This window comes from Psychromonas sp. B3M02 (assembly GCF_003318165.1).
Lineage (GTDB): Bacteria > Pseudomonadota > Gammaproteobacteria > Enterobacterales > Psychromonadaceae > Psychromonas.
This window is the reverse complement of record NZ_QOCB01000112.1, coordinates 1-54,226: the sequence shown is the minus strand read 5'-3', so window position 1 is coordinate 54,226 and position 54,226 is coordinate 1. Positions and strand designations below refer to the sequence as shown.

Genomic DNA, 54,226 nt, shown 5'->3' with positions numbered 1-54,226 from the left:
TAATACAATTGGTATTAACTTTAATTTAAATAGTACAACAGCATTAAAAAAGCCCATTATGCATTCACATAATGAGCTTTTTGATATCTGTTTACTTAAATGCCTTAAATTAATGGCTTATTTAAGCTTAGTGATATCTCTTACCGCACCTTTATCGGCAGACGTTGCCATTGATGCATATACTTTTAATGCCACTGAAATAGGGCGCACACGATCAACAGGCTTCCAACCAATTGCATCTTGTTTTGCACGACGCTCAGCTAATACTTCATCAGATACTTTCAAGTCCATCGCACGTGTTGGAATGTTAATATCAATGATATCGCCATTTTCGATTAGACCAATTAAACCACCAGCTGCCGCTTCAGGTGAAACGTGACCGATTGATAATCCAGATGTACCACCAGAGAAACGACCATCGGTAATTAATGCACACTCTTTACCAAGACCAATTGATTTCAAGTAACTGGTTGGGTAAAGCATCTCTTGCATACCTGGGCCACCTTGTGGACCTTCGTAACGGATAACAACTACATCACCTGAAACTACTTTGCCGCCTAAGATTGCAGCTACTGCATCATCTTGGCTTTCGTATACTTTTGCAGGACCTGTGAATGTTAGGTTATCGTCATCAACACCCGCGGTTTTAACCACTGCGCCATCAATGGCCATATTACCGAATAATACTGCTAAACCACCTTCAGTACTGAAGGCATTATCAATTGAACGAACACAACCTTCAACACGGTCATTGTCTACAGTATCCCAACGACATGACTGACTGAATGCTTTAACAGTACGGATACCAGCAGGGCCTGCTCGGTAGAAATCGATGATTGCTTGGTCTTTAGTTTGCATAATATCGTATTGTGCTAACTGCTCACGCATCGTCATGTTTAAGATGGTTGGTGTATCACCATTCAATAAACCAGCTCGATCTAGTTCACCCAAAATAGCCATTACACCACCTGCGCGATGTACATCCTCCATATGGTATTTAGGAGTAGAAGGTGCAACTTTACATAGTTGAGGAATACGGCGAGACATCTCATCCATATCGGCAACGGTGAAGTCTAATTCAGCTTCTTGAGCACACGCTAATAGATGTAGAATAGTATTAGTAGAACCACCCATGGCGATATCTAATGCCATTGCATTTTCAAAAGCGGCACGGTTAGCAATTGAACGTGGTAATACCGAGTAATCATCTTCTTGGTAGTGACGTCTAGCGATATCAACAATACGAGTACCTGCATCTAAGAACAGTTGCTCACGGTCAGCGTGTGTTGCTAGCATTGAACCGTTACCAGGTAATGATAAACCTAATGCTTCTGTTAGACAGTTCATTGAGTTTGCAGTAAACATACCTGAACATGAACCACATGTAGGACAAGCACTACGCTCAACCTTTTCAACATCTTCATCAGAGACTGTTTTATCAGCGCCCATTACCATTGCATCAACTAAATCTAGTTTGATGATTTGCTCAGAAAGCTTAGTTTTACCGGCTTCCATTGGACCACCTGATACCATGATCACTGGGATGTTTAAGCGTAATGCTGCCATTAACATTCCCGGTGTGATTTTGTCACAGTTAGAGATACAAACAATCGCATCTGCACAGTGAGCATTTACCATGTATTCAATTGAATCTGCAATTAAATCACGTGATGGTAAGCTGTAAAGCATACCTGAGTGACCCATTGCGATACCATCATCAACAGCGATAGTATTAAACTCTTTAGCGATACCGCCTGCGGCTTCAACAGCACCAGCAACAAGTTGACCCATATCTTTAAGATGAACGTGACCAGGTACAAACTGTGTGAATGAGTTTGAAATGGCGATGATTGGCTTACCAAAGTCATCATCTTTTACGCCAGTTGCGCGCCATAGTGCACGTGCACCAGCCATATTACGGCCATGGGTTGAGGTTTTAGAACGATAATCTGGCATGTTAATTTCCTTAAACTGCTTGCTGGCTAACTCTATTAGCCTTTATTTTAAATAATATAAGTACAAGTAAAACAGATAACCCTTAAGGGTACAATCTGCATTTTACGCGCTTGCTTTAATATCTTCGTTTGATGCGGATAGCGTTACTTTTAATATACCGATCACTTTATCAAGTTGTTTAGTAAGTAGTGCTATTTCACGGTCACTACTCACTGTTAATTCAATATGTGTAACTTGTTGTTTTGTCGTCGCATTGATGGTCACAATGGCGAAACCACGGTGTCGACAAACACGCAATAGGCGCTCTAAAAACTCAGGGCTATGCATCGCTTCGATTGTTAATGTGTTATTCATCCTACACTCTCCATCATTTGATCATTTGCTGCACCAGGCGGTACCAATGGCCATACATTTTCTTCTTCTGAAATCGATACATGTAATAAGTAGGGGCCATCGCTATTTAATAAGCGTTGTAATGCGTCATCTATTTGAGATTTTACAACAATGGTTTCACCAGGAATATCAAAGGCGCTAGCAAGTGTCACAAAATCTGGATTATCAGTTAAAATCGTTTCACTGAAACGACCATTAAAGAACAACTCTTGCCATTGTCTTACCATGCCTAAACGCTGGTTATCAATGAGGAGAATTTTTATCGGCAACTGTTTACGTTTAATCGTTCCTAACTCTTGTATGTTCATCATAAACGAACCATCACCCGATACTGCGATCACCGTATCATTTGGGCGAGCAACTTGTGCGCCCACTGCTGCAGGAACACCAAAGCCCATAGTACCAAGACCAGAGCTAGAAATATGGTTTTCAGGACGATCTACAAACATGTGTTGAGCAACCCACATCTGGTGTTGGCCAACATCACTACAAATGACCGTATCTGCAGGCATGGTTTCTGCTAGCTGGCGTAACAAAGCCGGTGCAAAAATCGGTTCACCTGGATGATCATAACGATTAGCGTGCGTGACTTTCATCTCGCTAATATGTTGCTGCCATTGTTCAATACTCGGTTTTACTGAGATAGCCGGTAGCACTTGTTTAAGGTCATCGGTCATGGAAATGGTGACTTGGCGTAACTTATCTATTTCTGCAGCATCTATATCGAGATGAATTACTTTTGCGTGTGGAGCAAATTCATCTAATTTGCCTGTTACACGGTCATCAAATCTTGCACCTACCGCGATTAATAAGTCACATTCTTGAATCGCTAAGTTAGAGGCTTTACTGCCATGCATGCCAACCATTCCCATGAAGTAAGGGGAGTCATGTTCAATACAACCAATTGCTTTTAGTGTACATACGCTTGGGATTTGTGTTTGTTCAATGAAAGTTCGTAAGGCTGGTACCGCTTTTGCCATACCAACACCGCCACCGACATACAGTAATGGTTTTTGCGCGCCATTAATTAGACTTTTAGCTTCAGTGACTATTGCTTGATTTAGTGGTTGTTGTGTTTCTGCTAATTGTGCTAAAGCATACGCAATACTTGGACCAACTTGGATATCTTTGGGAATATCAATGAGTACTGGTCCTGGACGTCCGCTGGTGGCGATTTCAAAAGCTTGCTCAATAATTGGTCCTAATTGCTCAGCGGTTTCCACCATAAAACTATGTTTTGTACATGCTAATGATAACCCTAATACATCTACTTCTTGGAAAGCATCGGTACCAATTAAGTGGGTTGGTACTTGGCCTGTAATCGCAACAACAGGCACCGAGTCTAATAAAGCATCAGCTAAGCCTGTGATTAAGTTGGTGGCGCCTGGGCCTGAAGTGGCAATACACACTCCCACCTTACCTGTTGAGCGGGCATAACCAATGGCTGCCATTGCTGCACCTTGTTCGTGGCGACATAAAAGGTGATCAACACCACCATCAAACAGTGCATCGTAAAGTGGCATGATCGCGCCACCTGGGTAACCAAATACCTGTGTTACATTTTGCTCTTTGAGAGCGTGAACAACAAAGTTTGCACCATTCATGGGGGGTTCCTGAATTTATTGATGGTCAACCAATCTGTTTCGAATGTGTTGAAGATTGATTTTAAAGGGTGGTCTTTATAGCAAAAAAGTGCAGTTCAAACAACTTTTGTTACATTTTTAAACAGATTATTGAATAGAGTCGTGAATAGATATTCACTTGAAAGTGGTTGTGTTTGAATCGTTAAATTAGGGGGAATGTGCTTTATTTTAGAATGAGAAAATAATTACATTTTGAACCGGTGATTGCACGCTTTAAAGCCTCGCTACAGTAGGGGAACAGAGGTGGCTTATTACCAACCTCTATTTTTATATTGTTCTTTAGACTGCTGGCGTTATCTAAATGCTTTTGTGGGTGTATCAGTTTTGCTTTTTGTATACTCTGCGACAGTTAATTGTTCAAAGGCTAATGCAATCCAGCTACTCATTAACATATCATAATGTTGTTCAACGCCACTACAAGCTACCACTATGTTTCCATACACAAATGACCCATAAAATAAAATATCATCATCTTGTAAAGAAGAAGGGTGCTTAGATTGAATATCCAGATTAGCACAACCGTTACGCCAAGCTTGATGTGCTTTTTTTCTAGCTAAATGATCAAATTGAATCGTCCACTCTTTTGGGGTACCTAATGATTTTTCAACCAAAATAGCGTTATCGAAGGCAGATTCCCAAGCTTTTAAACTCGGATCCATAACGACGATATGTAACTCTTTTCTATTAGTACGCTCAAATAATTTGAGTATTGCAGGTGTTACTAAATCGATAGCATCTAAAGCTATTTCTTTATTACTTCTCATTGATCATTTCCTTACTCTTTTGAGCATTAATGGTTATATAAATGATTAATATACGTTGATCATTTAATTTATTAAGTTGTCATACGATACTATTTAATGATTGGTAATACCGTGAAGAGTGGCTCACTTTAATGACTGTAAAAATAATTCAGATTTGTTTATGTAATGAGATTTTGTATTACAGATCTAATTATTGCATCGTAGTTTATGCTTCTAGGCCCTCTATTTTGCTGAATAAATTTTGACTTCTATACTTCAACTAACACGTAACAGTTAATTGTTAATGGATGGTCAGGGAGTTCAAATGGCGTTAGCAAGGTTAGTATGTCGTTCTATTTCTGGTGTGGATGCACCCGAAGTTGAGGTTGAAGTACATCTTGGTACAGGATTACCTGCATTTTCTCTCGTCGGCTTGCCGGAAACTTCAGTCAAAGAAGCAAAAGACCGCGTTCGTAGTGCCATTTTAAACAGCAATTATAAGTTTCCAAGCAAGCGGATCACGGTGAATCTCGCACCCGCTAATTTACCAAAAGAGGGAGGACGTTTTGATTTAGCTATTGCTTTGGGCATTTTACTCGCCTCAGAGCAATTAAAATGCCATGAGATTCTACAATTTGAATGTTATGGCGAACTCTCGCTGTCCGGAGAGTTACGCCATGTTGATGGTATTATTCCTTGCGCATTAGCCGCAAAAGAGCAACAGAGACAAGTTATTGTATGTCGAGAAAATGCACACGAGTGTGCTTTAACGGGAGCCAATGGCGTTGTCGCGAACTGTTTAGCTGATGTCTGTGCCTATCTACAACAAGAGTTTACTTTGCCGCCTGCAGAGCAAGATGTAACTGCCGCCATCGAAGCTTCTTCTTTAGACTTTAGTGACGTTTTAGGTCAGGAACAGGCGAAAAGAGTGTTGGAGGTGGCAGCTGTCGGGTCGCATAATTTACTCTTGATTGGTCCGCCAGGTACTGGAAAAAGTATGTTAGCTGAACGCTTTATGACCTTGTTACCTAACTTGGAGGAGCATCAAGCCTTACAAACTGCTGCTGTGTACTCGGTATGTGGAAAGCAACGTAGTGATTGGTTTTTACCTCCTTATCGTGCACCTCATCATAGTGCTTCGGCTGTGGCGCTGGTGGGCGGGGGAGGTAAACCTAAACCTGGTGAGATCTCATTATCGCATCACGGAGTATTGTTTTTAGATGAACTAGCCGAATTTCCTAGACAAGTGTTGGATAGCCTTCGTCAGCCGATGGAAAACCACCATGTGACTATTTCTAGGGCGGCAAACCAAGTGACTTTCCCTGCGCATTTTCAATTGATTGCAGCGATGAATCCGAGTCCTTGCGGACATATTTCCGGTAGTTTAAGACGCAGTACTCCAGATCAAATATTACGCTATCTAGGGCGCTTGTCTGGCCCCTTCTTAGATCGCTTTGCTTTAGCGATTATGGTGCCTTTATTACCAAAAGGTTTATTAGCTGAATCCCAACAAGGTGCAAAAAACAAAATAGAAACCAGTGCAGAAATCAAAGTGAGAGTGTTAGCGGCTCGCAGTGTGCAGTTAACACGACAGGGCAAGTTAAATCATTATTTATCAAGCCAAGAGGTCAATCAATTCTGTGTACTTAGCAAAGAAGATGCTGTCTTTTTAGAGCAAGCAATTGATAAAATGGGGTTGTCTATTCGTGCTTGGCATAGCTTGTTAAAGGTAGCGAGAAGTATTGCTGACTTGCAACAGCAAAAAGATATTAACAAAGCACACCTCTGTGAAGCTTTAAATTATCGAGCGATGGACAGGTTATTAAGCAGTTTTAATTGTTGAAGTTATTTTTAAATTTTAGAAACAAAAAAGGGACTGTTGAACAGCCCCTTCTAAAATCAATACTTGTTAATTAAGTATAGTAAATTGAATGGATTAAAGTGCTTTAATCGTTTCAATTTGCTCATTAAGTTTGTCACAAGTTGTTTGGTATTCAGCTTGTTTTGCTTTTTCTTTAGTAATAACCGCTTCAGGAGCATTACTTACAAAACGTTCATTGCTTAGTTTACCAGATACTTTATCTAACTCTTTTTTAGCTTTTTCAAGTTGTTTAGCTAAACGTGCTAATTCAGCTTCTACGTCAATTAACCCTGCCATTGGAATCAATAGCTCTAAGTCACCAATTAATGCAGTCACTGAAGCAGGTGTTTCCTCACCTTGAGCAACAAAAGTCACACTTTCTAGTTTTGCTAATGCCGCTAAGAAAGCGTCGTTATCTGAAAAACGACGTCTCGCTTCATCATCTGCATTTTTAACTAGTACGTTCAGCGGTACTTTTGGACTAATATCCATTTCACCACGGATATTACGAACAGCGTCGATCACTTGCTTAACCCACTCAAGGTCAGCAACGGCTTGCTCATCCACTTGTGAAGCATCATATTCAGGGTAAGCTTCTAGCATGATGGTATCACCACCTTGACCCGTGATTGATTTCACTCGTTGCCAAATTTCTTCAGTCATAAACGGCAGCATTGGATGTGCAACACGTAATAAGGTTTCTAATACGCTGATTAATGTATGACGCGTACCACGTTGCTCTTCTTCGCTACCTTTGAATAAAACAGGTTTTGTTAATTCTAAGTACCAACCACAGAACTCATTCCAAATGAAATCGTAAAGAATGTTCGCTGCGATATCAAAACGGTAAGTATCTAACGCTTGACGGAACTCTTTGATCATATTTTGTAATTGACCTTGGATCCAACGATCGGCAAGGCTAAATTGCATTGCTTGGTTATCACCAAAACCAAAATCTTGATCTTCCGCATCCATTAATACATAACGGCTGGCATTCCATAACTTGTTACAGAAATTACGGTAACCTTCAAGACGATTCATATCCCAGTTGATATCACGACCCGTCGAAGCCATTGCTGCTAATGTGAAACGCAGTGCATCAGTACCATGTGCTTCAATACCGTTGGCGAAAGTTTTACGTGTGTCTTTTTCGATTTTCTTCGCAAGCTGTGGTTGCATCATGTTACCAGTACGCTTAGTTACTAGGCTTTCAAGATCTAAACCATCAATCATATCTAAAGGATCTAATACGTTACCTTTAGATTTAGACATCTTATCGCCATTTTCATCACGGATAAGCCCGGTCACATAAACGGTTTTAAATGGTACTTGTGGAGTGCCATCGTCATTCTTCATAAAGTGCATAGTAAGCATGATCATACGTGCTACCCAGAAGAAGATAATGTCAAAACCCGTTACCAATACATCCGTTGAATGGAAGGTTTTAAGATCCATAGTTTGGTTTGGCCAACCTAATGTAGAGAAAGTCCATAAACCTGATGAGAACCATGTATCTAATACATCGTCATCTTGGTTTAATACAACACTGTCATCTAAGTTATGCTTAGCGCGAACTTCTGCTTCATCGTGACCTACATATACTTTACCTGCTTCGTCATACCAAGCTGGGATACGATGTCCCCACCATAATTGACGAGAAACACACCAATCGTTAAGGTCATTCATCCACGAGTTGTACATGTTTTCGTATTGTTGTGGTACGAATTTAATGTCGCCATTTGCAACAGCTTCTGTTGCTGTTTTAGCAAGAGGTGCAACACGTACATACCATTGATCTGTTAGCATTGGTTCAATAACAACACCACCACGGTCGCCATAAGGTACGGTTAAGTCGTGGTCTTTTACTTCGTCTAATAAACCAATTGCATCTAATTCACTTACCACTAATTTACGCGCGGCTTCACGTGTTAAGCCTTGGAATTGTGTTGGTAAATCTGTTGGGTAATCTTCGCTTTTTTCACCGTTAGTATTAAACACTTCCGCGCTGTCACGAATACAAGCATCAAAGGTTAATACATTGATCATAGGCAGTTTATTACGCTTACCTACTTCATAGTCATTGAAGTCGTGAGCAGGTGTAATTTTTACACAGCCTGTACCTTTTTCCATATCTGCGTGTTCATCAGCAATGATTGGAATTTCACGATTAACAAATGGCAGTAAAATCGTTTTACCGATTAAGTGTTGGTAACGTGGATCTTCAGGGTTAACGGCAACACCGGTATCACCTAATACGGTTTCAGGACGTGTTGTTGCTACTACGATGTAATCTTTACCGTCGAGAGTTTTTACACCATTCGCTAATGGGTAACGGAAGTGCCACATGAAGCCTTTCACATCTTTGTTTTCTACTTCTAAATCAGAAATCGCAGTGTGTAATTTTGGATCCCAGTTTACAAGACGTTTACCGCGGTAAATTAAGTCATCGTTGTATAAATCAACAAAGGTCTTTTTAACGGCTTCTGATAAACCATCATCCATAGTAAAACGTTCACGATCCCAATCCACTGAAGTACCTAGACGGCGCATTTGACGTGAAATGTTACCGCCTGATTCTGCTTTCCAGTCCCAGATTTTTTCGATAAAGGTTTCACGGCCTAACTCTTTACGTGTTTGGCCTGTTTCAGCAAACAGTTTACGCTCAACCACCATTTGTGTTGCGATACCCGCATGGTCGGTACCCATTTGCCAAAGTGTATTTTTACCTTGCATACGTTGATAACGAATCAAGGTATCCATGATGGTATCTTGGAATGCGTGACCCATGTGTAAACTACCAGTGACATTTGGTGGTGGGATCATGATGCAGAAGCTTTCTTTATCAGTATCACCGTGTGGTTTGAAGTAACCTTTTTCTTCCCAGGTTTGGTAATTTTTTTGCTCAATCGCACTTGGGTTGTATGTTTTTTCCATCATTTGTCTTCTGTCTGGTTAGTTGACTCTTGAGATGTTGCTTCAACATCTTGAGTAGAGAGGGTGTGGCCTAGTTTTTTATAGGCACTGTAACGCATTCGCGCATTAATTTTTAGTTGTTCTTGTGCAGGCACAAAATCAATAATTTGTTGGAAGTTTAAATTAAACTTCGGAATGGATTGGTTCAGGTTAATTAATACTGCGCGAGGGTGTTGTGGAGCAAGCCAGCTAATCTCAACCGGAGAACCGTATCGTGGGCCTTCACCCACTAAATTATGTGGTACAAAACTATCACCATCAAATTGCCATAAATACTCATCTACAACAAATGCGTCCTGTTGATTTTCAGTATAAATAAACACTTTTTTATTTTGTTGGTAATAATAAGCCGCCAACTGACAAGCCTGCACATAATGGGCAGGCAAGTTAGTATCCGTATCTTCTTGCGAATGTATGTAAAAAAGAACTTGGCTCATTGTTAACATGTACCTTGTTGAACTCGATACATTAAGCGTCGATGTCCGTTAGTTCTTGCTCGCTACGGTTCATTACAAATTGTGTTAGCAATGGAACAGGGCGGCCCGTTGCACCTTTGTTGGTGCCTGAACGCCATGCTGTGCCTGCGATATCTAAATGCGCCCAAGTGTAAGCTTTAGTAAAGCGAGATAAGAAACAAGCTGCCGTAATTGAGCCTGCTGGACGACCACCAATATTTGCCATATCAGCAAATGGGCTATCCAGTTGTTTTTGGAAATCATCATCCATAGGTAATTGCCATGCTTTATCACCGGTTTGGTTAGATGCGCCTAGTAGCTCATGTGTTAAACCTTTATGTGGGCTCATTAATGCGCTGATATTATGACCTAGGGCAATAATACAAGCGCCGGTTAAGGTCGCCATATCTACAACACATTCAGGTTCGAAGCGCTCTACGTAAGTTAATGCATCACACAATACTAAACGGCCTTCTGCATCGGTATTTAATACTTCAACAGTTTGCCCTGACATAGTGGTTAAGATATCACCTGGACGATATGCTTTGCTTGATGGCATGTTTTCTGCCGCAGCCACTAAACCTATTACATTGATGTTTAAGTCTAATTCTGCTATTGCTTGCATTGTACCAAATACCGACGCGGCACCACCCATGTCATATTTCATCTCATCCATGCCTGCGCCTGGTTTTAGTGAAATACCACCTGAGTCAAAGGTCAAACCTTTACCCACTAATACAATAGGTTTTTGATCGCTTGGACCACCCTGGTAGTTCATGATCGACATGTAGGCAGGGTTAGCAGAACCTTGTGCAACGGCTAAGTAACTGTTCATGCCCAGCGCTTGCATTTGTGGCGTATCAATAATTTCAGTGGTGATTTTATCAAAACGCTGATCTAATTCTTGTGCTTGTTGGCTTAAGTAAAGCGGTGTACAGATATTAGGAGGCATGTTTGCTAAGTCTTTACAAAGCTTCATACCCGCAGATACTGCAATACCATGTTGTAATGCTAGCTCAGCACGCGCTAATTCTTTGCGGCTTGGCACGTTAAACGTTAGCTTACGTAAAGGACGACGAGTATTGTCTTTATTGGTTTTAAACTGATCAAAATTGTATAGGCTATCTTGCGTCGCTTCGACGGCTTGTCGAACTGCCCAGTAACTATCACGACCTTTAATGTGTAACTCAGATAAGAAGCAGATAGCTTCCAATGCACCTGTGTCATTTAAAGTGGTAATGGTTTTTTCAATGATTTGCTTGTATTGTTTTTCGGTTAATTCGCGCTCTTTGCCACAACCAACTAATAAAACACGTTCACTTAGAACGTTTGGTACATGGTGTAAAAATAAGACTTGGCCGACTTTACCTTCAATATCGCCGCGACGTAATAAAGCACTTAAATAACCTTCACTGATTTCATCTAATACTTCGGCTGCATGAGATAGACGGCGAGGTTCAAATACACCTACAACAATACAGGCGCTGCGTTGCTTTTCCGGGCTACCACTTTTAACTAGAAATTCCATATGTATCCTTAAAACGATTATATTAAGATTAACTGTGCTATTTTTATAAAAATGCAGTTATCATTAGCTCTTGTGGATCTTGAAACGTAATATAAACTTACTAAAATAGCAATTTTACCGCAATTGCTCTCTTAATCCACTATTTTACCGCTTTTGTAGCATTCTTATTTTACATTGGAGATCAGCTTGATAATTCTTCGTTATTTAATGTTAGAAACATTTAAAAGCCAAGTTGGCATTCTCTTTGTTTTGATCCTCATCTTTGTTAGCCAAAAATTCATCACTATTCTTGCTCAAGCTATTAATGGCGTGATACCTGCTGACTTAGTATTAACTATTCTGTTTCTAAATTTGCCGACCTTAGGCATCTTAATGTTGCCTATTAGTTTTTATTTAGCAATTCTTTTTGCACATGGTCGATTACACAGCGAGAGTGAAATGGTTGCCTTAACCTCATGTGGTTATAGCCCCAATAAAGTGTTGAAGGCCACTTTAACCTTATCTTTGTTAACCTTTACCTTCGCTTGCTTTAATACTTTATATCTTGCGCCAAAAGCAGAAGATAAAATGATGTCTATTATTGAACAGGCTGAAGCAAATGCCGGCACGGCAACCCTAATTGAAGGACGCTTTCATAAAGCCTCTGGTAACGGTGGTGTAGTTTACGTAGAGAAATATGTGGAAGGGCAAAATTTACAAAACGTATTTGCAGCACATTGGCCAAAAGAGGGCGGAATTTCTCCTTCTGTGATCACCGCAAAAAGCGGTAATGTCGCTGAGAAAAAAGACGGGACTTGGTTAACTTTAGAAAATGGGCAACGTTATGCTGGTATTGTGGGACAAAATGAATTTGAGAATTCAAAGTTTTCAACTTACCAAGTACATATTGCTAACTCAACAGTAGAAAATAAAACGCGTGACGTAGAAGCTTTGCCAACCTCTAAATTGATTGGTGTTGATAACCCTAAATATCAAGCTGAGTTGCAATGGCGTATTGCTATTCCTGTTTCTATTTTATTGATCACTTTCATGGCTGTACCCTTAGCGCGGGTTAACCCTCGTCAAGGCCGTTATGCAAAGCTACTTCCTGCATTAGCCTTATATTTAAGCTTTTTCTTATTGTTAAGTGCATCTAAGAGTTTGATTGAAGACGGTGCTATCCCTTACTTTGGTATATGGGCAGGACAAATATTGTTTCTTGTTGTCGGTATTGTTTTACATTTACAAACAATCGGTAAGTTGAATTTTAGCCGAAGAAAAAAACTGACGCCTAAGGTGGAAAAGTAGATGGGTATTTTAGATAGATACATTGGTCGAACAATTTTTGCAGCGACCTTTTTAAGCTTATTTGTTCTGATTGGTTTAAGTAGCATTATTAAATTTGTTGAGCAGATGAAAAGTGTAGGGACTGGTGCTTATACAGTATTCTCTGCAGCCTATTTTGTACTGTTGAAAATGCCCGTTGAGATTGCTTTATTCTTTCCAATGGCAGCCTTGATCGGCGCTTTAATTGGTCTGGGATCACTAGCGAGTAGTAGTGAGTTAGTGGTTATGCAAGCTGCGGGAATGTCTAAATTTAGAATCGCTACGTCAGTATTAAAAACGGCGATACCTATGGTTATTGCTGTGATGCTGTTAGGTGAGTTTGTTGCACCTCAAACGGATAAAGAAGCTTATTTCATGCGAGACCAGCTTCGTAAAGGGACAGAGAGAGTTGATAATAAGTATGGTGTTTGGGCAAAAGATGCTAACTCATTTGTCAGTATTGGGCGCATGAATAGTAAAGCGGAATTGTATAATGTTCAGTTGTACTTTTTTGCTGAGGATTTGACTTTGAGTCGTGCAATGGTTGCCAATCAAGCCACTTATCAAGATGGCTCTTGGTTATTACAAGAGGTAAGTCAAACCAGTTTCTATGATGGGGAAACACAAGTTGAAAACTTCCCTGATTATGTGTGGGAAACTGAATTAACCCCGAAAAAACTAGAAGTGATTATCAGCGAGCCAGATAAGATGTCGATGCGTGATATCTACGATTACATCACTTATTTAGAAAGTAATGAGCAAGACGCAAGTAGCTATTGGTTAATATTGTGGCGTAAAGCGGTATTGCCTTTCACTGTGGTGGTAATGATGCTGTTATCGGTATCATTTATATTTGGTGGGTTAAGATCTGTACCTATGGGGACACGTCTTATTTTTGGTATTGCCAGTGGCTTTACATTCCACGTGTCCGGAGAATTATTTGGACCAGCTAGTTTAGTCTTTGGTTTACCGCCGATTTTAGGCGCTTTATTACCTAGTATTTTAGTGTTAATGATTGCCATGTACCAGCTAAGAAAACAAACCTAATACAAGCTAAATTTAGGTCATATTACTCAGTTAATGCGCTGCTTTAACTGAGTAATTTCTTGGTGATAACAACTACTTTTCTTCTTTGTTATTTTCTTTAAATATCCATTTATTTAATGCTTTTGGAAGTACCACCACTTCACACTCTGCCCACAAATCTTGAAAAGCATTACGATCCTTTAATAGTGCCATAAAACTGCCCAAACCAAAGGCTGAAGTCGCTAAACGAATCGCTGCTTGGGTAAAGCTAATGTTACTCCCATCGCTATTTTGAACTCTTAATTGTGCCACTTTCATACCTAAGGTTTGTCCTGAGTGGCTCCAAAAGTAAGTGAAAAAGCCAATAATAATGACCGATAAATAAATTAAAAAGGCTAGGCTATGGCCTAAATAGTCAGTGCTATCCACATATAAACTTAAGTCAATGGTGCCCAGTTTAGCTGCAACAGTGACCACTAATAAAGCAAGCATAGTCGCCACCGTAATAACCAATCCTATTGTAAATAGATCAACTACGTAGGCACTTAACCGTCTCCAAAAAGAGGCACGAGGACATTGTTGATACTGCTCCATTAACGCAAGTGCAGCATTATTTTTGTTATTCTGTTTTACCATGATAATCCCTCAAATAGGTGAAAAAACAGTGTAGCAAATGGCTAATAATTTGGCATTTTATTTATTGGCAGTAAGCTCAGTAGTGAGATATTGCATGGTTTTTAAGCGCTTACACGCTTTACAGTTAAAAACACTTGTTTGTACCGCTTCCATAGGTATAATTCTCAGCACTTAATGCCCGAGTGGTGAAATTGGTAGACGCGACGGATTCAAAATCCGTTTCCGAGAGGAGTGACGGTTCAAGTCCGTCCTCGGGCACCATATATATAATAAAGCCTCAACATTTGTTGGGGCTTTATTATTTCTAGGTGATAGTCATTTCTATTTTATCTCAATGAGTACACTTTCAATGAATGAGTTTTCCGCTGTATTCGTTATCTAAATCTAAGGTATTTCACTAGGTAGAGTTTATGCCAATCATACTAAGTAACTGATCTATTTTACTTGTTAAAATAACTGACTCCTTAGTTGTAATCTTCGCCAATAGAATTAACATTTTTTAGTTAATTCTCCGTCAGACTATTAACTAAGTTAATCGTCGAGAGGTTTAAATGATGCCTTGAACTAAGTCATTTTTCCTGCGTAAAATTTAGATCACTTATTTAATGCAATTGGTATTAGATGAACGGTTAAGAACTAATGTTGTTATTTTATCAATATATTGTTATTTAATTGTCGGTTTTTTTAACAGTTATATCTTTTTTAAAGTTGAAATGTAAAATAAAACCATTAAAAACAGTGTTTTGTGTTTTTGGCATAGTTAGTGCTTTATTGATACATATGGTTATTCATAACTTTAAGGAAATATTATGAACTTATTAAAATCAGCGCTAACAGCAGCACTTTTACTCTCTAGTACCTACGTTTCTGCAATTGCTTTTTACTCAGGTGTCGATGACGTATCTAGTAGTACTAGTCCTACAACAACTCTTACTGATGATGATGGTAATTGGATTGATCCAACAGGCACTGCGTTAGATGGTGCAACATGGGTACAACCTACCGATGCATGGGAAGTAGATGACAGTAGTTTTTATTATTACGAAGTGGATTTAGTTGATAGTGTTGATTACAACTTAACATCATTATTTGTTTCTTATGATGATGATCTAATTGTTTCTATCGGTGATACGGTTATCTTTGATTCTGAAACTAGTGGTATTGAAAAAGCATGGAAAGGTGTTTATGACATTTTTGATAGCTCATTCTCATCACTGTTAATTACATCTGATGATAAACTTACTTTTGCTGTGGTTAATAGCAATAATGATGCTACAGGTGTAATTTGGAGTGGTACAGCTTCTGTTCCAGAACCAAGCATGTTATTTGTATTAGGTTTTGGGCTTATCGCTTTTGCTTACCGACGCAAAACGAACGCATAACTTAATAGCGTATTAAATGTTAATAAACGGCTCTATTTAATAGGGCCGTTTTTGTATCTACTACTTTCAATTTTAAACCGATTATTTAACTTTCAGTCAATAAAGTAAATTACTCCTTTGGTTCTTCTCAGATATCTCTTCAAACCGCTTAAAAGCGAATCCTATATTCATGCTTTAACTTATAAAGAAATCATTATAAAAATGGCTATTTCGTTAATTGATACAAATAGGCATGTTTTAGATATTATTTCGCCTATTTAGCCGCCTTTATGAAGGTTATAGTTTATTTAATAAAAAACTAATTCTTAATGAAAGATACAGGGTTTAGATAATGACTATGACAAAGAAACAAGGCTGGACTCCACAACAGATCAAAGATATTTCCGGTAAAACCTATCTTATCACAGGCGCTAATTCAGGCGCTGGGTTTCAGGCTACCCGAATACTTATTGCTAAGGGAGCCAAGGTGGTGATGTTGAATCGGAATAGCACGAAGTCGGAAGCGGCTATCTTCGAGATAAAGAGAGAGTTTGGTCATGATGTTAATGTAAGTTATATCAACTTGGATTTGGCTGATCTTAATTCGGTTCGCCAAGCTGCAGCTGAAATTTTAGAAAAAGTGCCTCAAATAGACGCACTTATATGTAATGGTGCTATTGCGCAGGTAGCTAAACAAGAGTTGACTGTGGATGGTTTTGAAAGTCAGCTCGGAGTAAACCATTATGGTCACTTCCTATTATCTGGTCTGTTATTTGACCGTATTAATGCAAGTTATGGTCGAATCGTTATTGTTGCTAGTGAAGGTCATAAAATGGGGCTAAGAACCATCCAATTTGATGATATGAACTGGGATAAGAGTTATCATCCAAACAAAGTTTATAGTCAAAGTAAATTAGCTCAAATGATGTTTGCTTATGAATTACAAGATAAGGTTAAGGCGACCAATAACAATGTCAAAGTCTATGTTTGTCATCCAGGTGCTTCTAATACTTCATTGATTAATGAAAAGGCTAACTTTGCAACCAGGTTATCCTGGGGAATTATGGTCAAACTTGGTGTTGCGCAAACCGCTGAAAAAGGTGCTTTACCTGAGGTGATGTGTGCGACACAGGAAGACTTAAAACAGCGAGCTTATTATGGTCCAACAGGCTTTATGAACTTTGGCGGGCCAGTTGGCGAGTGTGAGCTAAAGGCATTTGTTTTAGATAAACCTGTATTAACTAAATTATGGGCTTTATCAGAGAAAAAAACTGCTTTTAGTTGGTCACTTTAGTTTGTTAACAGAGTGTTAATAGCGCATTGCTTAAATACACCTCATCGAGATAAATCAGCAGGGGAGTGTAACTACCTCTCTCCTGATAAATGTGCATTTATTCTGCTGGTTTATTGATCACTAAACCTTGTTCATCAAACTCAATGACTCGTGCTCTGTAATTAGAATTGAGGTTAAATCTAGCCTGGAGACTTTCTTCTATCTCACCACCGCAGGAATGTATTATTCCCATTGGTTCAGGTGGCAGCTCATGTAGGGAAAAGCGGCTTCTACAATAGTGTCGCATTGATCGCACCATGCACTTTTAGTTACAGGTTGTTTGTCTGGGTGACCAATATATTGATAGGAAGCCCAACTTCCATAGCCTGTAAAATCACAGTGACTACATGAATAAGAAACGGAAGAGTAAGAGATAACGTACTACCTTATAATTTAATTAAAGTATGTAAACCATATTCTTAAGTGTTATTGGTGACAAGTATAATAAAGCGTTTTAGCTTTTTTAAATGGCAATAAAAATAGTCGGAATTATTGACTAATAGCTCATGCAGTTACCACTGCAGAAAGTATCTTTTTAACACCTCTTGTTTCAATGCCATTAATGGCAATTTTTCAACTGTATGTCCACTTTTAATGTGAGTATTTGGATGAGGTTAATCTTCCATTATGTCTACTTTAGTACTTTACTGAGCGCTCCCTCACTTATCTGTATAAAAAACAAACATAAAATGAGATGGGACCTTGAGTTTTTGATGCTTTTTTATTGTTATATTATTGTAATACAAGGTGTCATTAGAGATTGTTCAAGTAACTTTTAAAGGTTAATTCAGTATATACATTTTTGTTCATTTTATTCGTATTTAGTCGTTTTATTGAGTGGGTTTACATCACTTTTTTGTTATTACCTAAGTGATCATTTATTAATTTTAGTTTTATCGGTTTCATAAGTTATTTGTACATGGAAGTCTGTCTATTATTTTTATGTGAATTCTAATTACTTGTTTTTAAAGGTATTGGCGTTCATAGATGCTTATCGCTTGTAGTCAGTTTTTACTGCTTGAGCGTTATTCGATAAATACGAAGTGCTACTTTTGGTTAACAAAGTAGGGCGGTATAGAGGGTGTTTTAACGATATAAACATTCAGATAAAGGAAGATAACTGATTATATTAGGAGTTAATTATGCGTTTTAATTTTAAAAAGAGTTTGGCTTCAGCATTATGCTTAGCGTGGGCATCTTCAGCGTATGCGGCCGTTGAGTTTAAACTCGGCCATTTTGGGGCTGAAAACCATCCTTCTCATATTGCTGCTATGCAATTTGCTAAGCAGGTTGAAGCAAGAACCAATGGTGAAGTTGAAGTTGAAATTTACCCTAATAATGCATTAGGAAGCCCACCTGAAGTACTCGAACAAGTCATCATGGGTGTGGTTGATATGAGCCTTTCGGGGCAAGATCAATTAGCTAAACATGTGTCATTATTTGATACCGTGAGTATTCCTTTTTCCTTGACCGATGCGGAACATGCTGATCGTGTTTTAGATGGTCCTTTTAAAGAATGGGCCGCACCAGAATTAGATAAAATTGGTTTGGTTTATTTATCTAGTTGGGATTGGGGCTTCCGTCAATTGACTAACTCTAAGCGTCCTATTTTATCTCCTGCAGATGTTAAAGGGTTAAAGATTCGAACTCCTCCTGCAATGACCTATCAAGCAGCGATGCAAGCGATAGGGGCAAACGTACAAACTATCTCATTCAGTGAATTAGTGATGGCAATGCGTCAAGGCGTGGTTGATGGCCAGGAGAACCCAATTGGTGTGATTTACAGTCTTAAACTCTATGAGTCGCAAAAATATATTTCGATTCTTAACTACTTGTACAGCTCAATGGTGCATATTGTTTCTAAAGATGCTTGGGATAGATTAAATGATCAGCAACGTAAGATTGTTCGCGAAGAGTCAGATTCAGCTCGCTTATTAATGCGTAAGTTAATGAGAGAGGAGGAGTTAAAACAGATCCAAGATATGCGTGCTAAAGGCATTGTCATTGATGAACCTGATCTTGCCCCTTTCCAAGCGATGATGGGGCCTGCCTATGAACAAATTAAAAAGAAAGTAGGTACAGCTAATTTCGATAAATGGATTGAGATGACTGAGTCTCTTAAATAGTTAACATAAAAAATGTTAATAACTATCTATTTCGCCTTATCTTGTTAACTGAGTAAAGGCGAAATATTTCAATTTAACTAATGCATTAATAACCGGTTTATAGATTGAAATCAATCTCTCATGATAGATCGATAACAAAAGTGACTCGCTTCATGATTGCCAATCTTATTCACTCAATATTGGCTGCATTAAAGTTGTTTTAAATGCGTTATAAATCCAAGCAGGTAACCCCCTATGTTGACCTTAGCTATATTCGGACTGTTAATTTTTCTGTTGTTGATTAATGTACCAGTGGTCGTTGCCATCGGTTTAACATCGGTCATATTTTTTGTTGGTTTAGGTGATGCGCGACTATTAGCGATGTTACCTCACCGCATGTATTACGGTACAACTGGGTTTACTTTATTAGCTATCCCATTTTTTATTTTAGCTGGTAATTTAATGAATACGGGAGGCATTACCGATCGTATTTTCCGCTTTGCGCAAACTATGGTTGGCCATATCTCTGGTGGTATTGGTCAAGTTAATATTGTTGCCAGTGTTATTTTCTCCGGTATGTCTGGGTCTGCGGTAGCCGATGCAGCTGGTTTAGGTCAAATAGAACATAAAGCCATGGTGGATCAAGGTTATGAACCAGCGGATTCTGCAACATTGGTTGCCGCTTCCTCGGTAATTGGGCCAGTTATTCCGCCTAGCATTCCCTTTGTTTTATACGGCTCAATTACTAGTGTCTCCGTGGCACGTTTATTCTTGGCGGGGTTTATACCAGGCGTATTGATGGCATTAGGGATGATGATTGCTTTAAGTATTTTAGCAAAACGTAAAAATTACCCCTGTGCTGATAATAAAGCCACATTTAGAGATCGCTTATCCTCTTTTAATGGTGCTTTTTGGCCATTAATGGCACCGGTGATTATTGTCGGTGGCATTATGAGTGGTTTCTTTACTCCAACGGAAGCATCTGTTGTTGTGTGCGTTTATGCCGCGTTGTTAGGTTTTTATTACCGAGATTTAAAGTTAAAGGCTTTACCAGGCATTATTTACAAATCCATTACTCAATCAGTCAGCCTGTTATTTATTATTGCTTCAGCTAACTTCTTTGGGTGGTTAATCATCCATCAAAAAATTCCAGATAGTGTGATTGAAACCTTAGTAGGGTTTGGGGCAACACAGTCGATAGTGATGTGGATTGTGATAGGCATAGTACTGACTATGGGCTTGTTTTTAGAGGGTAATGCTATCTTTTTAATTACTCTACCGCTGTTTATGCCGATTGCCACTATGTTCGATATTGACTTGATTAACTTTGGGGTGGTGATGGTGTTATTAATTATGATTGGTAACTTAACACCGCCTGTTGGTATGTGCTTGTTTGCCGTTGATAGTTTTGCAAAAGTAGGTATGCCTGCCTTAGCGAAGAGGGTATGGCCATATTTATTAATGATATTTCTAATTACAGTGTTGATCGCCTTTGTGCCGAGTATTTCATTGTTCTTACCTAATCTTATTATGGGAGAAATGTGATGGTCTGTTTATTGAAAAATATTGATATCTGGGTGCAAAGAATACTTCGTTATATCGCCATTACCATGTTCTCAATTCTTGCTCTTTTATTAATTGCGAATATTTCACTACGTTTAATTAACGATCTCATTCAGTTTTTACTGGCCCATGGTTGGGAGGGTACTGCAAACTTTATTCAGAGTATTATCACCATTAACTCTTTTTATTGGTTTGATGAGATTATTGAGCTGAGTTTTGCTGCACTGGTATTTTATGGCGCTGCTGGATTATGGTGTGCAAAGCTGCACTTTTCAGTAGGGGATTGGATAACGCCACGTATTAGTAATGTACGCTTACAGCATTTATATAAATTAGTAATTTTGCTTATTTCTGCAACTTTTATGGCTATCTTATTTTGGTACTCGCTTAAGTTAACCTTAAGAACCAATCAAGTGACCACTGTTTTTCAAATTAAGCAGTGGATCCTTTATTCCTGTGTGCCGGTTTCGTCAATGATCATGCTGATCTATTCAGTAGTAGATGTCATTATTGCGGCTAAAAACTTACTAAAGGGAGAGCAAGTCGTGGCATGATAAAAGGCTTGGAGTATGCTTTTTGCATACTCCTAATAAGCTTAATTATACGGTATATCTATCTTTACGATGATTAAGGGCAATGATTAAGTTGAGTACAATGCCACAGAAAATAGATAAAACTAATTGATATACGGACACAATGGATAAAGAGATTAACATGATCGTGAGGTCAGCCCCCATTAATAACCATCCCGCTTTAATTGAAAACCTTTCTTGTAAATATAATGCAAGAATATTGAAACCACCCAAACTCGCTTTATGGCGAAATAAGACAATGAAACCCACACCAAAAATAAAGCCGCCGAATATAGCGGCATAAACAGGATTAAGCGTTTCAATACTAATAAATAGATCATGCAAAGAGCTAAATATAGAAACCAGTAACACTGCAATAAAGGTTTTTAGAGTAAACATCCTACCCATACGTTGTAGTGCTAAATAATAAAAAGGTAGGTTAATAAAAAAGAAGATCACACCAAAGTTAATATCAAGTTTGTAATGAAGTAATAAAGATAAACCTGCCGTTCCACCCGTCAATAATCCAGCATGTTTTAAGAATAAAACTCCGAAGGAGACCAAACTAGTTCCGATTAAAATTGCCATTGCATCTTCAAACCAGCGATGCTTTGTTGTTACTTCCTGTATGTTATCTACTAGCCTAGTATCTGACATGCTTTACAGTCCTAATTTGTTTGCGTTAGTTGTGCGTGATTTATACCATGGTGATTAAATTGTGCAATAAGTTGTTTTGTTTTGTTTTTGTTGTGCGTTTTTTGGTGCGTTTGTGTCTGTTTTGGTGCACGGTTTTTGTATCGGCTTTAATGACTATGACAAGTGTGTTTTGGTGATAGGAGAAGAAAGTTTTTAAAGGCTAAAGGTGAGAATAGTGCACTCTTTTGAGCACACCAAGTTGAAGGCTATTCTACAGGTCATATTCCTCTGGTTACTCTTTTATAATTAAGATTTTGAGGTTGGACTGATTAATCAGTTGGCACTAACCTACCGTTTTAATACCACTCTCTTTGATTCGCTCAAGTACGATGGACGTTTTGATATGTGAAATAAGTTTAGTTTGAAAAATGCGAGAAAGTAACGCATTCAAACTGTCTAAATCGGAAACCACCACTTTAAGCGAATAATCTGCATCACCTGTGGTTTTATAGGCATCTATTATGCTCGGCTCATTAACAACAAATTGATGAAAGTCTTGTGCATTTTCATTCTCATGATTAATTAGCTTTACTTCTACCATGGCCTGCATCTCTTGCTTTAATGCTTTCGGTGAGAGGCGAGCGTGATAGCCTAAAATCAATTGTTGTTGCTCTAAACTAATGCGGCGACGTGAACACTGTGATGGAGATAAACCAACTAAATCACTGAGCTCTTGGTTAGTGAGACGTCCATTTTCCTGTAACAAAGTTAATATTTTTACATCGTATTCATCAATATTGAACATTCCAGCACCTCTTATTAGTTGAGAGCAGAGAGTCTAACAAAGAAAGTATCAACTGGCTTTCTAATTCATAACTAATACCAATCACACTAAGTAACTGATCTATTTTACTTGTTCAAATAACTTACTGCTTCGTTTTGATTTTCGCAAATAGAACCACTATTTAAGCATTAACCTTTTTTAGTTAATTTTTCGTCAGACTGTTAACGAAGTTAATCGTCGAGAGGTTCGAATGACGCCTTGAACTCAGCCATTTTTCCTGCGCAAAATTTAGCTCACTTATTTAATGTAATTGGTATAATATTTCTACCAACTGATGAAGACTAAATTTCCCTAGCTTTTTGTATTAAATAACCAGGAATATCGGCCGCTTGAATAGCTGGAGAAAAATAAAATCCTTGAATATAGTCACAGCCTTTTTCTGCTAAATAATTTAATTGCTCTTGCGTTTCTACGCCTTCTGCAACAATACTAAATTGCATTGCCTGTGCGAGTTGAATAATAGTTGATGTTAGTTGGCATTGGACTTTATCATTGGGCTTTTATTTGTAATAAAGCTTCGGTCTATGTTTAAAGTGTCCCATGGCATATTTGCTAAATAGGAAAGTGATGAATACCCTGTACCAAAATCGTCAATAGCTAATTTAATCCCTCGCTGTTTAATCCTTTTTAACTTAGGCGTCACTTCTTGAGCTCGTTCAATATAGGTTGATTCAGTTAATTCTAGTTCTAAATGTTGTGCGGGATATTGAGTCTGTTTAAGCACTTTATCTAAAGTTGAAATAAATTGGCCAAACCTGAGTTGATATACAGAAATATTGACTGAAATAGTAATTGCTTGGTATCCCATGTCTATCCATTTACGCCCATCTATACAAGATTGTTCTAATACTAAAGCACCTAAACTTGCTATTAATCCAGTTTCTTCAGCTACCGGGATAAATTCCGCTGGAGATACCCACCCTAATTCATTCCAACGAACTAATGCTTCAACACCATGTATTTTCTTACTTTTAGCTTTAAATTGAGGCTGATAAAATACTTGCAATGAATGCTCGTTAATCGCTTTTTTAAGCTTGGTACTGATGATTAATTTTCTTTGACTTTCTTGAGTTAAATGTTCTTCATAGAACCCAAAGGATCCTCGGCCATTGCGTTTTGCTTGATAAAGGGCTGCATCGGCTTCTTGTAATAAATCTTGACGTACTTCTGCTACTTGGCTACTTACACCAATAGTGGCAGATATGAATACTTGCACATTATTTTCAAGATTAATGACAGAGAACAAACTTACTTGAATTTGTTTAATAACCTCTTCGATTTTTTGTTTATCAGTTGTATCGATTAATAAGGCAAATTCATCACCTCCGGTACGGCAAATAAGGTAGTTAGGGTTTAAAATCGTTGTTTTTATTTTTAATAGCCTGTTTGCAACTTCTTTAAGAAGAGTATCGCCTGCCATATGCCCGTAACTATCGTTTACATCTTTAAAGTGATCTAAATCAATCACTAATAAAGAGGCTGTTTGTATGTCATTTATAGCTAAGCGTTGATCGAGTACACGGCGGTTGGGGAGTTCTGTTAATTGATCATGAATCGCAAGATGATTAAGTTGTTGTTGGGTAGCTTTTTGCTCATCAATGTTGATAAGAGAAAGTATGTAAGTGCTGCTTTTATCCTTTTCTGATTTTACTTCTGTCAAAGAAGCAATACCTTGATGTATATAGTTTACTCCAAAGCTTACCTCACTCCGCCATTTCGAGGTGAGCATTTGAGTGTGGTTTAATGGTTGATTATTATGTTGAAAATAGTTGGTGATATTAAGCTGGTTACTATTAATATCCAGCTCGCTAACTTTTAGCATACTAGCAAAGGCCGCATTCGCTTTAACAATGTGCAGATAATATGCCTGTACTACTTTCTTTTTTCAAAAAGCAGCGGTGTGAAAGCGTTTTAATGTCTATTTATAGTTGCTTGGTTATCTAAATTACCTTTAACTCCTATTTAACGATTATTTTTTGTTGAAAAGGATTTTTATTTTAATGAGCAGTAACTTTAACGCGTTGTTTTTAAATTAATAGAAGGGTTTTAGCTACCTGATTATTCCAATATTATATTAGCGATAATGTTTGTTATTTGTTTTTGTAGCTATAAATGAGTATTTATAGGGCGTTATTTTTATTATCTTCATATTATCAATGTTTTGCATGTTTATTTTTAATCTTAAATCGTAATGTTAGTTGTTATATAAGTTTGTTATGTTATTGAACTAGTCTATAATATGAGTAATAAACAAACAATTTAAAGGGAAATCTTGATTTGTTATCAGGATTGACGAATAAAGGGAATTATTTATGAAAACTATCCTATCAACATTGAGTGCTGCTGCTGTTTTATTGTCTGCAAGTAGCTTATTTAATGCTGCTAATGCTAGCCTTATCTTTTCTGAAGATTTTAGTGGAGGCAGCTCTTCTTTAGTTAACTCAACAGACGCATCTTGGGCAGATACAAGTGGTAAGGGCTTCGAGGTTTATTACGCTAATGGCGCAAATCGTCGTAGTATGAGTAAAACGTACGATCACGATAATGATAGCAGTACCGCGGAAATTAAGATCCCGGGGGCGATTGAAGTAAATGATGATTTAGGTAGCGAAACATTAAGTGTGACATTTACATTGGATTCACTGATTGATGCAGGGCAGGAGTTATTATTAACTTTCTTTGCTGGTGAACGTGGTGATGCTTCAGGTGCAACAGTAGAAGTGTATAACGTGACACAAGATATCTCATTAAGTGGAATTTTAGAGCCTGTGTTAGGGGCGGGTGAGTGGATTTACAACAGCTTCTCATTTGATGCTGCGACAACCATTAGCGGTGACGAAATTCAAATTAGCTGGACGGGCGGTGGTACAAACTCAGGCGTCAGTCAAGAAATAGCGGATGTTAACTTATCAATTGTTGATGTACCAGCACCAGCGACAGCTGCTATTTTTGCATTAGGTCTATTAGGATTTGGTGTTAGTCGTTTAAAAAAATAACGCTTTTTTAACCTTATTTTTTAAAGCATCACCTTAGGGTGATGTTTTTTTTTGCCTAATAAAAATCATCCAACTTAATCTTTAATATCCAAACAATTAATGTAAATCAAATTTGTTTATTTTAATTAATTGATTTAGACGTCTAGATGTCTTAGTATGCACCCATTATTACAACTTAGCTCACCGATTTTCTTTGATGGCTAATAGGTAACCAGTATTTAAATTTCAGGAAATCTGATGATAGAAATAAAAGATGTAAACAAGGTGTTTTATCAGGGAAATAAGGCGATTAACGCGCTTTCCGATATTAACCTGACTATAGAGCAAGGTAGTATTTTTGGTGTGATCGGTTCATCTGGCGCAGGTAAAAGTACATTAATACGTTGTGTTAACTTATTAGAACGCCCAACTACCGGTGAAGTCTTGCTGGATGGTGTTGATTTAACTAAGTTATCGGACCAAGAGTTAACGAATACTCGTCGTAAAATAGGGATGATCTTCCAACACTTTAATCTTTTATCATCACGTACAGTATTTAATAATGTCGCCTTACCTTTAGAGCTTGCTGGTGTTAGTAAAAGCGAAATTAAGACGAAAGTAGAAGATCTATTAGCGTTAGTTGGTTTAGCTGAAAAACGTGATGTTTACCCTGCAAACTTAAGTGGTGGTCAAAAACAACGTGTGGCTATTGCGCGTGCATTAGCGTCAGATCCTAAAGTATTGTTATGTGATGAAGCAACCAGTGCATTAGATCCTGCAACGACTATCTCAATTCTAGAATTACTACGTAAAATCAATAAAGAGTTAAACCTGACTATATTGTTAATTACCCACGAAATGGCGGTAGTAAAAGGTATTTGTCAGGAAGTGGCTATTATTGGTGGCGGTAAATTAGTTGAAAATGGTTTAGTGGGCGATATCTTTGCTCACCCTAAAACAGAACTAGCACGTGATTTTATCCGATCTACGTTAGATCTATCAATCCCAGCAGATTACCAAGAGCGCCTACACAGTACACGTGTTGAAAACAGCTATCCGTTAATTCGTTTAGAGTTCACTGGCGCGTCTGTTGATGCACCAGTTATTAGCCATGTAGCTCGTGAATTTAATATTGATATCAGTATTTTAAGTTCAAATATGGATTATGTAGGCGGCGTTAAATTTGGTTTAATGTTAGCTGAATTTATCGGCCCTGATGCATGTGCAGAAAAAGCCATCGAATATTTAAAACAACAAAAAATTGAACTAGAGGTGCTTGGCTATGTCATTTAATGCAGTGGTAACTTGGTGGGCTGAAAACACACGTTTAATTGAACTATTAGTGAGTTCATTGTGGGAAACACTGATCATGGTGTTTACCTCTGGTTTTATCGGTTTTGTCGTGGGGATTCCATTAGGTGTGTTATTACACCTAAGTAAGAAGAATGGTTTATTAGAAAGTACTAGTTTGAACAAAATATTGGGAGTAGTGGTTAATATTGGCCGTTCAATCCCATTTATTATTTTGCTGGTGGCCTTGATTCCAGTGACTCGTTTTATTGTCGGGTCCTCAATCGGTACTGCGGCTGCCATTGTGCCTTTAACCATTGGTGCGATTCCATTTATCGCTCGTCTGGTTGAAGGTGCGTTATTAGAAGTACCTGCAGGACTCGTTGAAGCGGCACAAGCAATGGGTGCTAAGCCATTACAAATTATTAAGAAAGTATTATTACCAGAGGCATTACCGGGCATTATCAATGCGGCAACGATTACGCTTGTGACCTTAGTTGGCTACTCAGCAATGGCTGGTACCGTTGGTGGTGGTGGTCTTGGTGATGTGGGTATTCGTTATGGTTATCAACGTTTTGATGCCACAGTGATGATGATTACCATCGTTATTCTGGTGATTTTAGTACAACTGATTCAGTCACTAGGTGATTACCTAGTTAAACGTGTAGATCACCGTTAATTGTTTCGTTTTTAATTTTTATTAAAGCAACATCTCAAAGGAAATTGTATGAATGTTAATATCAAAAAAGTAATCGCAGTATTAGGTTTAGCGTCTGTATTTGCACTAACTGGTTGTGGTGAAAAAGAAGCGCCTGCAGTAGATAACAGTAAAGTGAAAATTGGCGTAATTGCTGGTTCTGAAGCACAAGTTGCAGAGATTGCAGCGAAAGTAGCAAAAGAGAAATACAATCTAGACGTATCATTAGTGACTTTCTCTGATTACATTACACCGAATGCTGCACTAGATGAAGGTTCAATTGATGCTAACGCATTCCAGCACAAACCTTACTTAGATCAGCAAATTGCTGACCGTGGTTACAAATTTGCAGTCGCAGGGAATACATTAGTGTACCCAATTGCTGGTTACTCAAGCAAAATAAAATCACTAGATGAATTAAAAGATGGTGACCAAATTGCAGTACCAAGCGATCCAACTAACTTAGGTCGTTCTTTAATTTTATTAGAGAAGCAAGGCTTACTAACGCTTAAAGAAGGTGTTGGCCTTAAAGCAACTGTATTAGATATTGTTAGCAGTGAAAAGAATCTAAAAATTGTTGAATTAGAAGCAGCACAATTACCACGTTCTTTAGATGATGTTGCACTCGCTATCATTAACACAACGTACGCAAGCTCAATTGATTTATCACCTGAGCATGATGGTTTATTCGTTGAGGATAAAGAGTCTCCATACGTTAACTTAATTGTTGCACGTGAAGATAATGTGAATGCTGAAAATGTACAAAACTTTGTCAAAGCGTACCAATCTGAAGAAGTGTACCAAGCCGCTTTAGAAATCTTCAAAGGTGGTGCTGTTAAAGGTTGGTAATCCCAACTTTTAATACACAGATAAAATGACCAGAAAGGTATGAAGCTTTGCTTCATACCTTTTTTTATATCTAATTTAAATAGGTTAGGTCGCTATTAATAGGCTAAGAATTTAGAAAAAGTGGTAACTTGGTGCTACTCTGATTGTGAAATAATACAAAAAAAGCGGTAAGTAGTTATATCAAATTTGATAGTTATTTGTAATTTATTGGAGATAAACGATGAAAACAGCGCGTCCACCTTTACCCCCTTTTAATACCTCAAGTGCTTTATTAAAAGTAAGAGCTGCTGAAAATGCTTGGAACAGTAAAAAACCTGAAGCTATTTCACATGCTTATAGTGAAAATAGTGTGTGGCGCACCCGATCTCAAGTTATTCATGGTAGAGAAGAGATCATTACGTATTTAACCAAGAAATGGCAAAAAGAGTTAGATTATAGATTGATCAAAGAGTTATGGTCATTTAGTGGTAATCGTATTGCAGTTCGCTTTGCCTGTGAATATCGCACACAAGATAACCAGTGGTTTAGAGCACATGGCAATGAGAACTGGGAGTTTGATGGTTTTGGTTTAATGCAAAAACGCTTCGCCTGCATTAATGATTTACCCATTAAAGAGGATGCACGTTTATTAGTGTGGGATGGTGATAAACGCCCTAAAGATTTTCCTAGCCTCTCTGAACTAGGGTTATAGAAAGCCACTATTTTATTATTGAGAACATGTGACCTTTTATTTTTAATTCAAAGAATACCGATCCGAAACTGACAATGTTACGTAATATAATCGACGGTGCATTATTTTATGAAATTAATTTTGCCATCGTCAGGTCTCTATTAGGGATACTGTTGTTGGTAAAAATAATCACCTTGTCTTTGTAAATGATTGAGTCCATATATTGAGCGCAGACGTTATTTTTATTCTCAGGAGTTAGTTCTTCACTAAATTTAAGTGTTAGAGCTTATTTAATATAAAAGGGGGATGATTGGATGCTAACTACTTTCAACCATTCCCCATTTTTCTTAGTTGCATCGCTTAATCGTTTAACGCTTCAATTTGTTTTTCAGTTAACCCTTTAATAGCTGTCCAGTTTACCTGTGCCGTTTCAATATTCCCTGGCACATCTTTTAACCATTCTTTTTGTACATTTTTATTTAGGTTTAAATACAGCTTATTGTCTTCGATATACCAAGCTGTTGGTTCTACATCAAACTTTTGATTCACTGCAACGCCATAAGCACAAAAACCACCATATTGTGGTGCATATTTCGCTGGATCTGATTTAAAGAGATCACGGTTTTTAGCACTAGCAAAATGGTAAATTGCGCCATTATATGCTGCTGTATATTTATCTGAACCCTTTGTTGGCTCCCCTTTTGTGAAGTATGTAACTGTGTCATAACCTTTAATCGCGAGGTCATTTTGGTTGGCATTGACTTCAATGTTTGCCGCGAAGCTAAAGCTACTGGCTAATAATGCAGTACTTACGAGTGTTGATTTAATGATTGATGAAAGTGACATAGTTTGTTTCCCTTTTAACGAGTTGTTTATTGGTAGTTTGTTAATAGAAGTCAGGACTCACCCTTGGCTTGATGAGTAATATATGACTTTTTATTTTACAAAAGGGATGAGATAGTCTTTAAATTGAACCCAATCGTCCAAATCATTCAAGGGAGTAAGCATGGATCAGCTTTCTAGTATTTTGCAGCGTTTTTCAATGAATACAGAAGTGTTTTTTACTGGCAATCTATGCGGTATCAGCCACTTAGGTAAGCAAGACAGTCAAGGGCACTTACATTTACTGCGTAGTGGCGAATTGACTATCATAGATGAACAGGGAAAATCTTTGCTGTTTAATCAACCAACTGTGTTATTTGTTCCACTACCCCATGCTCATCGTATTGTCGGCAGTGTTGAGAACCCACCACAATTGGTTTGTGCTAAAGTCGTTTATGACCAAACGCAATCTAACCCCATTGCTAACTCTTTACCTCATTTATTGCATTTTAACTTTAATGATTGTCCCAATATCAATAAAACAGCCCAGTGGTTATTCGAAGAAGCCTTTCAAGATAAGTGTGGTCGGTTGCCGATGCTCAGTGCTTTAACTGATATTTTTATTATTCATATTTTACGCTTTGTATTAAGTAATAAGTTAATGGAACATGGTTTATTGGCTGGTCTTGCACATCCGCAATTAGCTAAGGTATTAGTGGCTATTCAAGCAAAACCTGAATACTCATGGGGGTTACAAGAGATGGCCGATATTGCATTAATGTCGAGATCTAAATTTGCTGATTTATTTAAAAGAGTCGTAGGTCAAAGCCCAGGAGACTACCTAGTCGATTGGCGTATTAGTGTTGCTAAAACATTATTAAAGGAGAATAAGTCGGTGGCGTTAGTAGCCAATAGCGTAGGTTATGAAAATGGCTCTGCCTTGGCGCGCATCTTTAGGAAAAAATTAGGGCTTTCACCTAAAGAATGGCTGTTGTCCATTCAATAAAAAAGTCTCTTTAAATATTTAATAAGCGCCTGTTTTCTAGCCTTTGTTGATGATTCGATTGACTACTTCATTAGAGCTAGTAAAGTCTGCAATAGGTGGTTTTATAGTGCTTTTTTAAACATTCTGCTTTGCATATTGACCTACTTTCAGTATAGTTTTAGCCTAATATCATGTATTATCTCGAGATAACAATCCTGTAATACTGACAGCTTTTTATAAAGCATAGTAAAGTTGATATGGACAATAAACTTAACATAACTCCCCTTAGCTCATTTTCTGGTTAGGCGGCTCATTTATAATGGAGAAAAAGTGAGATACTGTAAGCTTACAATTGCTTTGATGTTGTCATTTGCAACGAATCTATCTGCTTTAGAGCTGATCACAGCCTCTGAAGATTCTGCTATTGAAAATATAAATCAACAATACGATATTAATAGCTTATTAATATCTTCTAATAATAAACTTGGCCGCTATAACAAAAATGAATTTGAATATAGAGCGTTAAGTTTAGAGATTGAAAACAACAAAAATATCTACCAAAACAACATTGATGCCTTAGCTGATAAAGTTGTCGCTAAAGACAATGTTGCGCAGTACTTTAAAGATCTAGAAGCGCTAGTGTTAAAAATTGATGCTTTAGAGAAAGAGTATGAAGAAAAAGGTAAAGCCTTAAAAGCTGAGCATCAAACGATTATTGATGATGGTAAAAAGTTAAAAGATGCACGTATTAAAAGAAACAGTGAGTTAGCTGCCTTAAAACAAAGAGTCGTTGCACGTTTAACGGAAGAGTTAGCTAACCCTAAAAGTGTTAAAGATGTTTCTTTAAGTGGGACGCTAAGCTGTACTACTTATCAGTCTATTAACCAGTGTTTAACTGAAAACGAAAACTTCATTGTTAAAGATGCTAAAAAATCTGATAACTTCCTAAATGAGCGCAGTGTGTTGCTATCTTACAAAATTGTAGATGCGAGCATGAATTTAGACGGTGATTTATCTTACCGTGCAGCAATGACATTTAAACCAGCTTACAATAATAAAATCGAATCTATCTTAAACGAAAAATTTGGTCTTAAATCTGCCGTACTAACTTTAAAAAGTAATGTAGATGTGGATTGGTATATCGATGGAAATAAAGTCGGTAGTGGTAAAGAGATTACTCAGGAAGTTGCCCTAGGTCGCCATGGTATTTTGGCTTCATATAACTCAGTCGGTCAATCTAGTATCGAAGTGGTTGAAGGTAATGATGAGCTTTTCTACACTTTTTCGGATAAATCGATAAAAACTAAAGCCCAACACTCCTCTGCAACGCAAAAGCAAACGGTCAAAACAGATTACCCTAATGTCTCTACGACACCGCCAAGTAACTCATCTGAAAAGCCGGTGATCAAGTTACAACCCAAAAGTTCGATGAACGAAAAAGTGGATAAAGGTTACTTGTACTTTATGGGGCTTGAGCCTGAAGATAAAGCACAAGAAACGTTCTTATAAAAGAAACTCATTCAAATCTAGTTAATAAAAAGTAACGCCGATTTATCGCTGTTACTTTTTTTATATCTGAATATTGCTATAACGCCTAAAACAACGGCTTTATATTGACTGTTTACCCCGTAACACGTTATTGTTCAGCCTCCTTAGGATATAGTCTTAAAGCTATGCATTTCATCTTAGAATAAACTAAGAGTGAGCTGTTTGGGAACTTGGTCAAACACCAAGGCTGCCCCCGCAACGGTAGAACAGATTAAATTTGTTAAGCCCGGATACCAAACCTTTGGATGATACTTGTTTACAACAAGTACCGTGGTGTTGCGGAGGGCTTCACCGGCTGGTTTATCTTAATTAACGTCACTCAGACATCAAGATAACCATCTCCTCCACAACTTCGCCTGTTATTTACTCAGACGGAGATTTTCCTTTGTTAAACGTTACAAAATTAACACCGAGCATTAACTTAAAACGTTTTATTGCTCCTGCTTTGCTAGTCATTGGTTGCATATTACCTTTTTATGCTAGTGCCCACTTTCAAATGATTTATACCCCAGAATTACTACGTGCTAAGGGCGGAAATATCAGCCTTAAAATGCCTTTCACTCATCCTGCTGCTAGTGGCCATGTGATGAAGGTCGATAAGCCTCAAGCTTTTTATATGATTAAAAAAGGTAAAAAAACAGATTTAATTGATAAGGTGTCAGAGATTGAGTGGGAAAGTGCTGTTGATACTGGCCATGCTTATCAGGCTGATGTGAAGTTACGTGGATTAGGGGATTATGTTTTCATCTCTCAACCATCACCTTACTTTGAAGCTGAAGAAGGTTCTTATATTCAGCAAATCACTAAAACGATTGTGAATGTTGGCGGTTTACCAACGGACTGGAATGAAGACTTCGGTTTAGCTGCGGAAATCGTACCACTAACCAAGCCTTATGCCATTTACGAGGGTGGCATTTTTACTGGTGTGGTTAAATCTCGCGGTCAAGCTGTACCTTTTGCTGAGATTGAAGTGGAGTTTGTTAATTATGTGCCAGAAATGGACAATAATCGTTTTGCTAAAACGCCATTAATGACTACTCCGTCAGACGTTTTTATCACACAAACTATCTATGCTGATGCAAATGGGACCTTTAATTATGTGTTACCTAAAGCTGGACAGTGGGGATTTGCGGCGCTAGGTGTGGGTGAAGAAAAAACATATAACGGTAAAGAATTATCACAAGATGCCGTCATTTGGGTTGAAGCGACTAAATTACCATAGGCTAATAATCGATACTGACTGGTTCAGTTAGTATCTTCTCAAGTAAGTATATAAAGGTAAATTATGCATATAGTGGATGGTGCACTATCTTCACCGGTGTTGATCAGTGGGGCTGTTTTGAGTGCAATAGGCGTATTTATTGGTCTTAAAAAAATGGATTATGATCATCTACCATTAGTGGGTGTGTTAGCTTCTGTTTTTTTTATTGCCTCTTATATTCATCTACCACTGGGATTCTCTAGTGTGCATTTAATTATGAATGGTTTGTTGGGCATTATTCTAGGCTGGGTAGCCTTTCCTGCTTTATTAGTCGCGCTATTATTACAGGTGATCTTTTTCGGTTTTGGTGGATTATTAGTGCTAGGTGTAAACACGCTCAATATTGCGCTACCTGCAGTGCTTATTTATTATCTCTGTTATAAAGGTGTGCGTAATGATAGCCCTAAAATTGCTGCTATTTGGGGAGCCGTTGGTGGTGCAGGGGCGATATTCATTACTGCATTAATGGTGGCATTTGCTTTAGCGCTATCCGGAGAGTCTTTTGTTTTAGCGGCAAAAGCGGTATTACCTGCGCATATTCCGATCATGGTCATTGAGGGTTTTGTTTCTTATGCCGCTGTGTATCTTATTCATACCGTTAAACCTGAATTTATAAGTAAAGGTTCAAATTAATGAATTGGTTAATCTCTTTTGTTGCTATTGTCAGTTTATCTATTTCTACTCATGCTGTTGCTCATAATGTAATGGGTGGCGTCTACGCAGAAGGTTTTGAAATCGAAGGTGAAGCAGGCTTTTCTAATGGTGCAATGGCAAACCCCGGTACAGTTGTGAAAGTGACTGATGATGCTGGAAATACGCTAGGTGAAGTGTTAATTGGTGAAGAGGGCACTTTTGCTTTCACTGCTAAACAACATATTACCCATCATTTTGAAGTGAATATGGGGGCTGGTCATATTTTAAAAATGGACCTACCTGCAGATGAATTGCCGGAAAGTTCAAATGGCCAGTTAGTGACTAGTATTGTCAACGAGGAGCGTACAAACACTGGCAATGAAGCTTCTTCAAAAGGGGCAGAGAGCATAGACACTTTGATGCTAGAAAAAGCTATCGGTAAACAACTCAAACCCTTAAGGCGTGAAATTCAGGAGCTAAAAGAGAAGTCAGGCTTACGTGATATTATTGGTGGCATTGGTTATATTTTTGGATTACTTGGCTTAGTGGCTTTTTTACGAGAGCGTAAACAAAAGGCTAAATTTTAATGTCACAAAGTTTAGAGCATAGCTTAACTTCTTGGTCCGGACAGGCTCTTAAACATCAAAACTCGTGGATTGATGGTATTGATGCTCGCGTGCGGGTTGTTTGCTCTACGTTATTTGCATTAGTGGTGGTATCGAGTCATTCCTTTACACCCACTTTGTTAGGTTTATTTTGTGCTTTTCTGTTGGTGAAAGCTAGCAAGTTAAATATTAAACGTACTCTGCGCCGCGTAGTGGCGATGGATTTGTTTATGTTGACATTAATCTGTATTTTACCTTTTACCACACCCGGTGATGCAATGTTTACTGTGTTTAGTTTAACCGCCAGTTGGCAAGGTTTACTTCATGCTTTATTGATTACGGTGAAAGCGAATGCAGTATTATTAGTGTTATTTTCACTAGTGGCGACCATGAGTGCCTCAACCTTAGGGCATGCGCTTGCACATCTTAAAGTACCTGATAAATTGGTACATTTAATGTTATTCATGGTGCGTTATTTAGATGTGATCAGCCAAGAATATAAAAAAATGCGTAGAGCGATGCAGGCCCGCGCGTTTGTTTTACGTACCAATAGACATACTTGGAAGAGTATTGGTTACCTTTTTGGTATGTTATTAATTCGTTCAGTAGAACGTGCAGAGCGTATCTCAGATGCCATGAAGTGTCGTGGTTTTTGCGGGCGTTATTACCTTAACGATGAGATGAAAATCCGTTCGATTGATTGGATTTTTGCTATCGTGTTTATCTCTTTTTTAATACTGCTAATAGGGCTTAATATTGATGGCTTATTCAAATAAACCTCTCATTAAGATAGAAGATCTTAATTATGCTTACCCAAGGCGTGGCAGTGTATTAAACGCAGTTAATTTTGCCTTATACGAAGGCGAAAAAGTAGTGATTAATGGTGATAATGGGGCAGGTAAAACCACTTTATTACATCTTATTGTTGGTTTGAAAAAAGCGAAAAAAGGCAAAATATCGGGATTTGGCGAAGTGTGTGAAACTGAAAAAGAGTTTAATCGATTACGTGTTAAAGCGGGGTTATTATTTCAAGATCCCGATGATCAGTTATTTTGTCCTACCGTGTTAGAAGATGTGATGTTTGGGCCATTAAACTTAGGTTTTACCAAACAGCAAGCCATTGAAAAATCGATAAGAACATTAACAAGTCTTGGTATGCAAGGTTTTGAATCTCGTATCACTCATCAGCTATCGGGGGGGGAAAAGCGTATGATCACCTTAGCCAGTGTGTTGGTGATGGAGCCACAAGTTTTGATTTTAGATGAACCAACCAATGCACTGGATGAAAAAGCCAAAGCACGCTTGTTATCAGTATTGAAAGCATTACCACAGGCGATGATTATTATCTCTCATGACAAATCATTTTCAGAGCAATTAGCAACACGACAATTAACCTTAAAAGAAGGTTCATTAGTTGATACTGAAGCAACAAACCAAACAATAGCAGTCGCTTAGGGGAGCATGATGGATAACGTAACTGAAGATATCATTTTTCCCTTTAGTGCAGTGCAAGGGCAAAAACAATTTAAATTAGCCTTATTATTAGCCACAGTGAATCCACTCATTGGTGGTGTATTAATTTCTGGTCCAAGAGGCTGTGCTAAATCAACCTTAGCCCGAGCTGTTGCCGATCTTTTACCTGTTACTGAAGATGCTGCCTCAGAGTTTGTTACCTTGCCATTAGGTGCCAGTGAGGAGATGTTGATTGGTACTCTGGATTTAGACCATGTGTTAAAAGGCAAACAAGTTAAGTTTTCACCGGGTTTATTACATAAAGCACATACAGGTGTGCTTTATGTGGATGAGGTTAACTTATTACCTGATCACCTTGTGGATCAAATCTTAGATGTAGCAAGTAGTGGTGTGAATATCGTTGAAAGAGATGGAGTGAGTCATCGCCATGATGCTCGCTTTACATTAATCGGCACAATGAACCCCGACGAAGGTGAATTAAGACCGCAATTAAAAGATCGTTTTGGCTTAATGGTTGAGTTAGATAACCAATACAGCATAGAAGAACGCATTAACATTATAAAAACTCGGCAAGCCTTTGAGCTTGATAAAGTGGCTTTTTGTGATGAATACCAAGCGCCACAAATCTCATTACAACAACAGATCAGCGATGCGCAGGAGTTACTGCCTAAAGTGACCTGTGATGATACCTGTTTAATTGAAATTGCCACACGCTGTCAGCAAGCTAACGTAGATGGCTTACGTGCAGATATTATGATGCATCGAGCGAGTTTAACCCATGCTGCTTGGTGTGGAAGAGCTGCGGTAACGCTTCAGGATATAGAGCAAGTCACACCCTTAGTGTTAGCACATCGCTCACAACCATCTGGCACACCGCCTAATACATCACCTGATCAGCAGAATAATAAGCCTGATAATGGCAATAGAGGCGGCGGTTTCACACGTCCAAAACCGCCTCAATCTAATGACTCTGAATCACAGGCTTCTGAACATCACCCAGAACAACCGCCTGAGCAACAAAAGCAATCGAATAGCGAACAAGGTGAATCCTCTGAGTCTACTGGCGAGTGGGGGGCAATGCCAACTCAATCCGGTGAGCAACAAAAAACCGCAGCACAATCGATTCAATTGCCTGAGTTACAACATACGTCATTAACAAAAGTGATTGATGGCAAGGCATTGCAGGGTGAATTACAGCAAAATGCGCAGGGTAAAACTGCAAAGGGCTTAAGAAAGTCATCGCAGGATAGTCATAAACCGGATTGGTTTAATACCTTATCAAAAAGCTTAGGGCAATGGCCGCCAGCACAGTTTAGCTTTAAAAAAGCCAAAACAGGCCAAGCAAAGCACCACCTTATTTTATTGGATACCTCGGCTTCAACATTAGGCGATAGTTTATCGTCATTAGCAAAATCAGTGGTGATGAATATTGTTGATAGTGCTTACCTACAACGCGAAAAAATTAGTCTGTTAGGCTTTGGTAATAATCAAGTTGAAACCTTAATCAAAGCCGGTAAAGCACCTAAAGAAGTACAATCATTATTGGATGATATTAATGCAGTCGGTGGTACGCCTTTGCGTCAGGTATTAGAAAAAGCAAAACAAAGTATTAAACAACTTAAAATACAAACACCAGACCTTGCATTGTTTTGTTATTTAATTACCGATGGTCGCAGTCGTGCAGATATAGGTGACTTAAAATTACAAATACCGACCCTATTAGTGGATATTGAAAAAGCGACCATAAAGCGTGGTCGAGGTGTTGCATTAGCTGCACAATTAGATGCTCAATACTTTGCGCTTTCATCTTAAACACAGCGTTGATAAAGGAATCAAATGACCAACAAAGCAAGTTGTCCTGCACTATTTTTAGCGGCACCCGCATCGGGACAAGGCAAAACAACCATTACATCAGCCATTGCGCGTTACTTTACTGCGCAAGGTAAAGTCGTACGTGTATTTAAAACTGGCCCTGATTATCTTGATCCACAAATTTTAGCACAAGCTTCGCGAGCACACGTTGAACAGCTAGATATGTGGATGGCTGGTGAAGCTTATTGCCAGCAAAAACTGTTTGAAGCTGCACAACAAGCGGACCTGATTTTAGTGGAAGGCGCGATGGGATTATTTGATGGTGAACCTTCAAGCGCAGACTTAGCGGCACGTTTTAATATTCCCGTTGCCATTGTGATGGATGTAAAAGGCATGGCACAAACAGCCGCTGCTGTGGCTATTGGTTTAGCTAACTTTCGTGATGATTATCATTGCTATGGTTTGATCGCAAATAACTGCAGCAGCGAACGTCATGCACAATTAATTAGAGATGCCTTAGGTGAACAATTACCCTTATTAGCTTGCTTGAAAAAAGATCCAGAAGTGGCATTACCAGAGCGTCATTTAGGATTAGTGCAAGCTAGCGAAGTATTTGATGAATTAGAAGCTAAGTTTACCCTTGGTTGTGAATGGTTAGTGGATGGCGTAAAGCGCGCAGCTGCCAATAGCCCATTCTTAGATTTACCTGCACCCGTTGATTTTTACTCTGCTGAGCAATCGCCAGTTGAGTCATTATTAACGGGGAAAACTATTGCCATTGCACAGGATCTTGCCTTTAGTTTTATTTATCAAGCGAACACCCGTTTATTAGAAGAGATGGGCGCGAAATTAGCTTACTTCTCTCCTTTAAAAGGCGATCAATTACCTGAAGTTGATGCACTTTGGTTGCCGGGTGGTTACCCTGAGTTGTATGCAGAAAAATTGGCTGCGAATAGCGATTTACAAGCTCAAATTAGTGAGTTTAATCAAGCGGGAAAACCTATCTTAGCTGAATGTGGTGGGTTTTTATATTGCCTTAATGAGCTGGTCGATTTAGATGAAAAACACCATAAAATGCTTGGCTTATTGGATGGTTACGGCAGCATGTCCGGTAAACGCGGTTGTCAGGGAATGCAAAAAGCAATCTTACCTGAAGGTGAAATTCATGGGCATGCACACCATAGGTCACGTGCCATTATGCAGATACAACCTATCGGTTATGGGCAACGTCAACGTCACCCTGCACCCGGAGAAGCGATTTATCGTACAGAGAATTTAACGGCGAGTTACTTACATCTATTTTTCCCATCGAATCCCGCTTTAATTGCGGATCTTTTTATGGGTAAGTTACAAGCGGTTGATCAAGAGAAATTAATGGCATGGGAAAACTATAATAACCCATCAGTAACGGGTGCAGTGAGTAAAGAGACTCAACAGCAAGCAGCCATGCAAGCACAACAATAGGGTAAGCTGAAATATGTGGCCGGAAACAAGCGAAACAGAGCAACCATTACGTAATGGTTTAACCACAGGAAGTTGTGCAACAGCTTGCTGTGTTGCTGCTGTGCGCGCGTTACTAGCCAACAAACAACCTGCCAGCGTTGAAATCACCTTGCCAAGAGGTGAAGTGGTTAACCTTGATATTATTGATTATCAAGCGCTTGAACAAGGCATACGGACTAGTACTATTAAAGATGCTGGTGATGATCCCGATGCCACACATGGCGCGACGTTATTTGTTGAATTACGCTTACAGCCAACAACGGGTATTACCTTTAAAGCGGCTGAAGGTGTCGGAACAGTAACCCGTGATGGGTTAGTGTTAGCGATTGGTGAGCCTGCGATTAACCCAGTGCCTCGAAAAATGATGACAGAGCACCTTGAACATTATGCTCAGGCATATCAGTATCAAGGTGGTTTTGAAGTGTCAGTGGGCATTGTCAACGGTGAGCAAATTGCCACTAATACCATGAATAGCCGATTGGGTATTATTGGTGGCTTATCAATTTTAGGTACTACAGGTATTGTTCGACCTTATTCTTGCGCCGCTTATATTGCGTCTATTCATCAAGGCATTGATGTAGCGAGAGTGAATGGTTTCACCCATTTAGCGGCTTCAACGGGTATTGCCAGTGAACATGCCATTAAAGCATTTTATCAAATGGACGAGATCAGCCTGATTGAAATGGGCGACTTTGTTGGGGCCATGATGAAATATTTGCGCCGTGAAAAAATCGACCCTAAATCAGGTAACCGTATTCAAAAACTCAGTATTAGTGCAGGATTTGGTAAGTTAACCAAGTTAGCTAATGGACATTTAGATCTTAACAGTCGCCAATCCAGTATCGACTTTGAGCAGTTAGCAACCATTGCAAAAAATCTAGGTGCTAGTACCGAGTTACAACAACAAATTATAAGCGCAAACACCACTATCCAAGTGCTTAATATGACCAAACAAGCAGGTTTAGATATCGCCACTGTAGTGTGTATTGAAGCCTTAAAGTTTGCTAAAACCATTGTTCATGAATCCATTGAGGTAGAAGTATGGGCAGTGAATCGAAAAGGGTTGTTTGTGGCTAATAGTCATCAAGATAAGTTCGATGCCGATGGTAAGATAATCAATCAAACCGAGGCTAACTAATGAGAGTTTTAGTAGTTGGTGGTACAGCTGACGGGCGTAAATTAGCAACTGAATTACATAGGTTAGGCTTTGATGTTATCTACAGCATTGCAGGAATTGTGCGTAAAGCTACGGTACCTTGTTTGTCTATTAGCGGTGGTTTTACTCAGTTTGGCGGCTTAGCAAGATACCTTACAGACAATAAAATAACGCATGTTATTGATGCCACTCACCCCTTTGCTCAAACTATGAGTAATACCATTGCTACAGTCACTAAAGCTTTATCTGTTACCGCTATCCGCTTTCATCGTAAAGCATGGCTGAAAACAGCGCAGGACAATTGGATTGAGGTTGATGATTGGCCTAGTTTAATTGAACAAGTTGCTCAACATGATTCGTTATTCATCACTGCAGGGCAAGTATCACAACAAGTGATTAATGCTTTATCTACACAATCAAAGCAAGTGTTATTACGCACTGCGATGCCGGCTAAAATCATTTTACCTGCTAATGTCACCTGGTTAAAAGCGATTGGTCCTTTTCATCTTGAAGATGAAAAACAGTTATTAGCCACTTATCATATTGATGCGGTGATCAGTAAAAACAGTGGTGGTGATGCCACTTATGCAAAGATTGAAGCCGCTGCATCAGCCAATATTCCCGTTTATCAATTTAAACGTCCAGATCTGCAAGCCTTAACTTATCAGTTTGATGATGCTGCAAATTGCATTGCGTTATTACAATCATCACTGACTTTATCTGAATCAGCAGACACACCTAATACCAGAGTAATTGAGCAAAAAATGAAATTTGATTATATCCACGATCCCAGTTTGATCGAAAATGAAAGCTTTCGTCAAATCAGAACCTTAACTGACCTAGAGCACTTGTCTATAGAAGCCCAACAAGTGGTAATGCGTGTTGTGCATAGTGTTGGTATTCCAGCAGTCGCAACACAGGTTAAGTTCAGTGAGAATGCTTGCGAGTCTGGTATTGTGGCTTTAAAAAAAGGCGCACCAATCCTGTGTGACGTGGAGATGGTAAAACAGGGTATCACCAAGCGAATGATTAAAACTGATCCTTACTGCTTTTTGAATGCACAAGGTGTGCCTGAGCGCGCAAAGGAAACTGGTGAAACGCGAACTATGGCAGCATTAACTGCATGGTTACCTTATTTAGAAGGCAGTGTAGTGGTCATTGGTAATGCACCTACTGCACTGTTTCGTTTATTAGAAATGATTGACCAAGGTGCGCCGAAACCGGCTTTGATTATCGGTATGCCAGTTGGATTTGTTGGCGCCGCAGAATCGAAACAAGCGCTATGGGATCTTCACCAAACACTAGGCATAGAATGCATTACATTATTGGGCCGCGAAGGTGGTAGCGCAGTATCAAGTGCAAGTTGTAATGCCTTATTACGTTGTATTAAAGGGGAATTATATTAATGATTAATTTTTTCAGTAAGTTAGCAAGTAAATTAGGGTTAACTTCAGGCTCAAGTAAGCACGCTAGAACACTTGCAACTGGCGCTCGCGAGATCTCCGTAATTGGTTTAGGTGTTGCAGAAAATGCGATGCTTAGTGAACAAGCATTATTTGCACTGCAGTCAGCAGATTTAGTGATTGGCTCTGAGCGTCAATTATTAACATTAGAGAAATACTTAGCCGTTGCACCGACTATCGCAACACTAGAAGAGGGCGAGCAACAAGATCTTGAGCCAAAGGCCGATAACCTTCCGCCAAGAACTGAGATTTTACCTAAATTAAAAGAGCTACAAGCATTAATTGAAACAGAACAAAATGTAGTGGTATTAGGCTCGGGTGATCCACTTTATTACGGTATAGGTACTTGGATCAGCAAGCATTTCAAAGATGCATCAGTGCGCTTTTTCCCTGCTATTTCAAGCATTACTCAAGCTTGTCACAGCTTATCTATTTCACAACAAGATGTGAATGTAGTGAGTTTACATGGTCGTCCTTTAGCGAGATTAAAAGTGGCACTAAAAGCGCAACAAACCTTGTTATTACTAACCGATAACCAGAGTCTGCCTGAACACCTTGCCGAAGTGTGTCGTGAAGCAGGGTTTCCTGAAGCGGAAATTATTGTTTGTGAACGTTTAGGTTATAGCGACCAAAAAATATCTAAATTTACAGTGGCGAGTTTATTAGATGACACAGCAGAAAATGAACAGAGTTTTGACCCGTTACATGTTTCTTTTGTTTTATGTGGTCCGAATAAAGGCTATTTACCGGAGTTTCCTGGGATTAAGGATCACGATTTTGAAACTGGTGAATTAGGTAGCAAGGGCATGATAAGCAAGCGAGAAGTGCGTTTAGCTATTTTATCGCTATTACAACCAAGTAAAGATGATTTAATTTGGGATATTGGTGCTGGCTGTGGTGGTGTATCTGTGGAATTAGCATATTGGCAGCCACAGGCAAAAATACATAGCGTCGAACATCACCAAGAACGTTTTGATTGCTTGTTATTAAACCAACAAAAATTTGGTGTAGTACGTAACTTAAAACCACACTTAGCACGTGCACCTCAAGGCTTAGCGAATTTACCTGCTGCAAATAAAATCTTTATTGGCGGTAGTGATGGTGAATTGCCTCAGTTATTAACTCAGTTATGGGCAAAGTTACCTGATAATGGTCAAATTGTTGTTTCTGCTGTAATGGAAAAAACCAAGTCACAATTATTAGATTTTTATTCTCAGCGTGAAACATTAAAAGACGCTGAATTAGAAACATTACAGATTGCCGTTAATAAAAGCAGAACTTTGGGTGGACAATTAGCTTATCGTCCAGCGCTAGCGGTAAGTTTATTTAGTTTCACTAAAAAGGCGAAGAAGGTAATGTCATGCGCGAATTAACCTCAACACCAAAAACTGCATTATTTATTGGTGTGGGTGTCGGTCCTGGTGACCCTGAGCTATTAACATTAAAAGCATTTCGTGCGATTCAAGCTGCCGATGTGATCTGTTATTTAGAGAATGAAGCAGGGGAATCACAGGCGTTAACCATTGCCAGCGAAGCATTAAAAGATCCGATTAAAACACAACAGCACCTAGGGGTACGTTTTGCTATGTCGCGTCAGCGTGTTGCTGCTAATGCTGCTTATGATAAAGCGATTATGCAAATTCAAGCTGAGCTTAAGCAAGGTAAAACCGTGGTGTTTTTATGTGAAGGTGACCCGTTATTCTTTGGATCATTTACCTATCTATTAGAGCGATTAGAAAGTCAGTATCAATCACAAGTCATTCCTGGTGTACCTGCTTTTGTTGCGGCAACGGCTGAATTACAACTGCCATTAACGGTATTAAAGCAATCTTTTGCTGTGATCACAGGACGTCATAGTGATACCAAAATTAAAGCGGCATTATTAGAGCATGATGCGGTTGTGATCATGAAGGCGGGGATTGAACGCCCACGTTTAATTAGCCTATTAAAAGAAACCAAACGATTTGATGATGCCAATTATTTGGAATATATCAGTCGTGACCAACAAAAAATAATTCGAGATTTAAATCAGTTAGACAATGTTGCTGGGCCTTACTTCTCACTATTTGTGATCACCCGTGAGGAATTCACGGCGTGATCCGTATTATCTGTTTAACAGAAGTGGGGTTACAGCTAGCAAGGCGTTTACAACACCTTTTAGATAGTGCTTCAACACCTATAAATAGTGACGTTTGCTATAAACCAACGCCCTTTAAAGAGCATATACAAAGCTACTTTACACAAGGTGATATACTTATTTTTATCTGCGCAACGGGTATTGTGATGCGAACTTTAGCGCCAGTGATAAAGGATAAATATAACGACCCTGCGGTGCTGGTTTTAGATGAGCAAGGGCAATTTGTGATCCCGCTACTATCCGGTCACGAAGGTGGAGCGAATGAATTAGCGAGACAAGTTAGCGAATTACTTGAAAACCAACTGGTGTTAACTACAGCGAATAGTTATTTAAAGCCTAAATATGTAGTAGGGATGGGCTGTGAGCGCCACTGTCCTGAGCAGGTTTTACAAGGTTTGTTAGCCGAATGCTTAGTGAAAGTGGGACTGACCATTGATGATATTAGTGCCATTACCAGTATCGACATTAAGAGCGATGAAGTGGGGTTAATTGGCTTAGCTGAAACATTACAAAAACCTTACTTAACCTTTGATGCAAAGACCTTAAGCACGATGGAAGGGCGCCTTTCCACTAAGTCTGATTATATTTTAAAAACCGTTGGAGTATATGGCGTAGCAGAGTCTGCGGCACTGTATCAAGCCCAACAGTTAACTAATAACGGTAGTGAGTTACTACTGAATAAACATAAAAACAAACAAGCTACCTGTGCAATCGCCAGAAGTTATAGCCTGTAGAACATTAAAAACTAGGAAATAAAATGAGTTTAAAAAAACAACTTTTTGTTGTCGGTATGGGACCGGGAAATGCAGATTTAGTCGCACCAAAAGCATTAAAAGCGGTTGAGCAAAGTACTGATTTAGTCGCTTATGGACTGTATTTAGACTTATTAGGAGAGCCTTGTAATAACAAGGTACACCATGATTTACCGTTAGGGGAAGAGATTGGTCGTGCGCGTCTAGCATTAGATCTAGCGGCAAGCGGCAAAACCACATCACTTATATCAAGTGGTGATATTGGCATCTATGCCATGGCGACTTTAGTCTTTGAATTGTTAGATAGACAACTTCAAGGCTTAGAAGATCACCCTGAATGGTTAGATGTTGAGATTGACGTTGTACCGGGTATATCTGCGATGCAAGCTGGTGCAAGTCGCATTGGTGCCATGTTAGGGCATGATTTCTGTACTGTGAGTTTGTCGGATCTTTTAACACCATGGGAAACCATCGATAAGCGTATCCATAGTGCTGGTGAAGGGGATTTTGTTATCTCTTTCTATAACCCGGTATCGAAAAAGCGTGATTGGCAGCTTAACCACGCACGTGACGTGTTATTAAAATATCGTCCAGCATCTACACCTGTGTTACTAGGCCGTCAATTAACCCGTGAAGATGAAACGATTCGTATTATCCGTTTAGATGAATTGGATGCGAAAGATGTTGATATGTTTACTTTAGTCAGTGTGGGTAATAGTGAGTCTCGCCATATCATTAATGGTGATAAGTCATGGGTTTATACGCCACGTGGTTATAAAAAGAAATTATAGCGTCGCACTTCAAGCGTTTTCTGCGTTAAAAGTGATATTTAAAGCTAAAAGTATTAATTAAGAAGGATTCAACATGAAAGTTTATTTTATCGGTGCAGGGCCGGGTGATCCTGAGTTGATGACCATTAAAGGCGCACGTTTATTAAAGCAGTGCCCTATTGTTTTGTATGCAGGTTCATTAATTCCGCGTCAAACATTACAAGATGTTGAAGACAGCGCAGAGTTGATTGTTGATACCGCTAAGATCAACCTAGATGAGATGGAAGCTTACTTTGTAGAAGCTGCAAAAGAGGGCAAAGATGTTGCCCGTTTACAGTGTGGTGATCCTGCATTATATGGCGCTATCGCAGAGCAAATTCGTCGTTTAGAAAAACACGGTATCGACTATGAAGTGGTACCCGGTGTTAGTGCAACGGCTGCTTCTGCTGCCTATTTAGGCAAAGAGCTCACACTTTCTGGTGTATCGCAAACGGTGATCATGACGCGTTATGAAGGTAAAACACCTTTTCCAGAACGTGAGCGTTTACCACAGCTTGCTCAAAGTGGAGCAACACTAGCTATCCATTTAGGTATTACCAAAATTCGTAAAATAGTGGCGGAATTGATCCCACATTATGGTGAGGATTGCCCTGTTGCTGTTTGTTACCGAAGCTCATGGCCTGACCAAGATAAAGTGACAGGCACTTTAGCGGATATCGCAGACAAAGTAGAAGCAAAAGGCTTTAAATTAACAGCGCTTATTTTAGTAGGTCATGTATTGGATACCACCAACTTCCAAGATTCATACCTGTATAAAAAAGAGCAACCGAATATATTTCGTCGTCGTAAGAACACACTTTCCATTGAAGAGTTAGAGGTAAACAATGTCAGCAAGTAACGTTTCATTAAACAAAATTCCAACCACAGTCGTGACCGGTTTCTTAGGCAGCGGTAAAACAACTTTACTGGCTAACTTACTTAAAAAAGCTAAAGGCAAACGTATTGCCGTGATCATGAATGAGTTTGGTGAGTTAGATATCGACTCAGAACTACTACGCAGCTGCCCACTGGAATGTGAAGATGAAGCGGCAGAATTAGTCGGTGGCGAAGATGGTATTTACGAGCTCGCTAATGGTTGTATCTGTTGTACCGTTGAGGAAGAGTTTTTACCTGTGATGGAAAAACTGGTTGAGCGTCGTGACCAAATTGACCATATCCTGATTGAAACATCAGGCTTAGCGTTACCAAAACCATTAGTACAAGCCTTTAACTGGCCGGGTATTAAAGAGCATTGCACCGTTGATGCCGTTATTACTGTGGTTGACGGACCAGCTATTGCTGCAGGTCGTTTTGCTGCCGATGAAGATAAAGTATTAAAACAACGTGCTATGGACGAAAGTTTAGATCATGATCCAAGCTTACAAGAGCTATTAGATGATCAGCTTAACTCTGCTGATTTAGTGGTAGTAAGTAAAAGCGATCTATTAAATATAGAAGAGCAAGCGCGTGTTAAAGGCGTAGTACAAAAACGTCTACCAAGCTCTGTAAAAACCGCTTATATCAATAACGGTGATGTGCCACTAGAAGTCTTAATTGGTATCAATGCAGGTTCTGAGAAAAACATTGATAAAGTGCATAACCACCACGATCATCATCATGCTCACGGTGCCCATCACGACCACGCACACGATCACTTTGATTCAATGGTGATCAGCTTAGGTACAGTGGATGCTGACAAGCTTAAAGCTAACGTAGAAAAGCTGTTAAATGAATTTAATCTATTTCGTATTAAAGGTTTTGCAGCCGTTGAAAACAAACCAATGCGTCAAGTATTACAAGCAGTTGGTAAACGTTTAGATGTGCATTTTGACCGTTTATGGGAAGCGACTGAAACGCCAAAAACAGAATTAGTCTTAATCGGTAAAGGCTTAGATCAAGCAACCGTGACTGCTATTCTAAAAAGCGCTGAGGTTTAATCGTTAATGCACCTATTAGCAGCACAACCGGGCGGGTTTGTTGAGCAAGAGGGGATTGTGGATTTAGCACAATCTCCGGCACCGTTAGTGATGTTCAGCGCAGCCGATAGTCAATTAACGGCGCTTTCTGCAGGACATCAAACAGCTACTGAAGCTCACGCTTTAGTAGAAACGCGTTTAGTGAATTGGACTAACTTATTAAAGCCAGCGGCCTTCGACCTTTATGAAGATAAAGTACTAGAGCAAGCGCAGGTTGTGGTCGTGTCGTTGTTAGGTGGCAAAGCGTATTGGCAATATGGTGTGGATGGGCTGATTCGTTGGTCAAAACAAGCGCCTAATCGTCATCTTATTTTAGTACCCGGTGATGACAATATCGACCCAGAGTTGATTGAGTTATCTACTGTGTCAGCGCAAGTTCAGCATCAAGTTTGGCGTTACTGTCGAGCAGGCGGTATTGATAATAGTGCGCAGTTATTTACCTTTTTAAACCAGCAATTTTTTGAGCTTTCAGTGCAGTCGAAAGAAGCTGAGTTCCTGCCAGTCGCGCAGTTTTATAATCAAGATAAAATACAATGGCAAGCTGGACAGCAAGTGGTTGCGCTACTTTTTTATCGTAGCCATTTACAATCCGCTAACTGTCAGATGTTTGATCAACTTATTCAATTAATGTCTGATAATGGCTTGAATCCACTACCGATAGTGATCAGCTCATTAAAAGATCCTGAAGCAATGACCGTGGTAAATGCTTTACTCGTCGAACATCATTGTCGCCTCATTTTAAACACCACAGGTTTTGCATCAAACACCGTCAGTACACCTGGGTTAAGCTCACAACCTAATAGTTTTACACGTTTATTTGACGTAGATATTCCGATTCTACAGCTAGTACTCTCCAGTAGTACCTTAGAAGATTGGCAAGATTATAAGCAAGGTTTACGCAGCCGTGATATCGCTATGCAAGTGGTGTTACCGGAAATGGATGGCAAAGTCTTAACGCGTGCCATTAGCTTCAAAAGTGAAGCGTTTTACGATGAAAAAACACAGATCTCTTTAGTACAATATCAATTACATCAAGAGCGCGCACTATTTGTGATTGAGCTGGCTAAAAAATATATTCAGTTATCTCAAAGGGCTAATCAAGATAAACGCATTGCGTTGATCTTAGCAAACTATCCCACAAAAGATGGGCGAATAGGCAATGGTGTTGGTTTAGACACGCCCAATTCAACCGTCAATATACTGAATAAATTGAAAGCTGCAGGTTATCCAGTGGGGAATGTGCCAGAAAACGGTAATCAATTGATTGAGCAATTATTACAGTCTGTCACCAATAACCCAAACACTTTACATCATTTAGCCTGTTGGCAAAGCTTATCTTTAAAAGATTATACACAATACTTTGCGGCATTACCTTTAGTCAGCCAACAAGCGATTACGGCACGTTGGGGGCAACCTGAAGACGATTTAAAATGCCGTAATGGACGCTTAATGATCGCAGGGATCCGTTTAGGCGAAACCTTTATAGGTATTCAACCTGCTCGTGGCTTTAATATCGACTTGTTAGCTAATTACCATGACCCTGATTTAGTGCCACCACATAACTACTTAGCCTTCTATTTTTGGTTACGCTTTACTTACCAAGTGAATGCCGTTATTCATGTGGGAAAGCACGGTAATTTAGAATGGCTACCTGGCAAAGGCTTAGCGTTGTCTAACGAGTGTTGGCCAGATGCAGTATTAGGTCCTATGCCTCACTTTTATCCATTCATCGTTAATGATCCAGGAGAAGGGGCGCAGGCAAAGCGTCGCACACAAGCGGTTATTGTTGACCATTTAATGCCGCCCATGGCGCGTGCAGAAACTTACGGGGATATGGCTGAACTAGAAGGGCTGGTGGATGAGTACTATCAAGCACAAGGTTTAGATACACGCCGTGAAGTTTGGTTACGAGAGCAGATTTTAGAGAAAGTACAAAGCACTAATATCTTAGATGAATTAAATGAAGCAGCACGTGGTGATGATAACCAAGTGTTAGAAGAATTAGATACTTACTTATGTGATATTAAAGAGTCACAAATTCGCCATGGCTTGCATATTTTAGGGGAGTTACCAGAGAACCATAAAATCGCAAATACCTTAATAGCCTTATTACGTTTACCACGTGGGGAAGGGGATATTAATCAAGGCATTTTACACTGTTTAGTCAGTGATTTTTCATTGTTGCTTGATGGAGAATTGTTTGATCCATTAAGCGCAGGCCGTGAAAATTGGACTGGGCTTAAACCTAATTTATTGGCGACTGTCTGTGATTCATTATGGCGCAGTACCGCAGATACCCGAGAGCGTTTAGAGCTGTTGGCTTTACAGTGGGTAGAGCATTACTTATTAGCTAATAACGACCTTGCTGAATTGATTGAGTTCCCCGCAACGCATGCTTTATTGGTTTACGCCAAAGAGACGATTCATCAAGCATTAAAGCAAAGCGTGGATAACGAATTAAACGCCATTATCGAAGGGCTTGATGGTAAGTTTATCGAAGCTGGTCCCAGTGGCGCGCCAACCCGTGGACGATTAGATACCTTGCCTACTGGGCGTAATTTCTATTCCGTTGATAACCGTGCCATTCCATCTAAAGCCGCGTGGGTGTTAGGTCAACAATCATCACAAGCGTTAATACATCGACATTTACAAGAACATGGTGATTACCCGAAACAACTGGGGTTATCAGTATGGGGAACAGCAACCATGCGAACTGGCGGTGATGATATCGCGCAGGCCTTTGCTTTAATGGGCGTAAAACCTATTTGGGCAGAAGGCAGTCACCGCGTAGTTGATTTTGAAATTATTCCCTTCCAACTACTGAATCGACCTCGCGTTGATGTAACGTTGCGTGTATCTGGTTTTTTCCGTGATGCTTTTGCCAATGTAATGGCGTTATTTGATGCGGCAGTGGTGGCCATTAGTGAACTTAAAGAGCCGGGTAATAACAATTTAATTCAGCATAATATTCAACAACGTGAAGCGCAATTAATTGCCGATGGTATGAATGTTACGCAAGCGAAACGTCAAGCAAGTTATCGCGTGTTTGGATCAAAACCCGGTGCCTATGGCGCAGGTTTACAAGGTTTGATTGATGAACGTTGTTGGGAAGAGAAAAGTGATTTAGCGGAGGCCTATTTAAACTGGGGCGGTTATGCCTACGGAAATAGTGACAAAGACGGCGTGCAGGCTAAGGAAGCGTTTTTAGATAGATTAAGCAATATCGATGTCGTGGTACAGAACCAAGATAACCGTGAACATGACCTGTTGGATTCAGACGATTATTACCAATTCCAAGGCGGTATGAGCAATGCGGCACAAGTCTATTCAGGCAAAGCGCCCACCATTTATCATAGTGACCATAGCAATCCAAGTAAACCAGTGATCAGAACGCTCAAAGAAGAACTAAACCGAGTGTTACGTTCACGCGTATTGAATCCGAAATGGATCGAAGCAATGCGTGAACATGGTTATAAGGGCGCTTTTGAAATGGGGGCGACAGTGGATTATCTGTTTGCTTATGATGCAACCACGGATTTGATAGCCGATTATCAATATCAGCAAGTGACCGATACCCTATTGATGGATCCAACTAACCAACAATTTTTAAAAGATAATAACCCGCAAATAATGGAAGAGATGGCAGAGCGTTTAATGGAAGCAGCACAACGTGGTTTATGGCAAGCAACTGATGAATATCAAGAAAAATTACAGGACTTGTTGTTACAGTGTGATGAGATGCAAGAGAGTCGATCATGAAGAGCCAGCATAGCTATCTAGAAACTGAAAAGCAGGCGATTTATAAGGTGATTAAAGAGCGTCGAGATATGCGTCACTTTAGCCCACAACCTTTAGAAGAAGGGTTATTGTTAAAATTATTAACCGTTGCGAATCAAGCGCCAAGTGTTGGTTTGATGCAACCATGGCGGTTTATTCGAGTGACTAATCAACAGTTAAGAAGTGATATTCAACAACTAGTTGCTTCCGAGCGAACAGCAACTGCAGATTTATTGGATGAGCGTAAAAGCGAGTTCTTAAAATTAAAAGTGGAAGGCATTGCTGAATGTGCAGAGTTAATTGTTGTTGCATTACCCGATGGTCGTGAGAAGCATGTGTTTGGCCGTCGAACCATGCCAGATATGGACTTAGCATCAGTATCCTGTGCGATTCAAAACATGTGGTTAGCGGCAAGGGCAGAAGGGATTGGATTAGGCTGGGTGTCATTATTTGAGCCAGTTCAATTGGCTAATTTATTGAATATGCCAGCGGACAGCCGACCTATTGCGATTTTATGTATTGGGCATGTTGAAAAGTTTTATGAAAAGCCAATGTTAATCGAACAAAAGTGGGGCGAGGCCGCGCCAATAGAAACATTTTTGTTTGAGAATAGTTGGCCAGAAAAAGTGTAATAAATAGTAGGTTAACGTTGCTGTTTTTATTGCTATTGGTACCATGGCAGCCAAATCAGCCCCCGCAAAAAATTGATAAGAAAAAGAGATTTAAAATGAATGAACAACTAGTTAAAAAAGGCATTATGGTGTGTGGTCACGGTAGCCGTGATAAAGATGCTGAAGTGGAATTCTCATTAGTGGCTGAAGGCTTAAAAAAACGTTTTCCAGATATGCCTGTTGAGTACGGATTTTTAGAATATTCTGCACCTAATATTCACATGGGGTTAAACAGTTTAATCGCTCAAGGTGTTAACCACATATATGCTGTACCAGGTATGTTATTCGCAGCAACCCATGCGAAAAATGACATTCCTTCAGTATTAACCACCTTCGAAGAAAAAAACGAAGGTCTACAAGTAACGTATGGTCAAGAATTAGGTTTGCAGCAGCCGATGATTAATGCTTTTCAAGCACGTATTTACGAATCATTAGGTTTAGATGTAAACAATCCACCTAAAGAACTTTACGATACGATGCTGGTGGTTGTTGGACGCGGTACTTCAGATACTGAAGCCAATGCTGAAGCGGCAAAATTAACTCGTATCGTGAGTGAAAATATGGGCTTTGGCTGGGCTGATACCGTTTACTCTGGTGTGACTTACCCTTCTGTAGGTGTTGGTCTTGAGAAGCTATTAAAGCTAGGTTATAAGCGTATTGTAGTTGCGCCATACTTCTTGTTTACAGGCCGTTTAATCAAACGTATCTCAGGTTACATTGATAAAGTAGCAAAAGAGAATCCTGAAGTTGAATTCATCAATACACCTTACTTACGTGACCACGACAAAGTGATTGATGCCTTTGAAGTACGTGTTCGTAATATTATGGATGATAAACCGGTTCAGGGCGAAGACTTAATGGCAACATTTAAACGTCGTTTAGCCGCGGGTGAAGTGGATGTACATCATCACCATGCAGAATACCAAGATCCTGAAGCACACAGCCATGATCACTCTCATGACCATAGCCATTCACACGATCATTCGCATGAATATGGCCATAGTCATTCACATGACCATTCTCATGAACATGGTCAATCACATGATCATAGTCACAGCGAGCCACATAGCCACGGGGTTTATAAACATATTGCGCACCCATTAGGCCCAAGAACCATGATCGGTGAAGGTGTTTGTTGTTGTTTTATGGGGCAGTTCCCGCAAGAAATATTGGACGAAGAAAAAGAGCGAATTGAAAATGGTGTACAAGGTGAAGCCTTAGCACATCGTAAATAACCTCTGCGTTTTTAAGCCCTGAGCTACTGCAACAGTAAGTAGTCTTAATAAACAGTTATCAACTATCTTGATAACTGTTTATTTACTATTGACCTCCCTATACTATGTACTTATATTCAATGGCTTAGATACATTAAAATCAGTTAGTTTATTGAATCAAATTTTATTATGATTGTCTTATACCAATTGTATTA

General features: G+C 39.2%; 47 protein-coding genes, 1 tRNA gene and 1 riboswitch. Of the genes, 34 read left to right on the top strand and 14 right to left on the bottom strand.

Going from position 1 to position 54,226, the window contains the following annotated elements:
* Window positions 1-117 precede the first annotated feature (117 nt).
* The 4 genes from ilvD to DS885_RS12550 form a co-directional block, all read right to left on the bottom strand.
* Window positions 118-1,956: a dihydroxy-acid dehydratase gene (gene ilvD / locus DS885_RS12565; protein WP_113819769.1), complete on the bottom strand. Its 1,839-nt coding sequence runs from the start codon at window positions 1,954-1,956 to the stop codon at window positions 118-120.
* A gap of 102 nt (window positions 1,957-2,058) precedes the next feature.
* Window positions 2,059-2,310 carry an acetolactate synthase 2 small subunit gene (gene ilvM, locus DS885_RS12560; RefSeq protein ID WP_113819768.1) on the bottom strand — a complete coding sequence of 84 codons (252 nt, stop codon included), beginning with the start codon at window positions 2,308-2,310 and terminating at the stop codon, window positions 2,059-2,061.
* Window positions 2,307-3,953: an acetolactate synthase 2 catalytic subunit gene (gene ilvG, locus DS885_RS12555; protein ID WP_113819767.1), complete on the bottom strand. Its 1,647-nt coding sequence runs from the start codon at window positions 3,951-3,953 to the stop codon at window positions 2,307-2,309. Before ilvG ends, ilvM begins: the two co-directional genes overlap by 4 nt.
* Before the next feature lie 332 nt (window positions 3,954-4,285).
* Window positions 4,286-4,756 (bottom strand): hypothetical protein, encoded by a 471-nt coding sequence (locus DS885_RS12550; protein ID WP_113819766.1) that lies wholly within the window; start codon window positions 4,754-4,756, stop codon window positions 4,286-4,288.
* Between the two features lie 304 nt (window positions 4,757-5,060).
* On the opposite strand from DS885_RS12550, the gene DS885_RS12545 reads away from it, so the two are divergent.
* Window positions 5,061-6,578 carry a YifB family Mg chelatase-like AAA ATPase gene (locus DS885_RS12545; RefSeq protein WP_113819765.1) on the top strand — a complete coding sequence of 506 codons (1,518 nt, stop codon included), beginning with the start codon at window positions 5,061-5,063 and terminating at the stop codon, window positions 6,576-6,578.
* Window positions 6,579-6,671: 93 nt separating this feature from the next.
* Here DS885_RS12545 and DS885_RS12540 read toward each other — a convergent pair whose 3' ends face one another.
* The 3 genes from DS885_RS12540 to pepA are packed head-to-tail and all read right to left on the bottom strand — an operon-like array spanning window position 6,672 to window position 11,552.
* On the bottom strand, window positions 6,672-9,530 hold the full coding sequence (locus DS885_RS12540) for a valine--tRNA ligase (RefSeq protein ID WP_113819772.1): 2,859 nt from the start codon (window positions 9,528-9,530) through the stop codon (window positions 6,672-6,674).
* Entirely contained in the window at window positions 9,530-10,006 is a 477-nt protein-coding gene (locus DS885_RS12535) for a DNA polymerase III subunit chi (RefSeq protein ID WP_113819764.1), read from the bottom strand. Before DS885_RS12535 ends, DS885_RS12540 begins: the two co-directional genes overlap by 1 nt.
* A gap of 31 nt (window positions 10,007-10,037) precedes the next feature.
* Window positions 10,038-11,552: a leucyl aminopeptidase gene (gene pepA, locus DS885_RS12530; protein WP_113819763.1), complete on the bottom strand. Its 1,515-nt coding sequence runs from the start codon at window positions 11,550-11,552 to the stop codon at window positions 10,038-10,040.
* A gap of 186 nt (window positions 11,553-11,738) precedes the next feature.
* Here pepA and lptF point away from each other — a divergent pair, with 186 nt between their 5' ends.
* On the top strand, window positions 11,739-12,839 hold the full coding sequence (lptF, locus tag DS885_RS12525; RefSeq protein WP_113819762.1) for an LPS export ABC transporter permease LptF: 1,101 nt from the start codon (window positions 11,739-11,741) through the stop codon (window positions 12,837-12,839).
* Window positions 12,840-13,904 (top strand): LPS export ABC transporter permease LptG, encoded by a 1,065-nt coding sequence (gene lptG / locus DS885_RS12520; protein WP_113819761.1) that lies wholly within the window; start codon window positions 12,840-12,842, stop codon window positions 13,902-13,904. It begins immediately after the preceding gene.
* Between the two features lie 72 nt (window positions 13,905-13,976).
* Here lptG and DS885_RS12515 read toward each other — a convergent pair whose 3' ends face one another.
* Window positions 13,977-14,519, bottom strand: coding sequence for an RDD family protein (locus DS885_RS12515; protein WP_113819760.1), 543 nt, complete (start codon window positions 14,517-14,519; stop codon window positions 13,977-13,979).
* A 176-nt stretch (window positions 14,520-14,695) separates the two neighbouring features.
* Between DS885_RS12515 and DS885_RS12510 the strand changes: the two genes are divergently transcribed.
* The 3 genes from DS885_RS12510 to DS885_RS12500 all read left to right on the top strand — a co-directional run bounded on the left by DS885_RS12510 (window position 14,696) and on the right by DS885_RS12500 (window position 17,174).
* Window positions 14,696-14,780: transfer RNA gene (locus DS885_RS12510), tRNA-Leu, on the top strand.
* A 548-nt stretch (window positions 14,781-15,328) separates the two neighbouring features.
* Window positions 15,329-15,901: a PEP-CTERM sorting domain-containing protein gene (locus DS885_RS12505; RefSeq protein ID WP_113819759.1), complete on the top strand. Its 573-nt coding sequence runs from the start codon at window positions 15,329-15,331 to the stop codon at window positions 15,899-15,901.
* A gap of 337 nt (window positions 15,902-16,238) precedes the next feature.
* Window positions 16,239-17,174, top strand: coding sequence for an SDR family oxidoreductase (locus DS885_RS12500; protein ID WP_113819771.1), 936 nt, complete (start codon window positions 16,239-16,241; stop codon window positions 17,172-17,174).
* A gap of 97 nt (window positions 17,175-17,271) precedes the next feature.
* Here DS885_RS12500 and DS885_RS12495 read toward each other — a convergent pair whose 3' ends face one another.
* Window positions 17,272-17,460: a hypothetical protein gene (locus DS885_RS12495; protein WP_113819758.1), complete on the bottom strand. Its 189-nt coding sequence runs from the start codon at window positions 17,458-17,460 to the stop codon at window positions 17,272-17,274.
* A gap of 895 nt (window positions 17,461-18,355) precedes the next feature.
* Between DS885_RS12495 and DS885_RS12490 the strand changes: the two genes are divergently transcribed.
* The 3 genes from DS885_RS12490 to DS885_RS12480 all read left to right on the top strand — a co-directional run bounded on the left by DS885_RS12490 (window position 18,356) and on the right by DS885_RS12480 (window position 21,435).
* Window positions 18,356-19,339 (top strand): TRAP transporter substrate-binding protein, encoded by a 984-nt coding sequence (locus tag DS885_RS12490; RefSeq protein WP_113819757.1) that lies wholly within the window; start codon window positions 18,356-18,358, stop codon window positions 19,337-19,339.
* Between the two features lie 234 nt (window positions 19,340-19,573).
* Window positions 19,574-20,863, top strand: coding sequence for a TRAP transporter large permease (locus tag DS885_RS12485; protein WP_113819756.1), 1,290 nt, complete (start codon window positions 19,574-19,576; stop codon window positions 20,861-20,863).
* A complete protein-coding gene (locus DS885_RS12480; RefSeq protein WP_113819755.1) occupies window positions 20,863-21,435 on the top strand; it encodes a TRAP transporter small permease in 573 nt (190 codons plus the stop codon). The genes DS885_RS12485 and DS885_RS12480 overlap by 1 nt, the downstream gene beginning before the upstream one ends.
* 45 nt (window positions 21,436-21,480) lie before the next feature.
* Here the strand turns inward: DS885_RS12480 and DS885_RS12475 are convergent, their stop codons facing one another.
* The 4 genes from DS885_RS12475 to DS885_RS12460 form a co-directional block, all read right to left on the bottom strand.
* Window positions 21,481-22,110, bottom strand: coding sequence for a YitT family protein (locus tag DS885_RS12475; protein WP_113819754.1), 630 nt, complete (start codon window positions 22,108-22,110; stop codon window positions 21,481-21,483).
* 322 nt (window positions 22,111-22,432) lie between these two features.
* On the bottom strand, window positions 22,433-22,894 hold the full coding sequence (locus tag DS885_RS12470) for an Lrp/AsnC family transcriptional regulator (RefSeq protein WP_113819753.1): 462 nt from the start codon (window positions 22,892-22,894) through the stop codon (window positions 22,433-22,435).
* A gap of 320 nt (window positions 22,895-23,214) precedes the next feature.
* Window positions 23,215-23,373: an EAL domain-containing protein gene (locus tag DS885_RS12465; RefSeq protein ID WP_258546907.1), complete on the bottom strand. Its 159-nt coding sequence runs from the start codon at window positions 23,371-23,373 to the stop codon at window positions 23,215-23,217.
* Window positions 23,374-23,402: 29 nt separating this feature from the next.
* Window positions 23,403-24,593, bottom strand: coding sequence for a putative bifunctional diguanylate cyclase/phosphodiesterase (locus DS885_RS12460; protein ID WP_181817763.1), 1,191 nt, complete (start codon window positions 24,591-24,593; stop codon window positions 23,403-23,405).
* A gap of 652 nt (window positions 24,594-25,245) precedes the next feature.
* Between DS885_RS12460 and DS885_RS12455 the strand changes: the two genes are divergently transcribed.
* From DS885_RS12455 to DS885_RS12435, 5 genes are all read left to right on the top strand, one after another.
* Entirely contained in the window at window positions 25,246-25,929 is a 684-nt protein-coding gene (locus tag DS885_RS12455) for a PEP-CTERM sorting domain-containing protein (protein WP_113819750.1), read from the top strand.
* 237 nt (window positions 25,930-26,166) lie between these two features.
* A complete protein-coding gene (metN, locus tag DS885_RS12450; RefSeq protein ID WP_113819749.1) occupies window positions 26,167-27,201 on the top strand; it encodes a methionine ABC transporter ATP-binding protein MetN in 1,035 nt (344 codons plus the stop codon).
* On the top strand, window positions 27,191-27,877 hold the full coding sequence (locus DS885_RS12445; RefSeq protein ID WP_113819748.1) for a methionine ABC transporter permease: 687 nt from the start codon (window positions 27,191-27,193) through the stop codon (window positions 27,875-27,877). Before metN ends, DS885_RS12445 begins: the two co-directional genes overlap by 11 nt.
* Before the next feature lie 48 nt (window positions 27,878-27,925).
* Window positions 27,926-28,744 carry a MetQ/NlpA family lipoprotein gene (locus DS885_RS12440; protein WP_113819747.1) on the top strand — a complete coding sequence of 273 codons (819 nt, stop codon included), beginning with the start codon at window positions 27,926-27,928 and terminating at the stop codon, window positions 28,742-28,744.
* Window positions 28,745-28,964: 220 nt separating this feature from the next.
* Window positions 28,965-29,435, top strand: a complete 471-nt coding sequence (locus DS885_RS12435) for a nuclear transport factor 2 family protein (protein WP_113819746.1) — start codon at window positions 28,965-28,967, stop codon at window positions 29,433-29,435.
* Between the two features lie 339 nt (window positions 29,436-29,774).
* Here DS885_RS12435 and DS885_RS12430 read toward each other — a convergent pair whose 3' ends face one another.
* On the bottom strand, window positions 29,775-30,260 hold the full coding sequence (locus tag DS885_RS12430; RefSeq protein ID WP_113819745.1) for a YHS domain-containing (seleno)protein: 486 nt from the start codon (window positions 30,258-30,260) through the stop codon (window positions 29,775-29,777).
* 160 nt (window positions 30,261-30,420) lie between these two features.
* Here DS885_RS12430 and DS885_RS12425 point away from each other — a divergent pair, with 160 nt between their 5' ends.
* The 20 genes from DS885_RS12425 (at window position 30,421) to DS885_RS12330 (ending at window position 54,032) form a co-directional block, all read left to right on the top strand.
* The gene (locus DS885_RS12425; RefSeq protein ID WP_113819744.1) at window positions 30,421-31,242 is read left to right on the top strand and encodes an AraC family transcriptional regulator; all 822 of its coding nucleotides are present in this window, start codon (window positions 30,421-30,423) and stop codon (window positions 31,240-31,242) included.
* A gap of 309 nt (window positions 31,243-31,551) precedes the next feature.
* The gene (locus DS885_RS12420) at window positions 31,552-32,730 is read left to right on the top strand and encodes a hypothetical protein (RefSeq protein ID WP_113819743.1); all 1,179 of its coding nucleotides are present in this window, start codon (window positions 31,552-31,554) and stop codon (window positions 32,728-32,730) included.
* A 154-nt stretch (window positions 32,731-32,884) separates the two neighbouring features.
* Window positions 32,885-33,025, top strand: a riboswitch (cobalamin riboswitch).
* Window positions 33,026-33,154: 129 nt separating this feature from the next.
* The gene (locus tag DS885_RS12415; protein ID WP_220149697.1) at window positions 33,155-33,991 is read left to right on the top strand and encodes a DUF4198 domain-containing protein; all 837 of its coding nucleotides are present in this window, start codon (window positions 33,155-33,157) and stop codon (window positions 33,989-33,991) included.
* A gap of 63 nt (window positions 33,992-34,054) precedes the next feature.
* Window positions 34,055-34,663, top strand: a complete 609-nt coding sequence (gene cbiM / locus DS885_RS12410; RefSeq protein ID WP_113819742.1) for a cobalt transporter CbiM — start codon at window positions 34,055-34,057, stop codon at window positions 34,661-34,663.
* Window positions 34,663-35,250: a hypothetical protein gene (locus DS885_RS12405; RefSeq protein ID WP_113819741.1), complete on the top strand. Its 588-nt coding sequence runs from the start codon at window positions 34,663-34,665 to the stop codon at window positions 35,248-35,250. Before cbiM ends, DS885_RS12405 begins: the two co-directional genes overlap by 1 nt.
* Entirely contained in the window at window positions 35,250-36,044 is a 795-nt protein-coding gene (gene cbiQ / locus DS885_RS12400) for a cobalt ECF transporter T component CbiQ (protein ID WP_113819740.1), read from the top strand. Before DS885_RS12405 ends, cbiQ begins: the two co-directional genes overlap by 1 nt.
* On the top strand, window positions 36,028-36,723 hold the full coding sequence (locus tag DS885_RS12395; protein ID WP_113819739.1) for an energy-coupling factor ABC transporter ATP-binding protein: 696 nt from the start codon (window positions 36,028-36,030) through the stop codon (window positions 36,721-36,723). Before cbiQ ends, DS885_RS12395 begins: the two co-directional genes overlap by 17 nt.
* Window positions 36,724-36,732: 9 nt before the next feature.
* Window positions 36,733-38,553, top strand: a complete 1,821-nt coding sequence (locus tag DS885_RS12390; protein WP_220149696.1) for an ATP-binding protein — start codon at window positions 36,733-36,735, stop codon at window positions 38,551-38,553.
* Between the two features lie 24 nt (window positions 38,554-38,577).
* Window positions 38,578-40,017, top strand: a complete 1,440-nt coding sequence (locus DS885_RS12385) for a cobyrinate a,c-diamide synthase (RefSeq protein WP_113819737.1) — start codon at window positions 38,578-38,580, stop codon at window positions 40,015-40,017.
* A gap of 13 nt (window positions 40,018-40,030) precedes the next feature.
* On the top strand, window positions 40,031-41,194 hold the full coding sequence (locus DS885_RS12380; protein ID WP_113819736.1) for a cobalt-precorrin-5B (C(1))-methyltransferase: 1,164 nt from the start codon (window positions 40,031-40,033) through the stop codon (window positions 41,192-41,194).
* Entirely contained in the window at window positions 41,194-42,618 is a 1,425-nt protein-coding gene (locus DS885_RS12375) for a precorrin-8X methylmutase (protein WP_113819735.1), read from the top strand. The genes DS885_RS12380 and DS885_RS12375 overlap by 1 nt, the downstream gene beginning before the upstream one ends.
* Window positions 42,618-44,048 carry a precorrin-6y C5,15-methyltransferase (decarboxylating) subunit CbiE gene (gene cbiE / locus DS885_RS12370; RefSeq protein WP_113819734.1) on the top strand — a complete coding sequence of 477 codons (1,431 nt, stop codon included), beginning with the start codon at window positions 42,618-42,620 and terminating at the stop codon, window positions 44,046-44,048. The genes DS885_RS12375 and cbiE overlap by 1 nt, the downstream gene beginning before the upstream one ends.
* Window positions 44,036-44,773 carry a precorrin-2 C(20)-methyltransferase gene (gene cobI / locus DS885_RS12365; RefSeq protein WP_113819733.1) on the top strand — a complete coding sequence of 246 codons (738 nt, stop codon included), beginning with the start codon at window positions 44,036-44,038 and terminating at the stop codon, window positions 44,771-44,773. The genes cbiE and cobI overlap by 13 nt, the downstream gene beginning before the upstream one ends.
* Window positions 44,770-45,546: a cobalt-precorrin 5A hydrolase gene (locus DS885_RS12360; protein WP_113819732.1), complete on the top strand. Its 777-nt coding sequence runs from the start codon at window positions 44,770-44,772 to the stop codon at window positions 45,544-45,546. The genes cobI and DS885_RS12360 overlap by 4 nt, the downstream gene beginning before the upstream one ends.
* 23 nt (window positions 45,547-45,569) lie before the next feature.
* Window positions 45,570-46,355 carry a precorrin-3B C(17)-methyltransferase gene (cobJ, locus tag DS885_RS12355; RefSeq protein ID WP_113819731.1) on the top strand — a complete coding sequence of 262 codons (786 nt, stop codon included), beginning with the start codon at window positions 45,570-45,572 and terminating at the stop codon, window positions 46,353-46,355.
* 73 nt (window positions 46,356-46,428) lie between these two features.
* Window positions 46,429-47,232 carry a precorrin-4 C(11)-methyltransferase gene (cobM, locus tag DS885_RS12350; RefSeq protein WP_113819730.1) on the top strand — a complete coding sequence of 268 codons (804 nt, stop codon included), beginning with the start codon at window positions 46,429-46,431 and terminating at the stop codon, window positions 47,230-47,232.
* Window positions 47,219-48,310 carry a cobalamin biosynthesis protein CobW gene (gene cobW, locus DS885_RS12345; protein ID WP_113819729.1) on the top strand — a complete coding sequence of 364 codons (1,092 nt, stop codon included), beginning with the start codon at window positions 47,219-47,221 and terminating at the stop codon, window positions 48,308-48,310. Before cobM ends, cobW begins: the two co-directional genes overlap by 14 nt.
* Before the next feature lie 6 nt (window positions 48,311-48,316).
* On the top strand, window positions 48,317-52,108 hold the full coding sequence (gene cobN, locus DS885_RS12340) for a cobaltochelatase subunit CobN (protein ID WP_113819728.1): 3,792 nt from the start codon (window positions 48,317-48,319) through the stop codon (window positions 52,106-52,108).
* Window positions 52,105-52,758: a 5,6-dimethylbenzimidazole synthase gene (bluB, locus tag DS885_RS12335; protein WP_113819727.1), complete on the top strand. Its 654-nt coding sequence runs from the start codon at window positions 52,105-52,107 to the stop codon at window positions 52,756-52,758. Before cobN ends, bluB begins: the two co-directional genes overlap by 4 nt.
* 95 nt (window positions 52,759-52,853) lie before the next feature.
* The gene (locus DS885_RS12330) at window positions 52,854-54,032 is read left to right on the top strand and encodes a sirohydrochlorin chelatase (protein ID WP_113819726.1); all 1,179 of its coding nucleotides are present in this window, start codon (window positions 52,854-52,856) and stop codon (window positions 54,030-54,032) included.
* Window positions 54,033-54,226: the final 194 nt, after the last annotated feature.

Bases quoted from the DNA above. Each gene is read 5' to 3' on its own strand.
- DS885_RS12330 (WP_113819726.1), top strand. From the start codon at position 52,854: ATGAATGAACAACTAGTTAAAAAAGGCATTATGGTGTGTGGTCACGGT.
- ilvM (WP_113819768.1), bottom strand. From the start codon at position 2,310: ATGAATAACACATTAACAATCGAAGCGATGCATAGCCCTGAGTTTTTA.
- DS885_RS12465 (WP_258546907.1), bottom strand. From the start codon at position 23,373: ATGCAATTTAGTATTGTTGCAGAAGGCGTAGAAACGCAAGAGCAATTA.
- DS885_RS12380 (WP_113819736.1), top strand. From the start codon at position 40,031: ATGTGGCCGGAAACAAGCGAAACAGAGCAACCATTACGTAATGGTTTA.
- DS885_RS12440 (WP_113819747.1), top strand. From the start codon at position 27,926: ATGAATGTTAATATCAAAAAAGTAATCGCAGTATTAGGTTTAGCGTCT.
- DS885_RS12495 (WP_113819758.1), bottom strand. From the start codon at position 17,460: ATGCGACACTATTGTAGAAGCCGCTTTTCCCTACATGAGCTGCCACCT.
- DS885_RS12500 (WP_113819771.1), top strand. From the start codon at position 16,239: ATGACAAAGAAACAAGGCTGGACTCCACAACAGATCAAAGATATTTCC.
- ilvG (WP_113819767.1), bottom strand. From the start codon at position 3,953: ATGAATGGTGCAAACTTTGTTGTTCACGCTCTCAAAGAGCAAAATGTA.
- DS885_RS12435 (WP_113819746.1), top strand. From the start codon at position 28,965: ATGAAAACAGCGCGTCCACCTTTACCCCCTTTTAATACCTCAAGTGCT.
- DS885_RS12375 (WP_113819735.1), top strand. From the start codon at position 41,194: ATGAGAGTTTTAGTAGTTGGTGGTACAGCTGACGGGCGTAAATTAGCA.
- DS885_RS12430 (WP_113819745.1), bottom strand. From the start codon at position 30,260: ATGTCACTTTCATCAATCATTAAATCAACACTCGTAAGTACTGCATTA.
- DS885_RS12515 (WP_113819760.1), bottom strand. From the start codon at position 14,519: ATGGTAAAACAGAATAACAAAAATAATGCTGCACTTGCGTTAATGGAG.
- cobW (WP_113819729.1), top strand. From the start codon at position 47,219: ATGTCAGCAAGTAACGTTTCATTAAACAAAATTCCAACCACAGTCGTG.
- DS885_RS12405 (WP_113819741.1), top strand. From the start codon at position 34,663: ATGAATTGGTTAATCTCTTTTGTTGCTATTGTCAGTTTATCTATTTCT.
- bluB (WP_113819727.1), top strand. From the start codon at position 52,105: ATGAAGAGCCAGCATAGCTATCTAGAAACTGAAAAGCAGGCGATTTAT.
- cobJ (WP_113819731.1), top strand. From the start codon at position 45,570: ATGAGTTTAAAAAAACAACTTTTTGTTGTCGGTATGGGACCGGGAAAT.
- DS885_RS12490 (WP_113819757.1), top strand. From the start codon at position 18,356: ATGCGTTTTAATTTTAAAAAGAGTTTGGCTTCAGCATTATGCTTAGCG.
- cbiQ (WP_113819740.1), top strand. From the start codon at position 35,250: ATGTCACAAAGTTTAGAGCATAGCTTAACTTCTTGGTCCGGACAGGCT.
- pepA (WP_113819763.1), bottom strand. From the start codon at position 11,552: ATGGAATTTCTAGTTAAAAGTGGTAGCCCGGAAAAGCAACGCAGCGCC.
- DS885_RS12485 (WP_113819756.1), top strand. From the start codon at position 19,574: ATGTTGACCTTAGCTATATTCGGACTGTTAATTTTTCTGTTGTTGATT.
- DS885_RS12475 (WP_113819754.1), bottom strand. From the start codon at position 22,110: ATGTCAGATACTAGGCTAGTAGATAACATACAGGAAGTAACAACAAAG.
- DS885_RS12550 (WP_113819766.1), bottom strand. From the start codon at position 4,756: ATGAGAAGTAATAAAGAAATAGCTTTAGATGCTATCGATTTAGTAACA.
- DS885_RS12545 (WP_113819765.1), top strand. From the start codon at position 5,061: ATGGCGTTAGCAAGGTTAGTATGTCGTTCTATTTCTGGTGTGGATGCA.
- DS885_RS12540 (WP_113819772.1), bottom strand. From the start codon at position 9,530: ATGGAAAAAACATACAACCCAAGTGCGATTGAGCAAAAAAATTACCAA.
- lptG (WP_113819761.1), top strand. From the start codon at position 12,840: ATGGGTATTTTAGATAGATACATTGGTCGAACAATTTTTGCAGCGACC.
- DS885_RS12470 (WP_113819753.1), bottom strand. From the start codon at position 22,894: ATGTTCAATATTGATGAATACGATGTAAAAATATTAACTTTGTTACAG.
- metN (WP_113819749.1), top strand. From the start codon at position 26,167: ATGATAGAAATAAAAGATGTAAACAAGGTGTTTTATCAGGGAAATAAG.
- cbiM (WP_113819742.1), top strand. From the start codon at position 34,055: ATGCATATAGTGGATGGTGCACTATCTTCACCGGTGTTGATCAGTGGG.
- cbiE (WP_113819734.1), top strand. From the start codon at position 42,618: ATGATTAATTTTTTCAGTAAGTTAGCAAGTAAATTAGGGTTAACTTCA.
- DS885_RS12505 (WP_113819759.1), top strand. From the start codon at position 15,329: ATGAACTTATTAAAATCAGCGCTAACAGCAGCACTTTTACTCTCTAGT.
- DS885_RS12425 (WP_113819744.1), top strand. From the start codon at position 30,421: ATGGATCAGCTTTCTAGTATTTTGCAGCGTTTTTCAATGAATACAGAA.
- DS885_RS12535 (WP_113819764.1), bottom strand. From the start codon at position 10,006: ATGAGCCAAGTTCTTTTTTACATACATTCGCAAGAAGATACGGATACT.
- ilvD (WP_113819769.1), bottom strand. From the start codon at position 1,956: ATGCCAGATTATCGTTCTAAAACCTCAACCCATGGCCGTAATATGGCT.
- DS885_RS12385 (WP_113819737.1), top strand. From the start codon at position 38,578: ATGACCAACAAAGCAAGTTGTCCTGCACTATTTTTAGCGGCACCCGCA.
- DS885_RS12455 (WP_113819750.1), top strand. From the start codon at position 25,246: ATGAAAACTATCCTATCAACATTGAGTGCTGCTGCTGTTTTATTGTCT.
- DS885_RS12480 (WP_113819755.1), top strand. From the start codon at position 20,863: ATGGTCTGTTTATTGAAAAATATTGATATCTGGGTGCAAAGAATACTT.
- DS885_RS12395 (WP_113819739.1), top strand. From the start codon at position 36,028: ATGGCTTATTCAAATAAACCTCTCATTAAGATAGAAGATCTTAATTAT.
- cobM (WP_113819730.1), top strand. From the start codon at position 46,429: ATGAAAGTTTATTTTATCGGTGCAGGGCCGGGTGATCCTGAGTTGATG.
- DS885_RS12445 (WP_113819748.1), top strand. From the start codon at position 27,191: ATGTCATTTAATGCAGTGGTAACTTGGTGGGCTGAAAACACACGTTTA.
- cobI (WP_113819733.1), top strand. From the start codon at position 44,036: ATGCGCGAATTAACCTCAACACCAAAAACTGCATTATTTATTGGTGTG.
- cobN (WP_113819728.1), top strand. From the start codon at position 48,317: ATGCACCTATTAGCAGCACAACCGGGCGGGTTTGTTGAGCAAGAGGGG.
- DS885_RS12390 (WP_220149696.1), top strand. From the start codon at position 36,733: ATGGATAACGTAACTGAAGATATCATTTTTCCCTTTAGTGCAGTGCAA.